The following is a 57,671-nucleotide window of genomic DNA, read 5'->3' on the forward strand; positions in this document are numbered from 1 at the left end:
GCCTGGGCAGCATAGGCCACTTCATCGATCAGGTCATTTTTGGCATTGGAAATAGTCCCCAAGATGGTCCGTTCATTCCATTTTTTAGGATCCAAGTTCAAGGACTTCAAAATCCGCTTCATCAAGGTCCGTTGCTCACCTGGATCGACAATGGTAAAATTGCGATTGTAGCCAATATGATCCGCATCTCGACGGAGGATACGCACACACATGGAGTGGAAGGTGGCAATCAAGCAATCTTGAGTCACTGGGTTTAACTGATAGGCCCTCTCCTTCATCTCCCGAGCGGCTTTATTGGTAAAGGTAATGGCCAAAATATTCCAAGGATTGACCATTTTTTCATCGATCAAGTAAGCGATCCGGTGGGTCAGGACACGTGTCTTACCAGAACCAGCTCCCGCCATGATCAAAAGGGGACCTTCTGTCGTTTGGACCGCCTCTGCCTGGCGATCATTCATACCATTCAATAAAGGATTCATCTCATACTCCTCATTCATTCAATCGTTCTATTATACCACATTTTCGCCCTTTCTCCTTTTGGAAACAGTTGGCATCATTTGAATTTTGCACTCAAAAAGGCTATAATAAAGGCTTAAGAAGAACGAATATTTCCTCATCAACAACGATCCAAGTTTTTCGCTTAGGAGGAAATCTACAGAAGTCTGGAGGAGTTATCAGTGAATCAATCACAAAGTAATTTAAAACTAGCCGAACGTGGAGCCATCATTAGTATTCTAGCCTATTTATTGCTCTCTTCAGTAAAATTGGCTACCGGCCATCTACTTCATTCATCCAGTTTGGTAGCCGATGGATTTAACAACTTATCTGATATCATCAGCAATGCTGCCCTGCTCATCGGGATTCGTCTTGCTCGCCAACCTGCTGACCGCGATCACAAATTTGGTCACTGGAAAATTGAGGATCTAGCAAGCCTAGTCACCTCCATCATTATGTTTTATGTTGGTTTTGATGTCTTACGCGATACCCTCCAAAAGATCTTCAGCAATGAAACAGTTAGCATTGATCCACTCGGTGCTGGTGTCGGAGTGGTTTCAGCCCTTGTCATGCTAGGCGTTTATTTCTACAATCTTCGCTTAGCCAAACGAGCCAAATCAAAAGCCTTAAAAGCAGCCGCAAAAGACAATCTTTCAGATGTCGTCACATCTCTTGGAACGTCGATCGCGATCGCTGCTAGTGCTTTTAACTATCCAATTGTCGATAAAATCGTAGCCATCATCATCACCTTCTTTATCCTCAAAACAGCCTACGATATTTTTATGGAATCTTCCTTTAGTCTTTCAGACGGCTTTGATGATAGTCTCCTCGAAGATTACGAAAAAGCAATTTTAAAACTCCCTAAGATTGCACGTGTGAAATACCAACGCGGACGGACCTACGGAAGCAATATCTATCTGGACGTTGTCTTGGAGATGAATCCCGACCTTTCCGTCTATGAAAGTCATGCGATCACAGAAGAAGTCGAGAATCTCCTGAAAGAAGAATTTGGAGTCTTTGACATTGACGTCCATGTGGAACCTAGCTCAATTCCTGAAGATGAGCTGATCGAAAACGTTGAAAAGAAACTCTTGACCTACGAAAAACGCCTCTATGCTAAGCAAGAGTTTGATACATTGCTAGCGGATAATTATACCTTGATTGACGATACCGGTCACGAACACAACAAGGCAGAATTAATAGAGGCTCTCGCAAGCGACCAAGTTCAATTCCAAAACTTTGAACTGGAGTCCATCAGCCAAAAAACCAAACTCATACGCTATGAACTAGACGGTCAAATCCATACCAGTCTCTGGCGTCGCCACGAAACTTGGCAAAAGATTTTCCATCAAATCACTAATAAAACCGACTAAAAAGCTAGGAATCATTTCCTAGCTTGAGAGAGTATCCAAATCTTATAAAAAAAGTTAATTGATTCTCTAAAAATTTTCTAATTTTTAAAATGAATCAAAAGTATACCAAAACTTTCCGCTGTGAGAAAAGTGCTAGAAACAGTAATGTTTCTAGCACTCGGGAGTTTTGAAACCTTAGGTTCAAAACTAAGTCATGGAACTTCGTAGAAGTTCGCTGACGTCCGTACTCACCTAAGGAAAGTTTTTAAGATAACTTTGTCTTTTATCTAAAGCTAGGAAGTATTTCCTAGCTTTTTTACTTGATATCGTCTGTTGCTACATCAGTTCCGAACCACTTCTTAGAGATCTTTTGGAACTGGCCTTATTGATAGAGTATTACGAAGGCTTCATCAATTTTTTTCTTCAAAGTTTTATCCGCCTTGCGCACCCCTACCGCAAAGGATTCTGTCTCAAAACCGACAGGAAAGACATTGTAGTCTTTTAAGATTCCTTCTGTTTGCAGATAATAGTTGGCATAGACACGGTCGATTAAGAGGCCATCGATCCGATCATTCTGAAGATCGATCAGCGCCTCGTTGAAACTCTGGTATTGGGTAGCCTTTTGATTTTTAACCTTATTTTTTAAGATTTTAGGATTGGCTTCAAAATCCATATAGCCAGACGATCCGGTCTGGGCACCTAATCGTTTCTCTTTGAAATTTATAAAAAAAATAGCCTTTCGGCTATTCTTCTACTTTTATAAATCCAAATTTATTGAGAGGATAGAGACGCAGATTCACGACTCCTTCAATCTGATTTTTATGGATATAACCAAACTCACGGCTATCTTCTGTATCCCCACGGTTATCATTTAAGACTAGATAAGTATCGGATGGTACACGACCAGCCTTGGTCCCTTTTAACTCTGATAAGAAGAAATCGTCCGTATAATATCCATTACTCGTTGGAGCCGCCAAGTGTTTATTCAGCATTTTATTTAGGTAAGGTTCTGGTGTTGCCTGTCCATTCAAATAGAGGACATCATCTACGTAACTGACTTCATCGTTTTCTTTGGCAATGACACGTCCAAGGTATTCTTTTCCACCGACCTTGTATAAGACCAAATCACTGCGATCTACCTGAGCATTTTTAGTTGCTACCACAAGATCTCCATTTTTCACAGAAGCATTGGCCATCTTATCATTAATACTAAATGGATGAAATACAAAGATACGAAGCAAAATCAGTGCTAAAACCAGAACACCGACAATGATGACATTTCTAATTAAATCTCTCCTTGGCATGTATGTCTCCCTTCCTTTTTGTTTATTATACCATTTTTTTGATCTTTAAAAAAGAGAAAGTAAGCATTAGTGAGAATTCTTGCCAACATACTAAATAAGCAAAAGAAAAACCTCGCGGTCAATCCTTTTGGACCAACCAGCAAGGTTATAAGAAAAATTTCTTTATTAACGTACTGTACGGATACGCATTGTGTTTGTACGAACTGCTTCACCAAGTGGTACACCTGCAACGATAACGATATCATCACCAGATTGTACAAGACCAGCTTCAACTGCTTTGCGTTCAGCAATTTCAAACATGTCATCAGTTGATGATGGAGCTTCTGTCAACATTGGGATAACACCCCAGTTCAACATCAATCCACGTTCTGTCAATTCGTCAAATGTCAATGCCAAGATATCAGCATTTGGACGGTATTTAGAAATCAAACGTGCTGTGTGACCAGTCTTAGTAAGAGTTACAACCAATTTGATGTCCATTGAGTTTGTAGCATCTTTAACAGCTGAAGCCATAACTTCTGTCTTAGAGTTACGTTCAAATGAATCTGAGTTTAAACGTCCGTATTCTTTAAGAAGAGTTTGAGCGTTCTTGTCAATTGTAGCCATTGTTGTAACTGACTCAAGTGGGTATTTACCGTTTGCAGATTCACCTGAAAGCATTGTAGCATCAGTACCATCGATAACAGCGTTGAAGACGTCAGATACTTCAGAACGAGTTGCACGTGGTTTTTCAGTCATTGTTTCAAGCATGTTTGTTGCAGTGATAACAACTTTACCAGCAGCATTCACTTTAGTGATAATCATTTTTTGGTAAACTGGAACCATTTCAAATGGTACTTCGATACCCATGTCACCACGAGCTATCATGATACCATCAGCAGCTTCAATGATTTCATCCAAGTTATCGATACCTTGTTGGTTTTCGATTTTCGCAAACAATTGAACGTGACCGTTACCAGTTTCTTCACAGATAGCACGAACTTCGTCAACGTCTTTTGCAGTACGTACAAATGAAATCGCGATGAAGTTAATACCTTGTTCCAAACCGAAACGGATATCATCGTTATCGCGCTCAGCAAGGGCTGGGAAAGGAATTTTCGTGTTAGGGATGTTCACACCTTTTTGTTTAGCAATGATACCGTCATTTTCAACGACTACTTCAAATTCACGAGTTGCATCGTCTTTTGCGAAAACACGAAGACCCAATTTACCATCGTCAACCAAAACTTGGTGACCAACTTCAACATCATCGTAGATATCAAGGGCACCAGCAACGTTCAAAGCAATCACATCACGAGTTGATTTGATGCCTTGTTTTGTAGCAACGCGAATACGTTCACCAGTTTTGTATGAGTACTCTTTAGCTTCGCCTTCGAACAATTCAGTACGAATTTCAGGACCTTTTGTATCAAGAAGGTAACCAACTTTTTTACCAGCGATTTCTTCTGCACGTTTAACAGTCGCCATACGTTCACCTTGTTCTTGGTGGTCACCGTGTGAGAAGTTGAAACGGAAAGTGTTAGCGCCAGCTTCGATCAATTTAGCAATGTTTTGTGCTGAAGCTTCAACGTCAAGTTTTTCAGCCCAGTATCCATCTTCACCGAATTTTTTACCGCCACGGATTTCTACCGCAGGACCTAAAGTTGCAACGATTTTTACACGTTTGTTCATGATATATATGACTCCTTTTTAAATATATCTGTCTTTTTAAGACAAGGTTAACGAATTAATGAAATAAAAATAGATTTAAGACAAGCTACGGTTCAACTCGGCAAGACCAAGATCAGCTTTATGTGGATTGTTTACCACAATCTTACCATCTTCTGTCAAGCTAAAGAGGGCTCCTTCTTCTGCTTTACCAAGGATTGGGTTTTCAACCATTTTTTCATTACGGATACCAACGGCTACACCACCGATTCCTTGTTTCAGCAATTTAACAGCGTGTGCTCCCATACGTGAAGCAAGAACACGGTCACGCGCAGTAGGTGAACCACCACGTTGGATGTGACCAAGTTCAGTCACACGAAGGTCACTTGTATCTCCAGCATCTTTCAAGGCTTTACCGAATTCATCTGCAGACATCACGCCTTCAGCTAAAACGATAATGTTGTGGGTACGGCCTTTTGCGTAACCTTCTTTGATGCTCTCAACAACATCTTCGATCTTGAATCCTTCTTCAGGGATGATGATTTCATCTGCACCAGATGCAATCCCTGCCCAAAGAGCGATATCTCCAGCGTTACGTCCCATCACTTCGATAACGAAAGTACGGTGGTGACTAGATGAAGTATCACGGATCTTATCGATCGCGTCCATTGCAGTTGTGACTGCCGTATCAAAACCAATTGTAAAGTCAGTTCCGACGATATCGTTGTCGATCGTACCAGGAAGACCAACAGCTGGGAATCCAAGCTCAGTCAAGCGCATCGCACCATGGTAAGAACCATCTCCACCAATAACGACAACACCTTCGATCCCGTGTTTCTTCAATTGCTCGATCCCTTTTAATTGACCTTCGCGTTGTGCGAATTCAGGGTAACGAGCTGAATGAAGGAAGGTACCACCACGGGAAATAATATCTCCAACAGATGAGGCGTCAAGCGGCTGAATTTTACCAGCAACCATTCCCGCATATCCATCATAGATACCGAAAACTTCCATTCCTTCTGAAATTGCTTGACGAACAACTGCACGGATAGCAGCGTTCATGCCAGGGGCATCTCCACCACTAGTTAAAACAGCAATACGTTTCATTTCGTTGTTTGCTCCTTTTTTTCTTTTACATTCTACGTAATTATAACACAAAGAAGACTAAAATTCTCGTATTTTTCGCAGTTTTTACCGATAAATCGTTTTCATAACGAGATTCTTTAATTCATCTTCCAATTCTTTGTTTTTCTGGACTGTATAGCCCTTCAATTGAAGAGTTTTTTTCTCGTCTTCATAGCGTAATATCACAGGATATGGGCCCGGATATTTTTTCAAGATAGAAAGAATTGTTTGATCCTGACGATGATCGAGCAACTGGATCCAGAACTTTTCATTGGTTGCAAGTTGCACCTCTGCTAGAATCATCTGCAAGCGCCCATCACGCTCTTGTATCTTCCCTGTCAAGTAATAAAAGCCACCTTCTTTTATCAAAGAGGAAAATCGATTGTAGGTTTCAGGGAAAAGGGTCACATCCAATTTTTTCTTGGTATCACTGACTTGTAAGAAAGCCATGAGATCACCCGACTTGGTTCGAATCGTTCGAATGTTTTGTATCTCAATGAGAATGCGTGCCTGCTCTCCTTGAACTAATTGAGAAATTGGTTGGATCTCGTAGGGACTCATTTGCCCAATCGCAACCAATGGGTGAGTACTGAGCCCGACGCCAATAATGGCCTCTTCCTTCTCATATTTTTCAGCCTGGCTAAAGTCCTCCGTTTCTGTCCAGGAATAGTTAGAATCCGCAAACAAACTGCCTAGCTCATCAGCAAAGACAAACAAATTCGGCAAATTGTGAAGCACCTTGCGCCTATTTTTTTCAAAAATGTCAAACAATCCAAGCTCCACTAAAGGTGTTAACAAAGGCAATTTATGATACTGATTGGGTAGTCGTAAAATAAAATCTTCGACACTTTCAAAGGGACGATTGTCAATGATCCAATATGCTAAATCTCTTGGGAGTCCCTTGATATTTTTCATTCCCAAGTAGATTTTCCGATCCTGGAACTTATCTCTGTAAGGGATGGTGTTGATGGATAATGGCGCGACTTTAAAATCAAACTGGAGAGCATCTGTCAGATAATCGCTACTCGAATAATTGAGCATGACATCAAAGAAAACATCTGGATAATGGACCTTGAAATAGGCCATCTGAAAGGCCAAGGCAGAATAGGCATAGGCATGAGAACGGTTAAACCCATAGCCTGCGAATTTTTCCATGATCGCAAAGACCTCTTTGGCTTTTTCTTCCGTATGCCCAAGTTTAAGAGCACCTGCGACAAAATCGTCTTCCATCTTGTGCATTTCAGCCACATTTTTTTTGCCCATAGCCCGACGTAAGATATCGGCTTTCCCTAGGCTAAAACCTGCAAAACGCTGGGCAACCTGCATGACCTGCTCTTGGTAGAGCATGATCCCATATGTGGGCCGTAAGATTGCTTCAATAGCTGGATCTAAAATCTCAACTTTTTCCTGGCCGTGCTTTCTTTTGACGAAATTGTCAATGTAATCACTAGCGCCTGGACGATTGAGAGAGGTGGTCGCTACCACTTCTTCGAAATGATTGGGTCTCACTCGTCTCAAGAGGCGAATGGCTCCAGCCTGTTCAAATTGGAAAATCCCCTTGGTATCCCCAGCAGCAAACAAGGCCAAGGTTTCTGGATCTTCTAAATCAATGGCTTCAATCACGATCTCTTCTTGGTACTTTTCATAGACGGCTTCCTTCATTTTCTGAACAAAGGTTAAATTTCGCAGACCCAAAAAGTCCATCTTTAACAGACCATTGGCTTCAACCGCATGGGCATCATACTGGGTGACAAACATGTCTTCTCCATACTTGAGAGGAATGTGATCCGTCAAATCCTGGTCACTCATCACAACCCCAGCCGCGTGGATCGAGGTTTGTCTAGGTTGGCCTTCTATTCTTTTGGCAATTTCAAAGCCACGTTCAAATTCTGCTCGGCTATGAATCACTTGTCGAAAAGCTAGATTCTGTTCATAAGCTGTCGTCAGTGTATCCCTAAACCCAATCCGCTTGGTAATGGAGGTCAATTCATACTCTGGTACCCCAAAACGTTTGAAGACATCTCGAATGGCTTGTTTGGCCCCAAAGGTTGAAAAGGTCACGATTTGAGCTGCATGGTAACTCCCGTAACGGTCTCGCACATAGCGGATAAATTCTGGACGATAGATATCAGGAATATCAATATCAATATCCGGCATGGTGTAGCGCTCCACATTTAAAAAGCGCTCAAATAGGAGGTTCTTCTCCACAGGATCAATCCCTGTAATTCCTAATGCATAGGCTACTAGTGAACCTACAGCAGACCCACGTCCCATTCCCATATAATAGCCTTGACTCCGTCCGAAACGAAGAAGGTCCCAGACAATCAAGAAATAATCATCAAAGCCCATCTGGTGAATAATGTCTAATTCATGCTCCAGACGTTCTTGATAGACCGGACTGGTCAAGTTCTTTCGAAGGAGACCCGCTTGAGCTAATTCTCTCAGTTCCTCAACAGCTGGTTTCTGAGGATTGAAGCGAGGCAATTTCAACTGGGTGTCAATATCATATTGAATCCCTTGGACTAGTTTTTCCAGATTTGTGATGGCTTGAGGAAATCGCTCTGCAAAATCATTCTTTAAATCCTGAGGAGTTTTTAGGACTGTTATCTGATCAATTGGCCCTGTTTCCGTCAAGCTTTGATTGTCCTTGATGGCTGCCAGCATCTGCATGGCTTCCACATCTCCCGCCTCAAAAAATCGAACGGTATGAAGAGGGAGCACAGGGTGGCTAAACTCTTGAACCGGCGTATCCGCAAAAACTCCGATGAAGTAATCTAGACCAAACGGCAAGTCTCCACTAGCAAAAGGCGCTGGGACAATAACTGCTACTCCTTCTGTTAGGTGCTTCACATCCTCCCAATTGCTCTTCCCCATCATTTTGACGGTCGACATCTTCATCAAATTTTGGTAGCCCTTCGTGGATAAGGCCATCATCCGAAACGGAATTGTTTCATTGTCTACCTCTAGTCCAATTTCTAAACCGACCAAGGGGCTGAGCTTGTGGGCCTGACAGGCTTCGATAAATTCATAGGCACCATACAAATTATCTATATCCATGATTCCCAATGCGCCATACCCCATGCTTTTAGCCACGTGAACATAGTCTTTTATGGTCACAAGGCTTTCCATAAAGGTATAGACTGATTTGGTATCTAGCTGTGCAATCACTTTTTCTCCTCCCTCACTGGTCTATTTTTGGGACTCTTTTTTGTACAAAAAAACACCACTGCTACACAATGATGTCTCAACAACGGAAGACATGGGATTCGAACCCACGCACGCTTTTACACGCCTACCGCGTTTCCAACACGGCCTCTTAAGCCTCTTGAGTAATCTTCCATGAATAAAAATATGGAGCCGGTGGGAGTCGAACCCACGTCCAAACACCTGCCAGCATATTTGTCTACAACCATAGGTTATGTTTTCTTTTAACAGCTACATGACACATAACTCAAGCCCTGTAGTTGCGAGTCTATCAATCTCTTATCTAACTCCTAGACCAAGCTAGATCGTATCTCGCTGAAATTAAGACCTGTCATCAAACACGAGCGATTCGAATCGGGTCACGCCTGCTGGTGTTTAGGCAGCTAAAGCGTAAGAATTATTATTTTTTGCAGTTATATTTAACTGGCGTTTTACATCCGCTAGATGAGTTGCAAAATATGCCTCATAATGCCTGTCGAATCCGTAACGACCCCAAAACGAATACATTTAGTATATCAAAATCTAGCTAAAAATGCAAAAGAAAAAAATTGAACAAGAAACCTTCCACTGGGGAGCTCCTTGTTCAATTAACTGTTTTTATTGAAGATTCAACTTATATTTGCTGATATAGTGAATGGTGAAGTACATAGAAACAATCTTAATGACTTCATAGATGAGACCTGGAATGAAGTTTGCTCCCAAATCATCAATATTTCCATAAACCAATGCATACCCGACAGCATATGAATCTTTAAAAGGATTGACTGCTGTACCGATGATACTTAAAACAATGCACAAGAGAAAGAAAAACAGAATAGCCTTAAATCCTCGACGATTTTGAAACAGTTGGCCAAGTGCGATCGATACATAAAATAGGAAGATCCCTGAGGCTGTGGTAAAAATCCACCAAACGATAATCCAATAAGCAATAGAATGACTAAAAGCCTCAGCGATAATACTAAATACAGGAGAGAGGTCTTGTCCAATGACAGCGCCCATCACAAGTATTGTGATAAAACCACTCAAAAATAGAAGGAATAGGCAGTAAAGACTCGCTACTAAAGCTCCCACAAATTTAGATAAAATGATCGCATGCGGGCTAGCTGGAAGGGTCCAGGTCAAGTAACCTTCGCGTCCGTATAAGTTGGAATAGAAACGACGGATAATAATATAGTAGTTACTAAGATAAAGACCAATGACTCCTCCAAAAATGAGAATCCCAAGAGTCCCCGTTATGATTTGCATACTATTGGTTTCCATATTCACAAAACCGTTTGTAGCACTTCCACCAATAACACCTGTAATCACTGACAAACCTAGTGCGATCAGGGTGATCAATAAATACCACTTAGCTGTCGATTTAAATTCATATTTTAATAATTTACCAAACATGGGTTCCTCCTAATAAACACGGAATTGATCACGGAAGATCTCATCGATTGATTTTCCGTGTTGATTGCGCATAACAGTCGTATTTTCATGCAAGAGGATTCTTCCTTGGTTGATGAAAATGGCCTCATCCAAAACTTGCTCAATATCCGCAATCAAGTGAGTAGAAATCAAGACAGAAGAGTTTGGACGTCTGTTTTGAATAATGGTCCGCAAAATATAATCACGCGCTGCTGGGTCAACCCCACCGATTGGTTCATCAAGAACATACAAGTCAGCTTCACGGCTCATCACCAAAATCAATTGCACTTTTTCCTTGTTCCCTTTTGAAAGGCTGTTCAATTTTTGATTTGGCTGCAAATGCAAATCGTTGAGCAATTGGTAAGCTCGTTGGACATTAAAATCTGCATAAAAATCTTGGAAATAGCTAATAGCATCAATAATTTTCATATTTTCATTCAGATAAGTTGTATCTGGCAAATAGGAAACCACTTTTTTAGAAGCTGGGGATGGTAATTGCCCATGAATATAGATATTTCCAAGGCTTGGTTGCAACAAACCATTAATCAATTTAATGATGGTTGTTTTCCCACTACCATTGGGACCCAAAAGGCCAATAATACGGCCAGGTTGGATGTTCAAACTAACATCCATGAGAGCAACTTCATGCCCATAATTCTTTGTCACATGGTCCAAGTAGACCAAAGGATACTGATTCATGTAAATCTCCTTTATTTTCTATTTATGCTATTATACCCTGTCCCCTTGATGATTGCAACTTTATCTGAAAATTTGCTAAGAATTTGTAAATACTTGTTCAAAAAAATAGGGATAAATAAATCAGAGGTTAGGGAAACCCCAACCTCTGATTTGTTTTGATGCATAGAATATTTAACTAATTCCAAGTGCGATCCGTGCGTAACGGCTCATCTTTTCAACCGTCCAAGCAGGATACCAGACCAACTTCACATCCACAGATGTCACTTCTTCTACTTCTGCTAAAACATCATGAATCTGATCTGTCAGAAGGTCCGCTAATGGACACCCCATGGTCGTTAAGGTCATATCAATGATGGTTGCTCCAGTTTCACCGTCAAAATGGATCTCGTAGACAAGACCTAAATTGACAATGTCAATCCCAAGCTCAGGATCGATTACCTCTTCCAAAGCATTTAAGATTTTATTTTTAATTTCTTCAATTTGCTCAGTTGTATATGCCATATGACTTCCTTTTTCTGCTATTTACTCTCGATAGAATTTCTTGGCTCGGGTTAAAAAGGTCCACTGGACCTTCCTCGCTTCCGAATTTTTCGGCTCGGGTTAAAAAGATCCGCAGGATCTGGGTCGCTTCTTCATTTCTAGGCGACCGTTAAAAAGATCCGCAGGATCTTTTTAATCCTCTATAAAGTCACGCAATGGTTTGCTTCTGCTTGGGTGGCGGAGTTTGCGGAGGGCTTTGGCTTCGATCTGACGGATCCGTTCACGGGTCACGTTGAAGACTTTCCCCACATCTTCCAAGGTCCGCATTTTTCCATCATCGAGACCAAAACGAAGACGCAAAACATTTTCTTCCCGGTCTGTCAGGGTATCGAGGACTTCATCCAATTGTTCGCGTAGAACCACACGAGTGGTGTAGTCTACTGGATTTTCAATCACTTCGTCTTCGATAAAATCGCCCAAATGGCTATCATCTTCTTCCCCGATTGGAGTTTCAAGAGAAACAGGCTCTTGAGCAATCTTCAAGATTTCACGCACCTTATCAGGTGTCATATCCATGCGCTCAGCGATTTGTTCAGGTGTTGGATCTTGTCCCAATTCTTGCAAGAGATTACGTTGTTCACGAACCAACTTGTTAATGGTTTCCACCATGTGAACAGGGATCCGAATGGTACGCGCTTGGTCTGCAATGGCACGAGTGATGGCCTGACGGATCCACCAAGTAGCATAAGTAGAGAACTTGAACCCTTTGGTATAGTCAAACTTATCAACCGCCTTCATCAAGCCCATGTTTCCTTCTTGGATCAAATCCAAAAATTGCATCCCACGACCAACGTAACGTTTCGCAATGGATACAACCAAACGAAGGTTGGCTTCTGCTAGACGTTGCTTAGCTTCCAAGTCACCTTGTTCCACCAAGATAGCCAATTCTTGTTCTTCTTCATTGGTCAAAAGAGGAACAACCCCAATTTCTTTCAAGTACATCCGTACCGGGTCATTGACCTTAGCAGAGTTGCTTCCAAGCAATTCCTCATCTGACAACTCTGGCTCTTCCTCATTGTTCAACACACGCGCACTTGGGTTGCCGTCTTTATCCGTGATCGAAATCCCTGCATCTTGAATGCGTTGCAAAAGATCTTCAATCCAATCTGCATCTAGCGTGAATGGAATAACCAATTGGTCATTAATTTCATCATCTGTTGCAGTTCCGCTTTTCTTGTGGCTGCGAATAAATTCTGCAATTTGAACGTCCAATGTTGTAATATCTTTTTGTTCTTTAGCCATTCCTACTCCATTCTTCTTTTTTGAGCGATTAAACGCTCGAGTTCCAATAAAGCTTTTTCCGCATCCCCTATTGAGGAAGCTTCCTTCACTTTATTTCCAATTTGTTGACTTTCTTTGCGAAGAAGCTCACGATTCCGCGTCGCTTCTACTTCTTCTAACTCACCATCTGCTATCTCTTCTGGTAAATCTTCTTCTAACATCCGGTACCAGGCGTGCTGGATCCCTTCAGGCTGCTCGGATAAATCCTGAGAGGTGACTTCTCCATTTTGACAGAGCAATTGATACAAGATCTGTAACTCCGGCGTGTCAAAGGCAAAATCAGGTCGCAAACGGTAATCATTGAGCACCATTGGAAAATCCTTCATCCTACTTAATAAATGATTTTCCGCCTTGATCAAGCGCGTCATCCCACGATTCGGCAGGAGATCGACTGAAAAATTCGACGTTTTTGATCGTCCACCTTTTTGCGCTTCTTGCCGTTGATGCAAGCGACTATTATTGACAATCTGCTCAATCTGCAAGTAATCAAAGTCCGGCAATAAATCAGCCAACTTATAAATATAGGTGTTTTGCGCTGTAATGGAGCGCGTCTGGGCGATCATCGGTGCCAGCTTTTCGACAAACTCAATTTGCGCCTGCAAGTTCTCAATATACTGGGGTTTCCAGTAGTGCATCCAGAATTCAACCTTACTGATTCGAGAATTCTTCAAGAGGGTAGCAAGATCTTCTGGGGACGTCTTTTTGAGGTACTCATCAGGGTCCATCTGATCTGGGATACGGACGATCTCTAACTCCAGATCCTGCAAGACATCCAAGGCCTTAGCTGTTGCTTCAAGCCCTGCCTTATCCCCATCATAGGTCAAGATGACCTTTTTGGTAAAATGAGACAGGTGCTGGACATGCTCTGGTGTCAAGGCTGTCCCCATAGAAGCGACCGCATTTTCAATCCCAGCTCGATATGCCGCAATGACATCCATAAAGCCTTCCATGATATACATTTCATGTTGCTTTTTGGCGCTTGCCTTAGCCTGATCTAAATGATAGAGTTCATAACTTTTATTAAATAGACGGGTACTACGACTATTCTTGTACTTGGCTTGATGACTGCCATCATCCGTTAGTTTCCACAGCCTACCAGAAAAGGCAATGACACGTCCACTATCATCTGTCAAGGGAAACATGATCCGATCCTGAAAAGCATCAAAAACCGTTCCAGCATCTGAGATTGTAAACAAACCCGAATCGGTAATCACTTTCTCAGAGAATTTCTCAGAGAGATTGCGATAGAGGTAATTTCCTTCTGCAGGGGCTAAGCCCAATTGAAAATGTCGGATGACTTCATCCGTCAGACCACGTTCATGCAGATAGTGTCGCGCTTCTTCCCCCATCTTAGTCGTCATCAAAATCGCCTGATAAAACTTACTAGCTTCCTGATGAATCTCATAAAGTTCTTGGTTGGGATTGATAGACGTTGGTTGAGCCGGCCTTACTTGGTACTGAAGCGCAATGCCAGCTTTTTCTGCTACGATCTGGACCGCATCCATAAAGGCGACTCCACGGTAGTCCTCAATAAACTTAAAGACATCTCCAGAGCGACCACATCCGAAACAATGGTAAAACTGCTTGTCTTCAACGACATTAAAGGAAGGAGTCTTTTCACCATGAAAAGGACAGAGGCCTAAAAAGTTACGGCCCGCCTTGGTCAAAGAAACAACTTCTCCAATGACTTCAACAATGTTTACACTGTTTTTAATCTCTGCAATCAGCTCTTTATCAACCATAAACAGTGCCTCCATTTTACCATAGATTATCACTTTATATTTTATACTAAAAGTTAGTAAAAGTAAATTTTTTCCTACCGATTTCACACAGAAAAGAAAAGATTTTCAACCTTTATCACTAATTTAAAAAAATTGGGCATATTTCTTGTCAGTCACATATTTTTCCGTTATACTATCATAGTAAAAAATTATTATGAAAGGACATATATAGGATATGTTAAAAGATTTGAAAGCTTTTCTCCTTCGTGGAAACGTTGTTGACCTTGCTGTTGCAGTCGTTATCGGAGCTGCATTCGGAGCTATCGTAACATCATTTGTTAACGATATCATCACTCCACTTATTTTGAAACCAGCTTTGAAAGCTGCTCATGTTGAAAATATTGCACAATTGTCATGGAACGGTGTTGCATACGGTAGCTTCTTGAGCGCTGTGATCAACTTCCTTGTTGTTGGTACTGTTCTTTTCTTCGTAGTGAAAGCTGCTGAAAAAGCTCAAAACCTTGGTAAAAAAGAAGAAGCTGTCGAAGAAGAAGCTGCTGCTCCTACTCAAGAAGAGTTGCTTGCTGAAATCCGCGACTTGCTTGCAAACAAATAATCAGATAAAAAGATCCGATCTTCTAGCTGGAAGGTCGGTTTTTTTGTCTTTGATGGATGAGAAAAAACAAAAAACAGACCGAAGTCTGTTTCTGTATTCAATTAGAATTTTTTACGTTTACGAGCTGCTTCTGATTTACGTTTACGTTTTACAGAAGGTTTTTCATAGAATTCACGTTTGCGTGTTTCTTGAAGAGTACCAGCTTTAGTAACCGCACGTTTGAAACGACGAAGAGCATCGTCAAGAGATTCATTCTTACGTACTACTGTTTTTGACATATTTTTCACTCCCTTCAAGCCTAAAATCTTAATCATTTTATCACACTTTAAGGACGCTGTCAAGATCTTTTAAAACTTTTCTAGCCTTCCTAGCCTTCATGCCATTTCTTTTTTCCGACTTTTTCATTCTTCCTATTTTATGATACAATGGAAACATAGAAAACCCTGAAGGAGATACCATGTCAGAAATTTATGATATTACGATTGTTGGGGGCGGACCAGTTGGTCTGTTTGCTGCTTTTTATGGCAATATGCGCCAAGTTAAAGTCAAACTGATTGATTCCTTACCTCAACTGGGAGGGCAACCAGCCATTCTCTATCCAGAAAAAAATATCCTCGATGTACCCGGTTTTACCAATTTAACAGGTGAAGAATTAAGCGACCGCTTGATCGAGCAAGTCAAACGATTCGATACACCGATCTTCCTCAATGAAACTGTAGAGGATATTCAAAAAGAGGGTGACCTCTTCACTATCACTACTTCTCGCCAAGTGCATCAGTCTAAAGCCGTCATCATTGCCATGGGTGGCGGTGCCTTTAAACCACGTGCTCTTGATATCGAGGGGGCTGAAGACTTCGATAATGTCCACTACCATGTTTCAAATATCCAGCAATATGAAGGACAGCAAGTGACCGTCCTTGGTGGTGGGGACTCTGCTGTGGACTGGGCTCTTGCTTTTGACAAGATTGCTCCAACTACAATCATTCACCGTCGGGACAACTTCCGTGCCTTGGAACATAGCGTTGAAGAACTCAAACAATCTTCTGTCAGCATCAAAACACCATTTGTTCCTAGCCGCTTGATTGGCGAAAATGGTCATGCTACTCATCTTGAAATCACAAAAGTTAAATCCGATGAAACCGAACTTATCCCGATTGATCACTTATTTGTCAACTATGGCTTTAAATCTTCTATCGGAAACTTGAAAGAATGGGGTGTAGAATTGCAACGCCATAAAATCAAGGTGAACCAAAAACAAGAAACCAGCCTTCCTGGAATTTATGCCTGTGGAGACTGCTGCTTCTACGAAGGAAAGATTGATCTCATCGCTACAGGTCTTGGGGAAGCTCCAACAGCCGTAAACAATGCCATCAACTACATCTATCCAGATAAGAAAGTCCAACCAACGCACTCAACTAGTTTATAATAAAAAAGGCCTTTGGCCTTTTTTAAATTGAAGTCAAACTATTTTAAGTTAATCGATTCTGCAAAGAAGTAAAAATGAGTTCCTATTTTTAGTATGAATCAAGAAAATACAAAAACTTTCCGCTGTGAGAAAAGTGCCTGAAACAATACGTTTCAGGCACTCGGGAGTTTTGAGAGTAAAACAGTTTGGGAAACTATTTTAGCCTGAGCCCAGAAATTAAAGAGCGAAGGGGCTCAATACGAATTGAACACGGGCTGCGGCTTGTGTCAAAAAGATAAGTTTTCCTAGAACCTAAGGATTCTGCGTCAAACTTCCTATTTTGACTTGATCCGCAGACGCCCTTAGTATCTTGATTTAGTCATGGAACTTCTATGAAGTTCGCTGACGTCCGTACTCACCTAAGGAAAGTTTTTAAAAAGACTTTAACCTCATTATGAAAGGCCTTTGGCCTTTTTTATTTGTCTAGATCGTCTGCGATCTTATTGATCTTACGCAAGCGGTGGTTAACGCCGCTTTTTGAAATAGGTTGTTGCAAGCTATCTGCGATTTGCTGGATGGAATAATCTGGATGGTTCATCCGGATATAGGCAACTTCTTGCAAGTCACTTGGTAAACTACCTAGGCCGACCGTATCCACAATTTTACTAATATTATTAATGGTTTTCATACTGGCTGTGACTGTGCGCTGGATATTGGCCATTTCGGCATTATTGGCCCGATTGAGGTCATTGCGCGTCTCTCTCATGACCTTGATAGACTCAAATTCCTGCATGGCTTGCATGGCCTCTACTACAATGAGAAAATCAATAATATCTTCCGCTCGTTGCAGATAGGTTACCACTCCTTTTTTCCGCTCGATGGTTTTCGCATCTAGTAAAAATCCTTGCATGAGAAGGGCAATTCCTTCCGCGTGGTCTGTATAAACAGAATGAATTTCCAGCTGGTACTTCCCTTTTTCAGGATCTTTTATCGAACCACTCGACAGAAAAGCTCCCCGAAGATAAGCACGGCTAGCTGCTTCATCTTCTAAAACACTAGCATCAATGCCTGTCTCAATCCCAAAAAAGGCATCTGCCAAATGCAAGTCAGCTAAAATCTCTTCTACCTTTTCATCCAAGAATACTGTGTAGACACGATTCTTTTTCAAATTGGTTTTTTGATGGTGGCGAATATCTGATTTGGCCTCATAAAAATGATGCAATAATTCATAGATATGGCGAGCGATCTTGGCATTTTCTGTCGTTACCGATAGCGTCAAGCCGCCCATTGATATGCCGAGGCTCCCAGACATCTTGATAATAGCAGCTAATTCACTCTTTTCAAATCGCTTGAGAGACAATAATTCTTCTTTGACACGAACCGTAAAACTCATTTTCTCACCTGCACGATCTGCATCAGTTCTTCGACTACTTTTTCGCCATCATGAAAGGCTCCTCCATTGACCAGCTTCAAGAAATCAGAAGAAATCACTTGGGGAACTTGCGAGTGCAGCCCTTTGAAATCGTGCTCTACCTGCACCAAGTATTCATCAAATTTATTGCTGTTCATATAAGCTGCGGGAACCTGATTGATATTGACAAGGACGGTGTCGATGAACTTTTCTCCCAAATGTTTATGGAGCACGGCAACGTGGTCACTATCTGTGAAATGCTCGGTTTCTCCTCTTTGGGTCATGATATTACAAACATAGGCTACTTGGGCCTTGGTTTCAAGGATGGCTTTCCCAATCTCATCGATCATCAAATTAGGAAGAATCGAGGTAAAGAGCGAACCAGGACCCAAGACGACCATGTCACTTTCAAGAATCGCTTCCACCACTTTCTTACTAGCCTTTGGACGCTCTTGATCAAAGGTATTGGTCACATAAACATGATCAATCATGCCAGTGTAGTTGGCAATGTGGCTTTCTCCTACTATTTCTTTTCCATCTTGAAAAACGGCATGAAGGGTCAAGGGACTATCACTGGACGGATAGATCTTGCCGGTTGTATGAAAGAACTTGGTCAACAACTGCATGGCATTATAGGTCGAGCCTTGCATCTCTGAAATCCCTGCAATAATCAAGTTTCCCAAAGGGTGCCCAGCCAAAGGCCCATCATCGTCCGCAAAGCGGTATTGAAAGACTTTCTCATAAAAACGAGGCATATCTGACATAGCAACCAAGACATTTCGAAGATCCCCAGGTGGTGTCAATTTTTGGATGTTCTTCCGCAATTCACCTGAGCTACCGCCATCATCTGCAACAGTTACAATGGCAGTGATCTCGACCGGTTTCTTTCTTAGACTATCGAGAATAACAGAAATCCCTGTCCCTCCTCCAATAACGGTTACTTTCGGTTTTCTCATGAGCGATTCACCGTTTCTTTCCGTCTGTCCTTGTCTCTATGACTGCAATTGACCTGCCAATTTTTTTCTAAATCATGCGCTAAGCGCTCTGCAAAGGCTACTGAACGGTGTTGACCTCCAGTACAGCCCATGGCGATGGTGAGAACGGATTTACCCTCCCGTTTATAGGACGGTAAAATAGGAACGATTAAGTCATGGAGATGACGGTAAAAGTCCTCTGATTCAGGGTGATCCATGACATAATCATAGACAGCTGGATCTTGACCGGTTAAATTCCGAAGTTCCAATTTGTAGTAGGGGTTTGGAAGGAAACGCACGTCAAAGACAAGGTCAGCATCGATCGGAAGGCCATATTTAAACCCAAATGACATGACCTCAACCCGAAAATCTGGCTGATTATCTTGACTGGCAAATTGTTCTGCGATCGTTTTTCTCAAATTACGAGGTGTCAACTCAGTCGTATCCACCACATTTTGACTGATATTTTTTAAAGGGGACAAGAGTTCGCGCTCTAGGGTAATCCCATCTAAGACACGGCCATCTGCCGCTAATGGATGGCTACGACGGGTTTCCTTGTATCGTGCTACCAACTCACTGTCAGTGGCATCCAAGAACAAGACCTTGAAATCCAGGTCTTCTTGATTGTCCAATTCATCCAAAATGGTGCGAATTTCATTGAAAAAAGAACGGCTCCGCATATCCACAACAACGGCTAATTTATTGTTATCGGGACTGTGGCGCATGAGCTCAATAAATTTCAGCAAGAGCGCCGGTGGCATATTATCGATGGTAAAGTAACCCAAATCCTCAAACGATTGGATGGCGACGGTCTTACCCGCACCGCTCATCCCTGTTACCATGACCAGTTGAATCTTACTTTCTGTCATTTTCTCCTCCCATAAATAAAACAGAGTGGCCTACAGTTTCCTGCTCTCCACTCTGTCTTTTTGTCTTTGAATGGTTATTAGGCCTTAATTTCCGCAATAACTTCAATTTCAACCTTCACATCACGTGGCAGGCGTGCTACTTCAACAGCAGATCGAGCTGGAAACTCTGTAGTAAAGACTGTTTTATAGACCTCATTAAAAGGTACAAAGTCATTCATATCACTTAAGAAACAAGTGGTTTTCACCACATGGTCGAAGTCTGTCCCAGCTTCTTCCAAAATAGCCCCAATGTTCTTTAAGACTTGTTCTGTTTGTTCTTGGATGGTTTCGCCAATGATTTCGCCAGTTTCAGGTGACAAGGGAACTTGTCCACTTGCAAAGAGAAGATTGCCTACGATTTTCCCTTGAACATAAGGTCCAATTGCTGCGGGTGCTTTATCTGTATGAATTGTTTTTGCCATAGTATTCTCCAAGTCTATTTACTTCTGCTGGTTTTCTTTTGCTAATTTTTCCCTTTGTAAGCGCAATTTCCGCTTAGGATTTAGCGTATTAAAAAGTTCTTCTAGTTTTTCAGCATTCCAAACATCGGCTGCTGAAACAAAATTTCCATTTTCATCTCGAAAAGATATTGGTTTATCTCCCACTGAAAAAGCCTCACTTCTTATTTGGAATCCTTGATCCTCTGGGGATCTATCCTAATCTACAAACTCAAATTCAAATTTACCGATCCGGACAATATCGCCATCTTTTGCCCCACGCGCACGGAGAGCTTCATCAACACCCATGCCACGCAATTGACGAGCAAATTTCATGACCGCTTCATCCCGATCGAAATTCGTCATATTAAAGAGTTTTTCAAGTTTTTCACCAGACAAGACCCAAGCGGCATCGTCATCCCGACTGATGTCAAAGGCTGGCTGGTCTTCATCAAAGCCATAGTAGACTTCTTCTTGAGCCATTTCGTCTTCTGAATACAAGAGGAATTCTGGCGTTTTATCTAACAATTCTGCCGTTGCTTCTAACAAGTTATCCAAACCTTGATGCGCCAAACTAGAGATCGGGAAGATCTGTGGCAGTTCATCAAACTCATCGTAATTGGCTGCCAATTTCTTCTTGAACTCTTTCAAGTTTTCTTGACTTTCTGGCATATCCATTTTATTTGCCACGATAATCTGAGGTCGCTCCATCAAACGAAGATTATAAGTTTCAAGCTCTTTATTGATTTGAACATAATCTTCGTAAGGATCGCGTCCTTCACTGGCTGACATATCAATAACATGCAAGATAACTCGTGTGCGCTCGATGTGGCGAAGGAACTGGGTTCCTAGTCCGACTCCTTGGCTAGCTCCTTCAATCAATCCAGGAAGGTCTGCGACTGCAAAGGATTCACCTGACGGCGTCCGAACCATTCCCAAATTTGGAACGATGGTAGTGAAATGATAAGCTCCAATCTTTGGTTTGGCTGAAGTGATGACACTAAGAAGGGTAGATTTCCCAACAGAAGGGAAGCCAACCAAACCAACGTCTGCCAAGACTTTGAGTTCTAATTCGAGTTCGCGCTCCTGGCCAGGTTCCCCGTTCTCAGAAATCTCTGGAGCTGGATTCTTTGGAGTAGCAAAACGAATATTTCCACGTCCGCCACGGCCACCGTGGGCGACAATGTACTCTTGTCCATTTTCAACTAGGTCTGTAATGACCTTGCCAGTCTCAGCATCTCGGACGGTCGTTCCTTGAGGGACTCGTACATAGAGATCTTCTGCTCCCCGTCCGTGCATCCCTTTGGTCATTCCTTTTTCCCCATTTTGGGCTTTGAAATGCCGATTATAACGGAAGTCCATCAAGGTGCGCAAGCCTTCGTCTACTACGAAGATGACATTGCCACCACGACCTCCATCACCACCCCAAGGTCCGCCATTAGGGACATATTTTTCGCGGCGAAAAGCCACCATGCCATCGCCGCCATTTCCAGCCTTGACCTTAATCTTGGCTGTATCTAAAAACATACTCATAAATAGATGATTTCCTTTATTTCTGTGTGCGTCTTAGTAAGAAAGAGCACCAATTGCGGTTGCAAAGATTGCACCAACCGTTACAATCAACATAATCACAATGACCACCATCGTGATCATTTCAAATGGTGTTTTTTTACGTTTTCCGTTATCTCCAAAAGCCACTTCTAATACCTCGATTACTATAAATTCATTAGCCCTATTTTACCACGAAATAGGGGATTTTTCAAATCGAGCCTACACAAAAAGACCAGACAGAAGTCTGATCTTTCATTGATCATATTAAGAATCTTTTCTTACACGTAAAACACCAACCGATAGAATTGCTAGGAAGACACCCATGATAAGAACCACCGGTGTCATCTTTTCACCTGTACTTGGAAGAACTTTTTTCTTACCAGGTTTTGGGGCTTCTTCTTTAACAGAAGATGAAGATGATTTCAATGAAGAACTTGATGTGGATGTTGAGTTCGATGTAGAACTGGAACTCGTTGAAGATGATGAACTTGATGAAGAACTAGAACTCGTTGAAGATGATGAGCTTGATGAAGAACTAGAACTTGATGAGGAGGTTGAGCTAGGTGTCGGTGGCGTTTGATCTTTCTCACCTAATCCTTCGCCAGATCCTGTTTCCAATCGCACTTCACGGGTTAAACTACGCGGTGCTGGGAAATTGGTTGCCGTCCATGTTAACGTATTATGGACAATATCGCCTACTTTCGTTCCAGGTGCCACTTTTGTAGAATATTCAATATACATTGGCCAATTGTAGTTATCACCAAATTCAATTGTAAAACCAGTGGTCTTTCCATCTGCATTCTTATCGAAAACAGCTTTTTTAGTAAAGTTATCCAGAACTGGGAGACTTAAGATCTGAGCTTCGTTCTTAATCCCACCTTGGACAGGAGCATAACGAACAGCGCGTAAGCTCCCTTCAACCAATGTTAAGCCATCTCCGAATTGGTCTTTAATGACCATTCCTCGAAGCATATCTTGGCGAGCATTTAAGAGAATCCGCCATTTGATAATGGTTGGATCAGACTTATCTTGGTAGCCGTATTTCATCTCATAGTCTCCAGCTTCTCCAGCTGTTTTTTCATAATTCAATGAAAAATCTGTATTTCCTAGTTTAAACTGGATTGGAGATGTTTTTGTAACTACTTCTGAGTCTACTTTTACATCAAAATGAAGAGCAACTCGTTTGTTGAGTGGATGAGATGCGAAATAATCATTAAAGGTAACGGTCACTGTTTTCTTAGCTGTATCAACGACAGCTTTCCCAACCGTCTGACCATTTGATTGACCTTCCTCAAGAACATTGAATTCCAATGCTGTGTAGAGGGCTAATTCTTTTGGCAAACTAAGAGTTAAGGTATCCCCAGCTTGAATAGTTTGCGAATCTGGAAAGGCAAAATAAATACTTGCTGACAATTTTTCATTTGTCAACACCTTGCTCCCATTTGTTAGCGTGTTACCGTCTTTCGTTAGACGTGCTGTCTGTGTATATGATGAGACTTCTGCAGCATGAATTGTTTTAGTCAAACCAGCTGTGAATAGAATCGTTAGCACTAAGGCAAGTGCCCATACAATTTGACGAACCTGTTTCATATATACCTCCTCTGCTCGCCTATTTGCGAGCCATGTTTTTTACAAGGTTAAAGTCCGATTTCTGCTTGAACAACTGCAGCAATGGTATCTACATAGTAGTCCACTTCTTCATGTGTAGGTGCTTCTGCCATCACACGAAGGAGGGGTTCAGTTCCACTTGGACGCACCAAAATACGTCCATTTCCTGCCATCTCCGCTTCCATTTTTTCAATGATTTCACGAATAGCAGGCACTTCCATCGCCTTGTCTTTCATGCTATTTTCAACCCGGATATTGACGAGTTTTTGTGGATAAATGGTTACTTCAGCAGCCAATTCAGATAATTTCTTGCCGGTTTCTTGCATGATTTTAGTCAATTGAACGCCTGTTAATTGACCATCACCAGTTGTATTGTAATCCATGATGACTACGTGACCAGATTGTTCACCACCAAGATTGTATCCTGATTTGCGCATCTCTTCGACCACATAACGATCTCCAACAGCTGTGATTTCTTTTTGAATCCCCTTCGCATCCAATGCCTTGTGGAAGCCGAGATTAGACATGACGGTTGTGACGATCGTATTTTTTTCGAGCAAGCCCTTGCTTGAAAGATAAGAACCGATGATGTACATGATCTTATCGCCGTCTACGATCTCTCCATTTTCATCAACAGCAATCAAGCGATCGCTGTCTCCGTCAAAGGCAAGACCAATCGCTGCACCTACTTCTTTGACTTTCTCTTGCAAATGCTCTGGGTGAGTAGAACCAACCCCATCATTGATGTTCAAACCATCTGGGTTTTCACCGATGACGGTCAAATGAGCTCCCAAATCTGCAAAGATTTGACGGGCACTAGTAGAGGCTGCACCATTTGCTGTATCTAAGACTACGTGCATGCCCTCGAGTTGAACGCCTGTCGATACAAGGAATTCTTGATACTTACGCAAGCCTTCTGGATATTCCATGACCGTTCCTAAACCTTGGGCACTTGGACGTGGAAGCGTATCTTCAGCCGCATCAAGTAAGGCTTCAATTTCAAGTTCGCGATCATCATCCAATTTGAAGCCATCACCACCAAAGAATTTGATGCCATTATCCAAGGCTGGATTGTGGCTAGCAGAAATCATAACTCCGGCGCTGGCTTTTTCCGTACGAACTAGATAAGCAACACCTGGCGTTGCAATCACACCCAACTTGTAGACGCGAATTCCAACAGATAAGAGCCCAGCAATTAAGGCATGCTCTAACATTTCACCAGAAATACGCGTATCACGTCCAACAAATACCAAGGGTGTTTCTTCTTCATGTTGGCTCAACACATAGCCACCGAAACGGCCTAGTTTAAAAGCCAATTCTGGCGTTAATTCTACATTTGCTTCTCCACGGACACCGTCCGTTCCAAAATATTTACCCATTCTTCATTACCTTTTTTACTTTCTAATTACTTGAACTGGAAGAGGTCGACGACGAACTGCTAGAGCTTGACGTAGACGAGCTAGTCTTTGTGGTTACTTTAATCCGTGTTTCACTCGGATTTACCAGACCTGGTAGAACATTTCCTTGGGCATCTACTGCATTTAAGGAAATGGTTCCGCTATAATTTCCACTAATGATTTCACTGGATGGGAAGACAGCTTCGACATGATCAATGCGACTCAAGGTTTCTTGATCGCTGGTCACTTCTACCTTGGTGGTTTCAAGAGTAATATCCGATACCGTTATTCCATCTACAATTTGATTGTCCGGGATCGTGGCCCTGACCGCAAACGATTTTTTGGCTTTCTTCCCGATTTTTACAGAAACTTTTTGAGGCTCTACGGTTGCGGTCAAACCAGCCGGAAGATCTTCCACAATCAACGGCACTTCAACGGTACCTTCCTTGGCCTTACGAAGATCTGCTACCACACGAAACTTCCGAGTGCCCGGTTGCATCTCACTAGCAAGAGCAACCCGGTTTGAACCTTTCAGAAAGACCGTTAGCTCTGATGTCAACCCACTGACAAAGTATGTCTTGTCATTATACTTGGCATCAATTGGAATATTGGTCAAGGTATTGGTGTAGGTCTCTGAGCTGACTTGTCTAGCGCTACTATTATTTTGAAAATTAAAGGAAGACGCATTGATAAACAAGATAAAGGACAATAAGACGGAGGCGAAAACATAAAGAAATTCTTTTTTCGATCTCATTTTGTCACCCTCCCAAATAGACGCTCTTTCCAACTAATCGTTTTATTCTCTTCAGGAACCAAGAAGGCTCTCAATTCTGATTCGAACTCTTCTAAAGTTAAATCGTGTCGGAAGGTTCCATTGTAGGTCACAGAGACCCCACCCGTTTCTTCTGATACCACAAAGGTAAAGGCATCCGAAACTTCAGATAAACCAATGGCTGCGCGGTGACGCGTTCCGAACTCTTTTGAAATTCCAGTATTTTCGGTCAAGGGCAGGTAGGCACAAGAAACAGCGATTTTATCATTGCGGACAATGACGGCTCCATCATGCAAGGGAGTATTAGGAATGAAGATATTAATCAGCAATTCTCCTGAAATTTCCGCATCTAGTGGAATCCCTGTGGAAATGTATTCCTGAAGGGTTCTGGCCCCTTGAATAGCTACCAAGGCACCAATCTTACGTGGGCTCATATAAGCTACTGCCTTGACATAGGCCTGCACCATCTTCTCTTCCTGACTGACTTCACTCGTCGTAAAGAATTCTGTCGCTCGACCCAGACGTTCTAAACCAATCCGAATCTCAGGGGAGAAAATCACAACCAGGGCAATAACCCCATAGGTAATGACTTGATTGATCAGCCATGAAATAGTCGTGAGACCTAAGAAATTGGCTAAAAACTGCATCAAGAAAAAGATAATAACTCCACGAACCAAAATCATGATCTTGGTCCCAACGATGGCCTTGATCAAAAAATACAACAACCAAGCCACCAGGGCAATATCGATGATATTGATAATAATACTCCACCAATTCGGGAACAAACTGGTCCAAAATTGTGGATTTGTAAACTGTTGAATATTCATATTCTCATACCTACCACTTCTCTAAAAGACATCATCCTATTATAACACGTTTCAACAGATTTTTCTGTAACCTTCTGACGCTTTTTATGATAAAATATGATTTATGAAGATAAATACAACCTTGGGCCTTCTGGCAGGAAAGCTTTCCGGCTCTATTCTAGAAAAAATGGGGCGGGGATCAACCCTACCAGGTAAAGTAGCCCTCAAATTTGATAAAGATATTCTCAGTCAACTGGCAAAAAACTATGAGATTGTTGTGATTACAGGGACAAATGGGAAAACCCTGACCACTGCGCTGACCGTAGGTATTCTCCAAGAAGCTTTCGGACCGATTTTAACCAATCCAAGCGGGGCCAATATGATCTCTGGGATTACAACGACCTTCTTACGGGCTAAGCGTTCGAAATCAAATCGACCGATCGCGGTACTTGAAATTGACGAGGCCAGCCTCTCTCGGATTTGTGATTATATCCAGCCCAGCCTTTTTGTGGTCACCAATATTTTCCGGGATCAGATGGACCGCTATGGAGAGATCTATACGACCTACCAAATGATTTTGGATGCCATTCACAAGGTCCCAACTGCGACGGTTCTGTTAAATGGAGATAGTCCGCTATTTAATAGTCAGACCTTATCCAATCCGATCCAATATTATGGATTTGATACAGAAAAATCAGAGCCACAACTAGCCCATTACAATACGGAAGGAATCCTGTGCCCGCATTGCCACAACATCCTCAAGTACAAGCTCAATACCTATGCTAACCTGGGAGATTATATCTGTGAACACTGTGGTTTCCACCGGCCACCACTGACCTATGCCGTATCGGATCTCCTCTCTTTAACCCATCGATCTTCCAACTTCCGGATTCAAGGCCAAGACTACCACATCAATATCGGTGGTCTCTACAACATCTACAATGCCTTAGCAGCTGTCTCTGTTGCCGGATTCTTTGGAGTGCAACCTGAAGTGATTAAGCAAGGATTTGATCGCAGTCGCGCTGTCTTTGGTCGTCAGGAAACCTTTAAGATTGGGGATAAGGAATGTACCTTGGTCCTGATCAAAAATCCGGTTGGTGCGACCCAAGCCATTGAAATGATCAAACTAGCCCCTTATTCCTTTAGCTTGTCGGTCCTCCTCAATGCCAATTATGCAGACGGAATCGATACGAGCTGGATTTGGGATGCAGATTTCGAGCAAATCACCCAAATGGACATTCCAGAGATCAACGCTGGCGGAGTGCGCCACTCTGAGATTGCTCGACGACTTCGGGTCACTGGCTATCCTGCAGAAAAGATCACAGAAATGGCTGATTTAAAAGAGGTCTTCCAACGCATCAAGCAACAGGAAACCCCTCACGCTTACATTTTAGCTACCTATACAGCCATGCTAGAATTCCGTGAACTCTTGGCCCAAGAACACCTGATTGAAAAGGAGATGCACTAATGACTTATACTTCTCTAGAATCTTCTGATCAGGCACAGTATCCTTACAGCCTGCGCATTGCCCATCTCTACGGCAACTTAATGAATACCTACGGGGACAATGGGAATATCCTCATGCTCAAGTACGTTGCGGAAAAACTTGGAGCCCATGTCACAGTCGATATCGTCTCTCTCAAAGACCGGTTCGACCCTGATGCCTACGATATCGCCTTTTTCGGCGGCGGGCAAGACTACGAGCAGACCATTGTATCTGAGGACCTACCAGATAAAAAAGAAGACCTCGAGCGCTTCATTCATGACGATGGCGTGGTCCTGGCTATCTGTGGTGGCTTTCAGCTTCTAGGCCAATACTACATTGAAGCTTCTGGCAAACGCATTGAAGGACTTGGCATTATGGGCCACTATACGCTCAACCAAGTCAACAACCGCTATATCGGTGATATCAAAATCCATAATGAAGAATTTAACGAAACCTATTATGGTTTTGAAAACCACCAAGGTCGAACCTTCTTAGCAGAGGATGAAAAACCACTGGGCAAGGTCGTCTATGGAAATGGGAACAACAAAGAAGATGGGTGCGAAGGGGTTCATTACAAGAACGTCTTTGGCAGCTACTTCCACGGTCCTATCTTGTCCCGAAATGCCAATTTGGCCTATCGCCTAGTGAGCACTGCTTTAAAAAATAAATATGGCAAGGACCTTTCCCTACCGGCTTATGAGGAGATTCTAAGCCTAGAGCAGCCGGAAGAGTACGCTGATGTGAAAAGCAAGGCCCCTGCTGAACAATAAGGAGATAATGATGAACAAAAATAATCTACACTACATTGCTTTATTACTTTTAATTTTATTGATTGCTGGTATTTCCCTTGCAAACATGCAAACGGTCACCGTAAATTTCCTCTTGGTCCAATTTAAATTACCCTTGATCATTCTGATCTTGCTCTGTGTCCTCTTAGGTGCATTCGTCATGAACTTGATTAATTTTTCAAAGGGCTTCTCCCTAAAAAAAGAACTCAAGAGCACTCAAAAGCAACTGGAAGAAGCAAAGAAAGAAGTTAAAGCAGAAGAAAAAGATAACAACTAAAAAAGCACCGATCGGTGCTTTTTTCATGCTGATTTACCCTCTTTTGCTTGCAATTTCTTGGCGACTACTTGTGCTAGGAGTGAAAAGAGGATGACGCCAGCTCCAATCAGGAGAAAGGATTCAACTCGGACACTTGGTAACCAGGTCATCAAGCCTTTGGCGATAGGCATAAAGAGAATGGCTAGGGTAAAAATGGTGCTTAAGACCCTGCCCAGGTAGTCTCCTTCTACCTTGGTTTGCACTTGGGTAAAAAAGTGGATATTAAAAATCGTCATAAAGAGTTCGCAGACTAAATTTCCAGAAAAGGAAAGAAGAGGAGGAAGAGGCAAGCCCATCATGAATACTCCTACTCCTGTTAAGATCAATAAAAAGAGAAGCATCTCCATACTTGATTTAAATTTATTAGCAATCAAGGCTCCAATGATGGAACCGATAGCGCCCAAGGTTAAGATAGTCGCATAAGCGCCCTTGACCCCGTAGAGTCGGTTCGAAAAGGGAAGTAAAAACTCAAAAGCTGCAAAAAAGAAATTGACGCTGGAAGCCACTAACAAGAGAAAGAAAATTTCTTTTTGATGCCAGATATAGTGCAGTCCATCCTTGATGTCCGCAAAAATATCTTTTCCTGTGAACCGTTTCTTTTCTTGAACTTTGGCTTCTTCTTTCGGAAGGAATGCCACTAGGACAAAGGCGATGAAAAAGGTCAGTGCATCCAGTAAGAGGGTCGCATGGAGACTGGCAAATTGTAAAACAAGGAAAGAGAACACAGGTGAGCTAACACCGACAACCTGTAAGACCAACTCCAAGCGCGCATTATAGGTCACAATCTCGTCTTTCTCTACGACCTCAGTGATGATGGCTTTGTTGGCCGTACGAGAAAATGCAAAGGCAATGGCCTGAACAATATTGGCAACAATCAGGGCTGCAATCATCCAACGATCGTTCCTGATAAAAGAAATCGCCAAACAAAGGAGTCCACACACCAGGTCGGTCGTCATCAAAATCTTGCGACGGGAAAAACGATCTGAGATCACGCCTCCAAATGGATTGACTAGAATGGAGGTGACAAGTTCAGAAATTTGATAAATCCCCAACACTGTCTTTCCTATAGTCCCCATTGAGGCCAGCCAGACACTATTCCCATAATCATAGAGCATATTTCCCATTCTATTGATTGCTCCACGAGCAATTAATTGGACTGCATGTCGATTCATAAAAAAACCTCCTTCATTTTCTGAAACTATTGTATCAGTTCATGAAAGAGGTTTTCATTTTGTCCCCTATTTGGGAAAATTAATATTTTACAAATTTATCAAAGGATCCCTACAGTTCTTTTGATTGAAGTTGCTTAGCTACTAGCTGAGCCAAGAGTGAAAAGAGAATAACCCCAGCTCCAATCAAGAGAAATGATTCCATACGGACGCTTGGCAACCAAGTCATCAACCCTTTGGCGATGGGCATAAAGAGAACAGCCAAGGTATAAATTGTGCTCAATACTCTACCTAGATAATCATCTTCCACCTTGGTTTGTACTTGGGAAAAAACGTGGATGTCGAAAATGGTCACAAAAAATTCACAGACCAGATTTCCTGAAAAGGAAAGATAAGGTGGAAGGGGCAAGCCCATTATGAACACTCCGACCCCTGCCATGATCAGTAAAAACAGGAGAATTTTCATACTTGATTTCATTTTATTGGCAACAAGCGCTCCTAGAATAGATCCAATAGCTCCCAGCGTTAAAATGGTCGCATAAGCTCCTTTAACCCCGTAAAGACGATTCGAGAAGGGAAGTAAAAACTCAAAAGCCGCAAAAAAGAAATTGATGCTAGAAGCCACTAATAAGAGAAAGAAAATCTCTTTCTGATGCCAGATATAGTCTAACCCACCCTTGATATCAGAAAAAATATCTTTCCCGGTAAACTGTTTCCTCTCTTGCACCTTAGCTTCTTCTTTCGGAAGGAAAGCCACTAGGACAAAGGCAATGAAAAAGGTCAGTGCATCTAATAAGAGGGTCATATGAAGACTGGCAAATTGTAGAACTAGGAAAGAAAAAACAGGTGAACAGACACTAACAACCTGTAAGACTAACTCCAAGTGAGCGTTATAGGTCACAATCTCTTCTTTCTCTACTACCTCGGTAATAATGGCTTTATTGGCAGGTCGAGAAAAACCAAAGGCAATGGCCTGAACAATATTTGCTACAATCAGAGCCGCAATCATCCAACGATCATTTCTGATAAAAGAAATCGCCAAACACAGGAGACCACACACCAAGTCGGTCGTCATCAAAATATTGCGACGGGAAAAACGGTCTGAAATCACTCCTCCAAAAGGATTCACGAGAATCCCTGTCACTAACTCAGAAATCTGATAGATTCCTAATACCGTCTTTCCTATAGTCCCCATCGAGGCCAGCCAGACACTATTCCCATAATCATAGAGCATATTTCCAATTTTGTTAATAGCTCCACGACTAATTAATTGGACCGCATGCCGGTTCATAAAATCTCCTTTATCACTGTCCTATTTAGGAATATTCATCTATTACAAATTTATCAAAGTGTTCTTGATAATAGGCCACCTGCTCTGGCAGTCCCAGTACATCAAAAATATGCATGGCTTCCTGCATTTGCTGCCGCCCTTCTTCTGTTTGCCCCTTTTGATACAGGGCAAATCCCTTGAGATAATGAAAGACATTGCGTTCGTAGAGCTTGATGCTCTTCCCGATAATCTTTTCTACATAGGCTTCAAAATAGCTGGCGTTTTCAAAAGAACGGTGTTCTAAACAATGCTGGTAGCAATTCAGAGCTAGAATCAAGACCAGTTTTCGATGGCGACCAATTTCTTTGTAAAAATCTTCTCGCTCCATCACTTCTCTCCCAAGCCGTGTGACATAGTCTACCTCATAAAAGCTGTATAGATTGCCAAAGAGGATCAATTCATACATGGTCCACTCTTCCGTTTGAAAGAGGTAATCTGCCACCTTGTCCAGATCACGTTGCTTCATCGTGAAGCTGGCATCTCTCTGGCAAATCAGGCCTTGTAGCAGAATCCAGTTCAATTCAAAATAGAGGGGATTGGTGGAATGTTTGGCTTTTTCAAGTTGTTCTCTTTGAAGCTTTTGAAAACCCTCAATATCATTTGAATAGTAAAGTGGAATAATCTGGGCCATCAAAGCAACATGCTCATGGTGTTGAAAATTTCTGGCCTTATCCATAAAATTCTCAATCGTCACATGGATATTGTCCAAAATTTCAAAGAAGCGCGACACAGCCAGATCCGACTCCCCCAATTCAAAACGGGATAATTGGGAGGTCGAGCAAGCTTCTCCTGCAGCTTCTTTCAATGAATAATTTTTACTAATTCGAAATTCACGAAAAACTTTTCCAAGATCTTCCATTTGATTACCACTTAAATTCCTTTAAGTGCCTTTCTAACTCTTGCAAGTACCCTTCGTAGAATCCTTGATCTTCTTTCACGGAAACATCTAATTGTCTTAGGTAGGAAATCAGCCAATCAACCAATAGATCATACTGATGAAGAGGTAGGCGTTTCATCTGCTCTTCAACAAAAGAAATGGCCTCTGTAAAGCGCTCCTCTTCTAAGACTTGCTGAAGATAGCGAGCCCCGTTGATGAGTCTTCCTTCCTCATCCTCATACTGCCCCAAATCTAAATTCTGAATCTGTAGGCGCAAAGTTGTACCAATCATGTCGGCTACACCTTTAACCTGCTTCATAAACCAATCATTTTCAGTCGCCATAATGTTCTCCTTATACAAATTAGAAAACTATACTTACTGCGCTAGTTCTTCCCATTCTAGCATGGCTTCTTCTTGGGCGACAGTCAGCTGGTCGATTTGCTACTGGCTCTCCATGAGTTCGCCGGGTTCATTGATGGCCTGCAGCTTCTTTTAACGAATAATTCTTACTGATTCGAAGTTCGCGAAAAACTTTTCCAAGATCTTCCATCTATTCCACCTGCTCTGACAGTTCTGCCCACTCTTCCATGACTGCTTCCTGCTGGACAGTCAGTTGATCCAGCTCGCTCTGGAGTTGGACCAAGTCAGCTGCATCGTTGGTGCTATGCATGGTTTCGGTGATGTCTTGGATTTTTTGATCCAGCTCTTCCATCTCTGCTTCCAATTGCTCAATGCGACGGGTGATTTTCCGGAGTTCCTTCTGGTTTTGCTTTTGCAGGTGATAGTCATTGCTGGTGACTTCTTCGGTCGAAGAGACAGACACGGCTTCTGCTTTCGCTGCAGCAAGAGCCTCTAACTCAGCTTTTTTCTCCAGATAATAATCATAGTCTCCCAGATAAAGGGTCGAGCCCTCTTCTGAGAGTTCTATGACTTGGGTCGCTACCCGATTGATAAAGTAGCGGTCGTGGCTGACAAAGAGCAGGGTCCCATCAAAATCAATCAAGGCATTTTCTAGTACTTCCTTGCTATCGATGTCCAAGTGGTTGGTCGGCTCATCGAGAATCAAGAAATTGTTGTTTTCCATGGACAGCTTGGCCAAGAGTAGACGCGCCCGCTCTCCACCTGACAGCATGCCGACGGTTTTCTTGACATCGTCCCCTGAGAAAAGGAAGGCTCCTAGGCGATTGCGAATTTCTACTTCTGGTGTCAGTTTAAAGTCATTCCAGAGCTCATCCAAGACACTGTTGTGAGGGGTTAGTTTACTTTGGGTCTGGTCATAGTAGCCCACCTCGACATTGGCCCCAAAACGGGCTTCCCCCTTGATGAAAGGAATCTGCCCGACAATAGACTTGATAAGAGTAGATTTCCCGATCCCATTTGGTCCCACAATAGCGACCGCATTCATCTTACGGATAACCAGATTGATCGGCTCCGACAGAACTTGATCATCATATCCAACGGCCGCCTCTTCTACTGTCAAAACAACATTGCCAGAGGCCTTATCAGAATGGAAGGTCATATGGGCAGACTTGGTCCCAGCTTCAGGCTTATCTAAGCGCTCCATTTTTTCCAACTGCTTGCGTCGAGACTGGGCTCGCTTGGTAGTCGACGCCCTCACCAAATTACGATTAACAAAGTCTTCGAGAGCAGCTATTTCTTTTTGTTGCTTCTCGTAGTTCTTGGCTTCAGTCAGCAATTTTTGTTCTTTTTGCTCGACAAAGCTGGAGTAATTGCCGACATAGCGGTCCAAGGAATGCTTGGTCAAGTCCAGTGTAATGGTGGCGACCTTGTCTAGGAAATACCGGTCGTGGCTGACAATGAGAAGAGCTCCGCTATAATTAACCAAGTAATTTTCCAACCAGGCGATGGTCTCAATATCCAAGTGGTTGGTTGGCTCATCCAACACCAAGAGATTTGGCTTTTCCAAGAGCATCTTGGCCAGAGCGAGACGGGTATTTTGCCCACCAGACAGCTCTTCAATCTTCATCTGCCACATGGACTCATCGAACTTGAAGCCGTTAAGAATCGCGCGGATATCTGCCTCATAGGTAAAGCCACCAGCTTGACGGAATTCTTCCGATAAACGGTCATAATCCTGCATGAGCTTTTCTAAGTCAGCCCCAGTTTTTTCCCCCATCTCAAGCTCCATCTGCCGCAAAGTTTTCTCCGTTTTACGGAGGTCGTCAAAGACATGAAGCATCTCATCGTAGATGGTATTGGACGACTCAAAGCGGCTATCCTGGGCCAGATAGGAGAGAGAAAGATCCCGCTTTTTATTGATTTCCCCAGAAGTCGGCTCTTCTTCTCCCACCAAGATTTTTAAGAGGGTAGACTTACCGGCTCCGTTCTTTCCAACCAAGGCAATCCGGTCCCGTTCATCCACCTGCAGGCTGATATTATCAAAAAGAACCTCCCCTGCAAAAGAGCGTTCAATTTTGTTGGCTTGTAAAATAATCATGTCCCTATTTTACTATCTTTTTTCAGATTAAACAAGGAAAGACGAGCCATCAAAAAAATCCTGAGCCCCTTGAGGCTCAGAACTTTTAGAAAGTATTTTAAAACTTATTCTTCCTTGTATAATTGTCGGACTGCTTCCACATCTGTATCCTGAATACTGTAGAAAGAGCCGGCCGGTTGCATGACCGATTCTCCATCCGTGTGGTCCAGCCCAATCGCATGGCCTAGCTCATGCTCAGCTGTATTGACAATCCGATCATAACTATAGTTATAGATATAATTTAACAGATAATGGCGATTGAGGCGAACTGTGATGTGGGTGAACCGATTGGTTAAGAGGTTAGTTTGAGAGGCAGTCTCTCCTGCTGCAGAAACGGATGCGTTGTCCATCTCGGTCAAGACCACATTGGCCTCTTTTTCATTTGTGACCAACTTGAAAGTAAAGGCACCTGTTTGGTTCCAAGCCTCAATGGCATCCCGATAGGCTTTTATAAAAGTTTGACTGATATTGGGATCTAGATAAACCGTGGCCTCTGCTTTTTCCCAGCGAGCACCACTATGCTCATGATTATCCGTCTGCGTCGTCTGTGAGCTAGGCGCCATCCCAAAGCGCGATGCAAAGCCCTGATCACCAAATAAATTTCCAACTTGATAGACAACCTTTTGGGCAGCTCGCCCAACCCCATCCATACCAGAACTAGGAGAATCTGTGAAATAGATGATCCCCACAAGGATGAGAAAACTGATCGCAATGGTCCAGAAAAATCCCCAAAAGAGACTCCAAGCCATGCGAAGGATTCCTCTGAAAAACCGAAAAATAGTTCTCATACATTCTCCTTTCTCTTAAAGAAGGTATGCAATTGTACCACTCCATACTTAAAAATAACTTAAATAAACCTGCTTTTTTGCTTATTGATGGATGGTTACTTTTCCTGTCTGGTAATCCAGGCTCATTCCACTTTGAACATTGGGAACAAAGACATTGAACTCAAGAGTCCCATCACTCGATTTGGCTTCGATCTGAGAACCTAAAGGAATCAGATCTTCCGGCTGATTGTAGATCAAAGTGACCCGATAGCGGACCCGCTTGTTCTTATCTAGGGCTTTTCGAACCAGGGTCTCGTAGTAGTTTTGACCAGTGGAATGAGGATCATTGGCTTGATTGGACCAAGCCGTTTGAACGGCGATATTTTTGGGATTGCTAGTCGAAGCATCAAAACCTTTAAGATTGCCGATCAAGGCGTAGCCCAATAGATGACCTCTATCCACAGCATGGTCGTACTCGCCTGACAGATTATGAACCTGATGCCAACCTGCAGGTTTCCAATCGGTTAGGCCACTTCCTGTTGCATCGCGATCTCTGTACTGACGAGTCGCCTTGCTCATGATGGCATTGGCAACAGTTGGTACGGTCTTTCCATTGACTTCTTTTGTCTTGTTATCCGCATAGGGTTGACTAGCCACACTGGCATCCAAATCTGTTCGATTGCCCTTAACGACAAAGGCTCCAGCTCCATTCCATTCTATGTCATTTCCTAATTGTGAACGAGCAGATTTCGTTAGTACCGAGCTAGCTAACTCTTTACTGGGTGTTTCCTCTTGGCTACTGGTCACCACGGAAACAACCTGAGCCGTCGCTTCTTTTATCGTCGGTTGATTAAAATAATAGCCCCCGATTGCTAGGGCTGTTGCCACCACAAAACCTGCTAAGGTTTGTTTGGTTCGTTTGCTTACTGTTTGTTTTGTCATGCCTCTCTCCAAAAAAGAGCAGCGCTAGATGGGTCACTGACTCGATTCGCTGCTCTCCTTTTTACTCAATGTTATTTAAATCTTATTTGCCGGTTAGCTTTCCAATGATTTCTGACCAAGTATCCGGAGAGAGAATGGACCATGGATTTTTTCCATCGCCAATCACTCCATAGCCAATGACCAAACCAACTGCAAAAATGATGATTCCAATCACAGCCAACAGGAGGACAATTCCTAGCTGTTTTCCAACATAGCGAAGATTAGTTTTCATCGTCTTCTTCCTCTACACGTTTCACGTCTGCACCTAGCGCCACCAATTTCTCATGGAATTGATAATAACCACGATCTAAGTGACTTAATTTGCTGACCTTTGTTTCTCCTTCTGCTACCAAGCCCATCAAGACCAAGGTTGCACTTGCTCGTAAATCGGTCGACATGACCTCTGCACCTTGGAAGCTTTCCCCTCCAACGATACGAGCTGTATCCCGCATAATATCCGAGTGAACGCCCATTCGACGCATTTCTTCCAAATGCTGGAAGCGATTCTCAAAGACCGTTTCAATCATGGTAGACTCACCTTTAGCCATGGCCATCAAGGCTGTGAATTGAGCCTGCATATCGGTTGGGAATCCTGGGTAGGGAAGGGTTTTAACGGTTACTGGACGGAGCTTACTGATATCCGACTGAATCCGAATGCCATTTTCTTCTTCGGTTACCGTTACACCCATCTCCTGCATCTTAGATAGAAGCGGACGGTTGTGTTCCCAAATGGCATCTTCGATTAATACGTCTCCACCAGTCATGGCTGCCCCAATCATAAAGGTTCCAGCCTCGATGCGGTCTTGCACAACATTGTGGTCTGCACCGTGCAAGCTCTCCACACCAACGATGGTCAAGGTCTCAGTTCCTGCTCCCTTAACATTAGCCCCCATTTTATTTAGCAAGAGTGCTAGGTCAACAATTTCAGGTTCCCGAGCTGCATTTTCAATTACAGTGACTCCATCAGCCAAGGTTGCGGCCATCATAATATTTTGTGTCGCCCCAACTGATGGGAAGTCCATATAGATGTGTGCACCCTTTAGACGATCTGCTTTTGCTTCAATATAGCCAGCTGTTTGGGTAATTTCAGCTCCCATAGCTTCCAGACCTTTCAGATGGAGGTCAATCGGACGACTACCGATCGTACAGCCTCCAGGCATGGAAACTTTAGCATGGCCATTGCGTGCCAAGACAGGACCCAAGACAACGATAGAAGCCCGCATCTTACTCACATATTTATAAGGTGCTTCCTCAGACAATTTCTCTCGTGCATCTACGACAACTGTATTTTCTTCTTCATTGAAGGTCACTTGTGCATTCAACCCACGAACAACATTGTTCATTGTAAAGACATCTGATAAAACAGGTACATTTTTCAAGGTTGTCACGCCCTCACTTGCTAGAACTGTTGCAGCAAGAAGAGGAAGGACAGCATTTTTTGCTCCTTCGATTTTGACGGTTCCAACCAGTCGATTATGACCACCATTAACGATTATTTTTTCCATACGGGATTGTTCTCCAATTTCTTAAAGTCACGCTTTCTATCATACCATATTTTTTATAAAATGTGGCTAGAATTGGCCAATAAAAATCTGTCGACTCATCTCATAGACACTGATAAAAAATGAGCTGGCTAGATAGCCGATTCCGACGCTGATCATCAAGATCAAAAAACGGATTTTAACCGCATTTTCAGCACTTACTTTTAAAAACTTTTCCCATTGAACCAGGTTCATCAATAGGTAATAGGCAAAAAAGATAAACAATAGATGGCTTGAAAGATTAAAAATCATTTGAATCATACAGCTATTATACCATATTTGGTCCGTACTTTCTTCTTTTGATTCTCTCCCAACAAAAATAAGGTGAGGACATACCTCCACCTTATTTTTTAATATGTTATAAACGATTTCCGACATTAATCCGGTTAATGGCGCGTTGAAGAGCAATTTTAGCACGACGTTCCATATCAACCGAATGCTGATCTTTGGCTTCTTCAATCGCTTTTTCAGCTCGCAGTTTGGCACGTTCTGCACGACTAATGTCAATATCTCGAGCACGTTCGGCAGAATCGGCAACAATGGTAATGACATTATCAGCTACTTCGATAATCCCACCATTGACTGCAATCCAATCAATATGTTTGTCATCGTCGACACGACGAACCTTTACTTGGTCTACAGCCAAAACCGCAATGGTATTGATATGATGAGGTAAAATCCCTAATTCACCATCAATTGTCTTGACAGATACAAATGCGGCATGATGATCATAAACCAGTCCATCCGGTGTAACGATTTGGACGTTCATTTGACTCATCTTTCACCTCTTCTTAGAATCCCATTTTTTCAGCTTTGGCAATCACATCTTCGATCGATCCAACACCACGGAAGGCATCTTCAGGAAGATGGTCATATTTTCCGTCCAAGATTTCTTTAAAACCACGAACAGTTTCTGCAACAGGTACGTATGAACCAGGTTGACCGGTAAATTGTTCGGCAACGTTGAAGTTTTGTGACAAGAAGAATTGGATCCGGCGAGCACGAGCAACCAAGGTCTTTTCTTCGTCAGACAATTCATCCATCCCCAAGATCGCAATGATATCTTGCAATTCATGGTAACGTTGAAGGACGCGTTTGACCTCAGATGCGACTGCATAGTGTTCTTCTCCTACGATTTCTGGAGAAAGGGCACGTGAACTTGATGCCAATGGATCCACCGCAGGGTAGATCCCCAATTGTACCAATTTACGTTCCAAGTTGGTGGTTGAATCCAAGTGGGCAAAGGCGGTTGCTGGCGCTGGGTCTGTATAGTCATCGGCTGGCACATAGATGGCTTGGATGGATGTAACAGAACCTTTCTTGGTTGACGTAATCCGTTCTTGCAATTGCCCCATTTCAGTTGCCAAAGTAGGTTGGTAACCAACGGCTGAAGGCATCCGTCCCAAAAGGGCTGATACTTCAGATCCGGCTTGGGTGAAACGGAAGATATTGTCGATAAACAAGAGAACGTCCTGACCTTCGACATCACGGAAGTATTCCGCAATGGTCAAACCAGTCAAAGCAACACGCATCCGTGCTCCAGGTGGCTCATTCATTTGTCCAAAAACCATGGCTGTTTTTTCAATAACGCCAGATTCTTTCATTTCCCAGTAAAGGTCATTCCCTTCACGTGTCCGTTCTCCAACACCGGTAAATACAGAAATACCACCGTGTTCTTGGGCAATATTATGGATTAATTCTTGAATCAAGACAGTCTTCCCAACTCCGGCACCACCGAAGAGTCCGACCTTCCCACCTTTCAAATAAGGGGCTAAGAGGTCAATGACCTTGATCCCTGTTTCAAGAATTTCTTCTGAAGTAGAGAGCTCGTCAAAGGATGGAGCTTTTTTGTGGATGGAGTCACGAGGAGCATCCTCAGCAAAAGGTTGATCCAAGTCAATGGTATCTCCAAGAACATTGAAGACACGTCCCAAGGTTTCTTTTCCGACAGGAACAGAGATTGGACGACCTGTGTCCAAGACTTCCATTCCACGTGTTAAACCATCGGTTGATTCCATGGCGATGGTCCGTACGACCCCATCGCCAAGTTCCAAAGCTACTTCAAGAACGACTTTTGATTTTTGTTGGTCATTTTTATAGACTACAAGCGCATTATTGATCTCAGGAAGTTTATCTCCAACGGAAAAGGCAACGTCTACGACGGGACCTACGACCTGAGAAATTTTGCCTAAACTCATGTCATTCTCCTATTCTAAGTAATTTCTACTGCTCAAAAGTTCTCTTTCGAGCATCTGTTTTTGTATAAAAAATTGTATCCGACAACTATTCAAGGGCGCTAGCACCTGCAACGATTTCGGTAATTTCTTGTGTAATCGCTGCTTGACGAGCACGGTTGTATTGAATCGTTAATTCATCAATGACTTTCTTGGCATTGTCTGTTGCAGTTTGCATGGCCATCATCCCCGCAGCATTTTCAGCTGTTTTAGCATCAATAATGGCACCATAGATCATGCTTTCAGCAAATTGAGGGAGCAATTGATCCAAAATGGCATCTCGACTAGATTCCAATTCTAGATTCAATACATAATCCTCATCTGCTTCATTGGGGTCCAAATCAATAATCGGAAGCATCTGTTCTACCCGCATTTGGCTAGTTAAACTGTTAACGTGATGGTTGTAACAGACATACAACTCATCAAACAAGCCTTCCTGATACATTTGGACTGTTTTTGAAATGATCTTACGAACTTCCTTAAAGCTAGGCTGATCAGGCAAACCACGCAATTCATAAACCGGCTGAATCCCACGGGCACGGAAGAAATCCGCACCGACACTTCCAATACAGATCACTTCAAAGTCATCTCCAGTTGGATGGTATTCTGCCTTCATTTCCATCATGGTTTTAAGGATGGAGGCATTGTAGCCTCCGACCAAACCACGATCAGATGTAATGACGATATAAGCTGTCTTTTTTACCGGCCGACTCACCAACATAGGATGGGATTTGGCATTTTCTGTTTCATGTCCATGGAGCAAGTCTGTTAGTAACTTACGTACCTTAGCGGCATAAACCTGAAAATCCTTGGCTGCTTGCTCAGATTTCCCGAGTTTAGCAGCAGACACCATCTGCATAGCATTGGTAATTTGACTGGTATTTTTAGTGGATGCAATTTTATTTTTTATATCATTTAATGAAACTGCCATCTTCCACTCCTATTTCTATTTGAAATTTGACTGGTTGACAAATTCTGTAAGGGCTGCATCCAGTTCTTCTTCTGCTGGAAGATCATGTGTCGAACGAATCGTCTCAAAGATTTGGTTATAATGTGCTTCAAAGTAATCAAACAACTCTTCTTGGAAACGAAGAATATCGTCTACTGGAACACTATCTAAGAAACCATGAGTCAAGGCATACAAGATCACGACTTGTTTTTCAACTGTCAATGGTTCATGAACAGGTTGTTTCAAGACTTCAACTGTTCGGCGACCACGGTTCAATTTCGCTTGAGTCGCAGCATCCAAGTCACTACCAAATTTCGTGAAGGCTTCCAATTCACGGTATGAAGCAAGGTCGATACGAAGGGTACCAGCAACCTTCTTCATAGCCTTGATTTGGGCAGCTCCCCCTACACGGGATACAGAAGAACCTGCATCAATGGCTGGACGAATACCAGCATTGAACAAACTATCTTGCAAGAAGATTTGTCCGTCTGTGATCGAAATCACGTTGGTTGCGATATAAGCAGAGATATCTCCTGCTTGGGTTTCAATAATTGGAAGGGCAGTAATAGAGCCCCCACCCAATTCATCTGAAACTTTAGCTGAACGTTCCAACAAACGGCTGTGGAGATAGAAGACATCCCCTGGGAAGGCTTCACGTCCTGGTGGACGACGAAGAAGAAGGGACAATTCACGGTAGGCTACGGCTTGTTTTGACAAATCATCATAGACGATCAAAACATGTTTACCGTTATACATGAACTCTTCTGCCATAGCAACCCCGGCATAAGGTGCCAAGTAAAGCAATGGAGACGGTTGAGAAGCCGAAGCGGTTACCACAATCGTATAATCCATGGCTCCGTATTTACGAAGAGTTTCTACTTGCGTACGAACTGTTGATTCTTTTTGACCAATCGCCACATAGATACAGATCATGTCTTGACCCTTTTGGTTCAAGATCGTATCGATGGCAATCGAAGTTTTCCCTGTTTGACGGTCCCCGATGATCAATTCCCGTTGACCACGTCCGATTGGAACAAGGGCATCAATGGCTTTCAAACCAGTTTGTAGGGGTTCTGAGACAGATTTCCGTTGCATAACACCAGGAGCTGGTGTTTCAACTGGACGGAATTTATCTGTTACAATCTCACCCAAGCCATCAACTGGTTGGCCAAGTGGGTTGACAACCCGACCAATCAAGGCATCCCCTGCAGGGACTTCCATGATTTTACCTGTACGACGGACTGAGTCTCCTTCACGAATATCTGTAAAATCACCCAAGATGATGATCCCGACATCCGTTGTTTCTAAGTTTTGGGCCATCCCGTATGAGCCATTTTCAAAGATCAACAACTCACCACTCATGGCATTTTCAAGACCATGAGCACGGGCAATCCCGTCACCAATGTAGGTTACAACACCTGTCTCAGTGACGTCAAAGTTTGGCTTGAAATTTTCAATTTGTTGCTTAATTAAAGCGCTGATTTCTTGTGCGTTAATCGCCAAAATTCACACCACTTTCTATTTCAATTTAGATTTTATAACTTGCAATTGGTGTTTGAGACTGGTATCCAACGTTTTATGATTGGCTGTCACGACAAAGCCACCAATTAAATCTGGATCGATCTTTTGTTGGATCGAGCGAACTTGAATCCCAAATTTTCTTTCGATAATGGGGATTAGCTTTTGCTCTTGAACAGGATCCAAACCAGCAACCGTCGTAACAGTGACGACAAATGCGTTGCTCAACAGTTGAATCTGATCCAAACAAATCGTTACAATGTCATAAAATAAGGCTTCACGATGATTGAGAATAACCACTTCAATCAAATGGTCGAGTAATTGTGAATCAGAGGGTTGAAAAAGTCTGAGACTTTTTGCTTTCTCTTCATCCTCTACACCGATATGAGCTAAGAAGTTAGCAAGTCCAGTCTCCTCAAAAATCCCCTTGATTTGGGTCAATTTTTCAAAGACTAGATCTTGTTCTCCTTTTTCAAAGACCAATTGAACAAAAGGCTGGGTATATTTCTCAATCACCATCAGTTGCTTTTTGTCCATTAGGCTTCTCCTAATTCATCAAGATAGCGATCGATCAGTTGGCGTTGACCTTCAGCATCCAGCTCTTGGCTCAACAATTTGCTGGCAAGATTGACAGTGAGATCTGCCACATCGCCTTTGATACTGTTCAATGCTTCTTCTTTGTTATGCGCAATTTCTTGTTGCGCTTTTTCTTTCAAACGTACTGCTTCTTGAGTGGCTTCAGAAAGGATCTGAGATTTGTTCTTTTCTGCAGTTTCCTTTGCATTTTCGACGATAGACGCAGCTTCTTTGCGGCTACCTGCCAACTCTTCTTCACGTTTACTTGCTAGTTCCTCAGCTTTTTGACGAGCTGATTCTGCTCCATCAATATCATCTGTAATTTTTTTGGCACGCGCCTCTAAAATATCATTGATATTGTTCCAAGCAAATTTCTTTACTAAAAAGATTAATAATAGGAAGGAACCAGCAATGAGAATAAAGTTACCAATAATTTCACTCATTGATACATGCATTCTTTTACTCCTCCTCTACTTACTCTTCGCCATTAATTTTCTTACCAATGTAGAGAGATGACAACATGGTAAATACATAGGCTTGGATACATGAAATGAAAATTGAAAATGCAGTCCATGCCATGCTTCCAATAAAGGCAACTGGATACCAATAGAAAGCTTGATGTGATAGACTCACGAGCAAGCTTGCTAATACTTCACCGGCAAATATATTCCCGAAGATCCGAAGGGCCAAGGAGGCAAAATTCGTGAATTCTTCCAAAATATTCATGGGTGTCATAAACCCTGGTGTTACAAAGGCCTTCAAATATTCCTTCACACCACGACGACGAATCCCTTCTACATGGGCGATCAAGGTGATCAAAAATGAGAAGGCAAAGTCATAACCGAGGTTAGCAGTCGGTGAAGTCCACAAATTGTAACCGTTGGTTGTTTCTAGTTTTGCCATCAATCCAATGTTATTGGCAACTAAAAGAAAGAGGAAAAGAACAAACAAGAACAAGGAGTAATCCTTCATGTAATGTTCACCAATATTTCCTTTTGTGAAGCCTACGACAAAATCATATGCATATTCCAGCACATTTTGTTTGCCTTTTGGTCGGATCGACATTTTTCGACTGGCCCAATAAATGAAGCCAAAAACGGCGAAAACAGAAATCAGGGTCATAGCAAGTAGGGTCAAATTAAAAGATACAGGTCCAAGAGTAATCGTTGGATTGATACTTTCTTCCAAGGTTTGACACCTCCTTTTCTAAAATAGAAGCGTCTATTTGATAATAAAGGCCATAACCAAGGTTACGAAGAAAGTACCTTCGACAAAGGCAACACCAAGGATCAAAAGACTACGTAATTGACCGATAATTTCTGGTTGGCGAGATGCAGATTTGAACAGGTTGCTCATCATCAAACCTTCCGCAAGTGACACACCAAAACAGGCTAAACAAAGACCTAAAAATGTTAAATTCATGATGAATTCTCCTTTTATAAATTTTACTACCTTAGTTTACTCCTAAAAGATATAATAGTCAAATATTTCCTATAAAAGTAAGCGTTTTAGTGAAATTACGTTATTTTTTTAATATGATAATTTTTCCTATCTACGATTGATTTCTTTTAATTTTTAGACGCTTTGTCCACCTCTATTCATTTTTTCTTCTAAAAAACTCTCACCTGCTCAGCAGATGAGAGAATTCGATTATTTAAAGATAGACGTTTTGAAACTGTCTGTTTGTTGCAGCAATTTCTTAAAGATTTTTTCTTTCAGTGCAACCGTATTGTCAAATTTGACAGAACCATTCTTCAAACTGGCCTGATCTTTTTCAACCGCAGTTGCAAAGGCTTGTTTTAAGTCATCATAAGTGCTATAAGTAGTCCCATCAACTTCAATAGCCTGAAGTCCATTTTTAGCACTGGTCACCACTTCGTTGAAGTAGGCTTTCTTCCAGTCTTCAAGGGTACTGAATGTTCCATCAGAAATCTTTTGAATGATGTAATCATCCCCTAAAGTCGCATGACCTGCTTGTTTGGATTCTTGTTTATACTTGTTTGAAGCATAGCCTAAGAAGCCTTTTTCATAACCATAGTAGCCCCAGAGTCTAAAGGTATTGTGTTTGAAGGACATGGCTCCAGGAGCCCCTTCACTGGTGTTTCCACCATAGATCCCTGTCATCATCGGCACCGTCACATAGGCTGAGCCAAAGTCTAATGGATTATAGACACCATTTCCAGGACCACGATTGGTCATGAAGTTGTTGGTGATGAGATCATCTACTGAATGTAAGGTGATGGCTTTTTCCTCATCACTCAAAGGACGCACCTTATCAAATTGATTCTTGGTATTAGCCCCTCGGTATTGTTTATCAACCTTCTTGAACCATGCATTGTTCAAGTCTTGACTGCCTTTATTGAGGACGGCTTCTCCTTCTAGGTAATCCAGAAGCATGAGAGTGTCATTATAGCCTTTCATATACCGATCAATTTCGTCACGTGACTTCAAATCATTTGGATTGGTATTGTACCATTGGTTTCCATCGTTAGGACGCTCATAGGCCATGTTGAGACCTAAGGCCTTGTATTCCCCATTTGGATTGGATACGGATGGTGTTTGCAACATTCCTTGGGCAAAGGCTTCAATATCAGTTCCTTCGCGGTGTCTCCAACCACCTAAGTAAACCATACGGTCATTGACGTGCGTCGTTTCGTGCGTGAAGGCAGAGACCCCAAAGTCACTGATCATATCGGTCACCATGAAGAAGACAGAGTCATCTTTATATGGATTTCCGTAAATTCGCGCCACTGCTCCCATCCGCCAATCTGTCGCATGGTAACGATCGGTTGGACCATACAATTCACGGATTGGAGCCACATCCTTGCCACTGTTGGTATGTCCATAACGGTCTGTACTAATGCCCTTGTAGTTTTGGTTATCAAGGACAGGGGTCGGCACCATATTGTTGCTCTTCAAGAGCTGATTGCGAACCTTATCCGTTGCTAGACGTGACCAGAAATCTAGGTAATTCTGTTGGCCTTTCGCTACCTTGTCAATTTCCTCTTTGAAGGCCGTTCGTTCCGCTTCCGTGTTCTTGCCATATTTCTCGAAGGAACTATAGGCCATAGTGTTGTAAGTTGAAATCAAGAACATATGAGCATCTTTTAAGTTCAAGAGTGGCAAGATCATTTTACCGTGAACATCATTGTTTAAGCCCTCATAGGCTCTGTGTTTAGCAGACGCGAATGCTGGATTGGTCGTCTCAGGCTCCACAATATAGACATTGTCTTTGGTTGCTTTGATGAACCAATCGTTCAAGTCTGTCTCTTTTGTAAAGAGCTCCATATTGTACTTCAAGAAGTCATTGAGGTTGCCAGAAAGAGTCGATTTAGCCACGACTTCACGGAAAGCATCGTGGGTACGAGTCCCTTTGATGTAGTCTTCTTTTGAGCCGATTTCAATCAAGCGGTCTAAGACATCAACATTCTTCCCATAGAAGTCTGGCTTGAACAACATGAGTTGCTTGAGATTGACATTATCGAATTTCACCCCGTAATAACGGTTGAGGTAAGAAAGACCCAAAAGAACAGCAGCCTTATTATCATCAATCTTCTTAATGAGCGCACGTTTGGCAGCTTCATCTGTATTTAATTGATGATCTTGGTTTTCAACCAGTTGTTTGACAAAGTGAGTCAGATTGTCCTTGACTTCTTGGAAGCTTTCTTCGAGGTAAAGGTTCTTGATGGCATTGACTTTGTTAGGTCCTGTTCGACCTAAGTGAGTGTAGATTGGATCTGATTGCAATTCTACTGGACTTAGTTTTCCTACGATGGCACCAATGAGATCGCTCCGGTCTTTGTCCACCATATTCGGTGTGTAGACCACTTCACCGAGCTCTGCTACACTGTACTCTTTGACTTGTTTGACCTTAGAATCTTTCGGCATCATGCTAAAGATATCTTTGGTCTTATCCGCGTAATGGATCAGGATGTGATCCGCATCCGCTAGTTTAGTGACAAAATCATTGCCCTTCATAGCGGTCACAGACAAGACTTCCTTGGTCAAGAGAGGACTCGTTGCAGCCAATTTATTCCCTTGGTCGACAATCCATTCTTTGTTGTAGAATGGTTGCAATTTAGCAATATTGCGGTAAGCTAACTCACGAGTCGCATCGTAAGCAGTGATGGCCTTGTATTGATCGTCTTTGCTAACAAGGTGATTGAGCGTATCTTCAATCGGTTTGCTGCTGGTGAATTTATCAGCAGTGATTCCCATTGCTTCGATTTTCTGCTCAGCTTCTGCCAGCGAGATGCTTGGGATTTTACGGGAGTTGTTAAAGGTTTTCTTCCCTTCACTCACGCCTTCCACACTGTAATTGCGCTTGGTTCTTGAATAGGTGAAGTAATCATCAGCGTCGATATCCGAATGTCCGAAGACCATCTCACCAGTTTTGACTTTCATCATGGTGATGTTGTCTTCAATAGTCCCCAAGGCCCAGTTGGTCCCTAGTAATCCACCAGATTGAACCGCTTCTTTGAGTTCAATTGAACCTTTAGCAACGGAGTTTCTGAGAACCCCTTCTTTACCGACTGTGTGGTTATTTCCACCATTTTGAGAGGAATAAACGAGACCTGCAGCTTTGGCTTTGTTCCCAGTGATTTCAGCATCAACGTAAGCTTTTTCAACAACACCTTTCCAGTTCTCGCCAACAACACCCGCTAGATAGCCACCTTTGTTCCCAGCAGCGTGCAGTTTCCCGATAAAGGCAACGTTGCTGACCTTCCCACTACCATCAATTTTATTGACAATTCCTGCTACGTCATTGTTCCCGACAACACTTCCTGTTACTTTAACATTCTCGACAGTTGCATTGTTTTTGATAACACCTGCGATCGGTGCTACTCGATCAAATCCAGGCATGTCAATGTTAACATTTTCAAGCAAGAGATTCTTAACAGTACCACCTTCGATGTTTCCAAATAATGGTCTTGTAATGTTATGGATGGCAAATGTATTCCCATCCGTACTTTCCAAAATTCCCTTGAAGGCATTGGTTACATAGGATTTCCCTGCTGGCTGGACATTAGCCGCATTCATATTGCTACCCAGTTTAAAGGTGCCAGTCGGATTGGCTTGCATAGCTTTTACAAGTTCGTTAAAATTGTAGTAGACATCACCTTCATGTGCTTTGGGTTTCGCAATATAGTAGACATAGTCCTCACTGAACTGGTTGTCCGCAGTCCGTTGGATGAGATCAGGAGCTTTAGCTGTTACTTTGTATAGGGTCGCGCCATCTACCGTCACTTCTTCAATTTTATCAACGGCTAGTTTTGTAACCTTATTATCATGGGTAGTGACCTTTAAGTAGTAAGGCTTCACATCTGATGGTGTTTCAGACAAGAGGCTGCTATCGGTCTCAAGACCTTGGTCATCCACGCTAATCAGACTGGTTTCCTTGATGTTTTTGATTTCAACTTTTTTAAGATCAATTCTCAGTGGTTCTTCCTTGAGAACTTCTTCTTCATCCCCATTTCCACGGTCATAGACCATGGTCGTTGCAAGCGTATAATCCTTGTAGTAGTCCAAGTCCGCTAAAGCAGCTGCTAAGTCCGTCTCTGAAAGGGTCAGGGTTTTCACCACTTGATCACCCTTCTTCAATACAGCCTGGATGGACTTGATGGTCACACCGTCTGGTTTATCCAAATGATAAGTAGCTTTGGCACTGCGCTTCAACTCTTCCTGATCAATGTTGGTCAAGGTTAAGGTTGGCTTTTCAAGTTCTTTAGTCCCTTTTTGAATGATCTGATCTTGCGCTTGTTCTACCACTTCTTCGGAAATTGTAGGAGCATCCGTTGTCTTAACTCCCTTAATGGTCTTGTAAACCTTGGTGATTTTCTTCTTCCCATTTTTACCGACTTGAGAAACCCTTTCGGATCCTTTTAGCAAGGTGGCATCTTGTTCGGTTACCGTCTTAAATGGAATTTCCTCATACGAAACATCCTCTGTTTGGCCTTCAATCGCCTTAGTCCCACGACTAATTTTTTCTGTCACAGGAGCTTTTACTGTTTCAGTTGTCGTGCTCACGGGTTCGCCAATCTTCTCACCATTGACCGTCTTATAAACACGACGAATCTCCTGGCTACCAGCCTCGCCTTTCTGAAGAAGGCTTTCTTCATCTGTGTAACGATTGGCATCCGTTACATACTCTGTTTCATATGGAAGGATTACCGTTTCTGTCTCTGTTACCGTCCCTTCCGTTACTTGATAGGTTGGGTTCTCCGGTTGAACAGGAGCTTCACCAACATGGCCTTCTTCCTGTGTCCCTTTGGCTTCCACCACACCTGTATAGGCTGGATTCTCCGGTTGAATTGGAGCTTCGCCGACATGGCCTTCTTCCTGTGTCCCCTTAGCTTCTACTACACTGGTATATTCTGGGTTCTCCGGTTGAACAGGGGCTTCGCCGACATGGCTTTCTTCCTGTGTTCCCTTAGCTTCCACCACACCTGTATAGGCTGGGTTCTCCGGTTGAACAGGAGCTTCGCCAACATGGCCTTCTTCTTGTGTCCCCTTAGCCGTTACAACTGGAGAAGGGCTGGCTTGAGGGGTTGGTTGGGCATCTTCTTTTGTCCCAACAGCAAGAATTTGTGAAACTGGTTCTTTAGTGACCTTGCTTTCAACGACTCTGCGAACTTCTTGTCCATCTACCACACTCACTTCTGTCAATAGGGTCCGCTCCCCATTTTGACCAGCAGTCAGCACCTTGGTTTGCCCTTTAGGTAATGTAGGATCAACTTGGTTGACAGTTTCAAATGGCACAGGCTCAGTATAGACTTCCAGGCTTGGTTTTTCAACTTGAGGAAAGGCTGGAGCGACTTCTGGGGTCACACGCGCTTGTGGTTCCACTTGTGGAATCCCTGTACTTGTTTTGATCGTTCCTTTTACAGAAGGTTTCGTTTCCTGCATAGCCTTTGGCTCTCGTAAGCTCGCCTTTTGGACTGACGGGTAGCGCAGATAACCAATATAGTCATAGCCGTCAATTTGAATCACGCCATTTGCAAGATCTTTGCTCGATGCGATCGCAAGATCCTGATTATAGGCGCGCAAGACTTGATTTTGTAGGGCTGCGACTTCAACTGGAAGTAGAAGACTTTGTCCCATGGCTCCAATCAAAAGGACGCCCATGATCTTCTTCCGGTGCTTTTTAGAGAGTAAGAGGACCGCAAAGGAAGCAGTGGCTAGACTTAGCCCAAAAAGGGCGATTTCCTGACTTCCTGTTTGAGGAAGAACCGACTGAGTTGCTTCCTTCTTCTTATAGACGAGATAGAAAGTATCTTCATTTTGATATGCTTCAGGGATTGCATGAATCACCTGTGCTTTTTCTTCAGCAGTCAGCTCTTCTTCTGTCACATATCCTAAGTGCACATGAGCAGGTAGGGTCACCTGATCTGCTTGGACAGGACGAGCCCCTAACAGGCTTCCTCCTAATAAAAAGGCTCCAATGGCCACCGGACCAACATCGACAGATAATTTCCGAATCGAATATTTGGTCATTTTTTCAAACGTTTGTTTCGCTTTTTTCATCCTAAAATTCCTATATAGTAATATTTAACCCTCGAGCAGGGACCTGATTATTTTTAGAGAGGATGGGATCCTTTCCAGAAATAAGAACCTTCCCGGGATTTTTTACCTTTACCTATCTTATCTTTTTTCTTCTATTTTAGCAAGCTCTAAAACTCAAAAATATAAACCGTTTTCTTTATAGGAAGAAAGCAACACAAAAAAACGCCTCGAAAGGCGTTTGTATCATAGATCTATTTATAAGGATTGGTACAAATCATTGTATCGTTGACTAGCCGTATCCCATGAGAAGTCACGCGTCATAGCTTGCTCTTGGAGACCATACCAAGCCTGTTTGTCATTGTAGTAGACAGCCAAGGCTTCATCAACTGCCCAGTTAAACCAATAGCCAGACAAATTATTGAAACTAAAGCCTGTTCCACTTCCATCAACAGCATTATACGGTTGGACCGTATCTCGAAGTCCGCCGACTTCATGCACCAGAGGAAGGGTTCCATAACGCATGGCCATCATTTGAGAAAGGCCACATGGTTCAAAGCGGCTTGGCATCAAGAAGACATCCGACGCTGCATAGATTTCTTGGGCCAATTGGACATCAAATGTGATATTCGCTGAAAGTTTATCTGGGTAGGCTTGACCAAACCAAGCAAAGGCATTTTCAAATCCAGGGTCTCCTGTCCCCAGCAAAACAATCTGAATATCCTTTTGCAAGAGTTGATGCAACTCTTCTACCACCACATCAAAACCTTTTTGACGTGTCAAACGAGAGACGATCCCAAACAAAGGAACATCATCGCGAACAGGTAGACCAACACGTTCTTGAAGAGCTCGTTTGCTAGCTGCTTTACCTGAAAGATCTGAGAGACTGAAGTGATACGTCAAGAGTGGATCCGTTTCAGGATTATACAGATCTGCATCAATCCCGTTAACAATTCCGGTCACCTTGCCAGACTCCATCCGAAGGATCTGATCCAAGCCACAACCATATTCAGCAGTCATAATCTCATGCGCATAGCTAGGAGAAACCGTTGTTACACGGTCAGCATATAGAATGCCGGCTTTCATCCAGTTCAGGCAATCATTCCACCGAAGCGTTCCATCTGCATAGCGTTCAAATCCAACTCCGAATAGGTCCCACAACATTCCTGGGTCGAACTGACCTTGGAATTCCAAATTATGGATAGTCAATACTGTTTTAATTTCATGATAAGCTTGAATCCAACGGTATTTTTCCTTCAGCAAGAAAGGAATCATCGCCGTATGGTAATCATGGGCATGAAGAACATCTGGAATGAAGTCAACCCGTTCCATCGTTTCTAAAGCCGCGAGCTGGAAGAAGGCGAAGCGTTCTCCATCATCAAAGTCACCATAGACATGACCTCTAAAGAAATAATGTTGGTTATCAATAAAGTAAAAGGTGACTCCATCACGCACAATACGTTTCACACCAACATATTGACTTCTCCAGCCAACCTTGGTCTCAAAATGCAAAACATCTTCGATTTGATCTCCAAACTTAGTCTCTACCATATCATAGTAAGGGAGGATCACGCGCACATCATGACCACTTTTCGCTAAGGATTTAGGAAGAGCGCCAATAACGTCTCCCAATCCGCCTGTTTTAGAAAATGGTGCACCTTCAGCTGCAACAAATAATAGTTTCATTAGACAATATCCTCTGTAACAATCGTTCCTTTTTTAACCACGACAGGTGCTTCTTCTGTCCCACGAATCGTCACACCAGCAGCCACTTCGACACCCTTATCCAGGATGGCATATTCGACGATTGCATTTTCATGAATCACAACACCAGGGAAGAGAAGACTACTGCGGACTTCTGAACCTTCATGAAGGTGTACCCGCCGTGAAACAACGGAGCGTTCAACGGTTCCTTCTACAATACTACCCGAAGCAAATTGAGACGTTTTAATATGTGAAGTCTTGGAATAATACGTTGGTTCTTCATTCTTCACTTTCGTATACACCTTTTGGTTTGGTGAAAAGAGCTTCATGAATTTTTGGTTTTCCAACATATCCAAGTTTGCATGGTAGTAGGATTCAACTGAATGAATATTGGCTAGGTAACCTGTATATTCAAAAGCAAAAGCATTGTATTCCACCGCCAAATCACGCAAGATATAGCGCAATTTTTGTGGGTATTCTTTCTTGGCTTCTTCTTCAATTTTTTCAATCAACCAAGGAGTATCCACAATAAAGACATCTGTCGACATGTTGTAGACTTCGTCAGGATCCTTGCCATCGAAAAGTCTTTGCTCTGTAACATGGTCTGTTTCATCAATTTTCAAGACAGCATTGACTTCAGAGATATTTTGAAGATGCAACTTTTTGTAAACAACTGTAATCGGACGGTCAACGCTATTATGCAAGTGGAAAACTTGATTGAGGTCAATATTCATCAAAACATCACAGTTTAAAGCAACTGTTTGGTTGGAACCAGACCGTTTCAAATAGGTCAATAATTGTTGGTAGTATTCTGGCCCTACCGTTGTATTTTCAACTGGAGTATTATAGATTCCGAGGTAATAGTGGCTCAATAAAGTAGACAAGCCCCACTCACGACCTGAACGAATATGGTCAAAGACCGAACTAATATTTTCTTGTTGGAAAATCCCAAAAACACTACGAATACCAGCATTCGCAAGACTAGACAACGGGAAGTCAATCAAGCGGTATTTCCCATCAAACGGTAGGGAGGCTACCGGACGATGGCTGGTCAAAGTGGACATATCATGATACCCAACTGTATTTCCTAAAATGGCTGAATATTTATCAATCTTCATCTGTTGCTACCCCCACTTTTTCATTGTAACCGACAACTTGTACTTCCTCTGTTCCATCAATCACGACACCTTCTGCAATGATTGCACCTTCTCCGATAATCGCGCGTTTCACGACAGCTCCTTTACCGATAATGGCATTGCTCATCACGACAGCATCTTCAACAACTGCTCCTTCACGAACTTGAGCTTCTGTTGATAAGATGGAGTGTTTGACTGTACCGTCTACCGAACAACCGTCGACGACAAGAGAATCTTCGATGTGACCATGTTCTCCAAAGAAGTTTGGTGGTGAAATAAGGTTGCGTGAATAGATTTTCCAGTGACGATCGCGACTATCCAAGGCATTATTTGGATCGATATATTCCATATTGGCTTCCCAAAGAGACTCAATCGTACCAACGTCTTTCCAATAACCATTGAATTCATAAGCATAAACACTTTCGCCTGATTCTAGATACGTTGGAATGACATTTTTACCGAAGTCTGACATATCGATATCACTCTTTTCAGCAGCAACCAACATATTGCGCAGACGAGCCCAGTCAAAGATGTAAATCCCCATGGAAGCCTTAGTTGATTTTGGTTCAGCTGGTTTTTCTTCAAATTCGACAATCCGATTATTGGCATCTGTATTCATGATTCCAAAACGGCTTGCTTCCTTCAAAGGTACATCTAGGACTGCAACGGTCAAACTTGCGTTATTATCCTTGTGCGCTTGAAGCATGTCATCGTAATCCATCTTGTAAATGTGGTCCCCAGATAGAATCAAGACATATTCCGGATTGATGCTATCGATATAGTCGATGTTTTGAAGAATAGCATGGCTAGTTCCTTCAAACCAACGATTTCCTTCACTAGCTGAATAAGGTTGGAGAATAGACACACCCGTATTGATTCCATCTAAACCCCAGCTGGAACCATTCCCAATATGGCTGTTAAGGGCAAGTGGTTGATACTGTGTAATCACACCAACATTGTGAATTCCTGAGTTGGCACAGTTTGAGAGAGCAAAATCGATAATCCGATAGCGCCCACCAAATTGAACCGCAGGTTTCGCGATGTTTTTGGTTAATTTTCCAAGACGTGTTCCTTGCCCACCGGCAAGAATTAAAGCGAGCATTTCATTCTTCATTGACTACTTCCTCTTTTTAAAGCTTGGACTCCCTTAGAGTCAACCGATCATCATTTTTTATCTGATGTTTTAGATTTCGTTTTGCGAACCTTCCGTTTCACCTTCCAAATGCTAGCTCCTAAAGCCGGCAAAGTAAAGGTCAAAGTTTGTTCATAATCCTTCCACAGTCCATCTTGAGACTGAACTGTCGGATTGTGCTCTTTCCAGACACCTCCCCATTCTTCTAATTCTGTATTCCAAATTTCTTCATAGACCGCTGATATAGGCACACCAATCGTAAAGTCCTTGCGTTCTACTGGTGCCATATTAAAGACGCACACCAAAAGATCACCCTTACGATTTTTCCGGATCATAGACAAGACGCTCTGATCCCGGTTATCTGCATCAATAATCTCTAAGCCATCAAAGCTATCATCAATCTCCCACAATTCCTTGTGTTCTTTGTAAAAATGATTGAGCTGAGAAGTGAAACGACGCATCTTAGCATTCATTTCATCCTCTAGATTGCCCCATTCCAATTGCTCTTCTGACTTCCATTCCAAAAATTGACCAAATTCTGAACCCATAAAGAGTAATTTCTTACCTGGATGGCAAATCTGATAGGTCAAGAGGTTACGGAGTCCAGCAAATTGATTGTAACGATCTCCCCACATCTTATGCATCAAACTCTTCTTACCATGCACCACTTCATCATGTGAAAATGGTAGTAAGAAGTTTTCAGAAAATGCATACATGAAACTAAAGGTTACCAGGTTAAAGTCAAATTTCCGGTAGATGGGATCTTCTTCGTAGAATCGAAGGATATCATTCATCCACCCCATATTCCATTTATAGTCAAAGCCAAGTCCACCTTCTTCTTCAGGACCCGTGATCTTTTGACCAGCAGAACTTTCTTCTGCAATCATCATGACATCTGGGTGTTCGTTCTTGATAATCGCATTCAACCGTCTAAGGAAATGAACGCCTTCGTAGTTGAGGTTTCCACCATCAATATTTGGTGTCCATGGACCGCTATCGTAGTCAAGATAGAGCATATTGCTCACAGCATCGACCCGAATCCCATCTAAATGATAGGTATCAATCCAAAACTTCAAACTAGAAATCAAGAATGACTGGACTTGATTCTTCCCTAAATCGAAGTTCAAGGCTCCCCATCCGTAGTTATGAGCACGATGTTCATCCTGGTATTCAAAGGTTGGTGTTCCATCATAATAAGCCAAGGCATCATCATTGATAATGAAATGTCCTGGTACCCAATCCACGATCACTCCGATATTGTTGAGGTGGCATTCTTCCACGAAGTCTTGAAACTCTTCTGGGCTACCATAAGTCTGCTCGAGTGCAAAATATCCCATGAGCTGATAGCCCCAACTCAAGCCCAATGGATGGGCCATCACTGGCATAAATTCCACGTGGGTGTAGTTCATCTCCACCAAATATGGAATCAATTCTTCTTTTAGTTGTTTGAAGGTATAGGAACTGTGATCCTCATTACGTTTCCACGATCCTGCGTGAACCTCATAAATATTAACAGGTCGTTCCTTAAAACCAAGTTTTTTGCGGCGTGCTCTCCAGAGACCATCTTTCCAGTTTTTCTCTGGAATGGTCTTAATAATAGATCCTGTATTGGGTCTCTTTTCCATCCATAATGCTAGAGGATCGATTTTTTGCACCTGATGACCATTTTGTCGAGTCACCAAATACTTGTATATATCTCCCTCTTTTGCATCGGAACAGAAGACTTCCCAGACGCCTCCTTCATTACGAACCATTGGAATTTTACGAGCTTCCCAATCAGTGAAATCACCAATCAGATCCACCGCCTGAGCATTGGGAGCCCAAACACGGAAGGTAAAGCCTTCTTGTTCTCCCCTTGTTTCCTTGTGAGCTCCTAAGTACTCTTGAAGATGGAAATTATCCCCTCTTCCAAATGTCCATAAGTCTGTGCTTCTATCCATATACTCACCTCTTTGCTTTTTGAAAGCGTTTTCTATTTGGTATTATTCTACTATAAAATCACTTAATTTTCAAGTTGATTCCTGTAAAATCATGTAAAATTATCAGGAAAAGTTTTTCCATTTTCTTTCCCGAACCTTTTCGATCCTTCCTTGGTCATCCTCCTTATCTTACTTACGATTATACTATATATACGAGGAAAATCAAACAAAAACCGAACATTTAAATCACTATTTTTATTACTAACTAGTTTATTACGAATAAAATGAACATTTTTATGAACAATGTAAAAAAAGACTAAGACAGATTTGTCTTAGTCTTGTTGAATTCTTAGTCTACGTTCACGTATTCTTTTGAAAGTTCAAGAACTTCTTCCATTGTTGAACATTCAGTAAGAGCACGGTTAGCGTATTCTTGCATTTTAGCTGTGTCGAGTTTCTTCATCAAGCTACGTGTACGAAGGACAGATGTAGCTGACATAGAGAACTCATCCAAGCCCATTCCGACAAGAAGTGGAACAGCAGTTTGGTCACCGGCCATTTCACCACACATACCAGCCCATTTGCCT

The 57,671-nt window shown here is 42.5% G+C and carries 52 protein-coding genes, 1 tRNA gene, 1 other RNA gene and 2 pseudogenes (2 of these 56 cut by a window edge); 6 read left to right on the forward strand and 50 right to left on the reverse strand.

Annotated features, from left to right (window positions below; genetic code table 11):
- Positions 1 to 479: the 5' portion of a DNA helicase PcrA gene (pcrA, locus tag LIZ08_RS01150; RefSeq protein WP_227038102.1), read on the reverse strand. 1,807 nt of this gene lie to the left of the window's left edge; the window shows 479 of its 2,286 coding nt (coding positions 1–479); its start codon is at positions 477 to 479; its stop codon lies off the left edge, out of view.
- A gap of 198 nt (positions 480 to 677) precedes the next feature.
- Between pcrA and LIZ08_RS01155 the strand changes: the two genes are divergently transcribed.
- On the forward strand, positions 678 to 1,868 hold the full coding sequence (locus tag LIZ08_RS01155; protein WP_227038103.1) for a cation diffusion facilitator family transporter: 1,191 nt from the start codon (positions 678 to 680) through the stop codon (positions 1,866 to 1,868).
- A gap of 295 nt (positions 1,869 to 2,163) precedes the next feature.
- Here the strand turns inward: LIZ08_RS01155 and LIZ08_RS01160 are convergent.
- The 12 genes and pseudogenes from LIZ08_RS01160 to dnaG form a co-directional block, all read right to left on the reverse strand.
- A pseudogene (locus LIZ08_RS01160) lies at positions 2,164 to 2,556 on the reverse strand (transporter substrate-binding domain-containing protein); the annotation flags it as partial.
- 34 nt (positions 2,557 to 2,590) lie between these two features.
- Positions 2,591 to 3,151, reverse strand: a complete 561-nt coding sequence (gene lepB, locus LIZ08_RS01165) for a signal peptidase I (protein WP_227038104.1) — start codon at positions 3,149 to 3,151, stop codon at positions 2,591 to 2,593.
- 165 nt (positions 3,152 to 3,316) lie between these two features.
- On the reverse strand, positions 3,317 to 4,822 hold the full coding sequence (gene pyk / locus LIZ08_RS01170) for a pyruvate kinase (protein ID WP_227038105.1): 1,506 nt from the start codon (positions 4,820 to 4,822) through the stop codon (positions 3,317 to 3,319).
- A gap of 75 nt (positions 4,823 to 4,897) precedes the next feature.
- The gene (pfkA, locus tag LIZ08_RS01175) at positions 4,898 to 5,905 is read right to left on the reverse strand and encodes a 6-phosphofructokinase (protein ID WP_227038106.1); all 1,008 of its coding nucleotides are present in this window, start codon (positions 5,903 to 5,905) and stop codon (positions 4,898 to 4,900) included.
- An 84-nt stretch (positions 5,906 to 5,989) separates the two neighbouring features.
- The gene (locus LIZ08_RS01180) at positions 5,990 to 9,091 is read right to left on the reverse strand and encodes a DNA polymerase III subunit alpha (RefSeq protein ID WP_227038107.1); all 3,102 of its coding nucleotides are present in this window, start codon (positions 9,089 to 9,091) and stop codon (positions 5,990 to 5,992) included.
- Positions 9,092 to 9,174: 83 nt separating this feature from the next.
- Positions 9,175 to 9,262: transfer RNA gene (locus tag LIZ08_RS01185), tRNA-Ser, on the reverse strand.
- 10 nt (positions 9,263 to 9,272) lie between these two features.
- Positions 9,273 to 9,621, reverse strand: a transfer-messenger RNA (tmRNA) gene (ssrA, locus tag LIZ08_RS01190).
- Positions 9,622 to 9,724: 103 nt separating this feature from the next.
- Positions 9,725 to 10,519: a hypothetical protein gene (locus LIZ08_RS01195; protein WP_049514914.1), complete on the reverse strand. Its 795-nt coding sequence runs from the start codon at positions 10,517 to 10,519 to the stop codon at positions 9,725 to 9,727.
- Between the two features lie 9 nt (positions 10,520 to 10,528).
- On the reverse strand, positions 10,529 to 11,236 hold the full coding sequence (locus tag LIZ08_RS01200; protein ID WP_195326922.1) for an ABC transporter ATP-binding protein: 708 nt from the start codon (positions 11,234 to 11,236) through the stop codon (positions 10,529 to 10,531).
- A gap of 171 nt (positions 11,237 to 11,407) precedes the next feature.
- Positions 11,408 to 11,737, reverse strand: coding sequence for a metal-sulfur cluster assembly factor (locus LIZ08_RS01205; protein ID WP_004220168.1), 330 nt, complete (start codon positions 11,735 to 11,737; stop codon positions 11,408 to 11,410).
- A 171-nt stretch (positions 11,738 to 11,908) separates the two neighbouring features.
- Complete coding sequence (gene rpoD, locus LIZ08_RS01210; RefSeq protein WP_155168965.1) at positions 11,909 to 13,018, reverse strand: RNA polymerase sigma factor RpoD; 1,110 nt, start codon at positions 13,016 to 13,018, stop codon at positions 11,909 to 11,911.
- Between the two features lie 2 nt (positions 13,019 to 13,020).
- Positions 13,021 to 14,799, reverse strand: a complete 1,779-nt coding sequence (gene dnaG, locus LIZ08_RS01215) for a DNA primase (protein WP_227038108.1) — start codon at positions 14,797 to 14,799, stop codon at positions 13,021 to 13,023.
- Positions 14,800 to 15,013: 214 nt separating this feature from the next.
- On the opposite strand from dnaG, the gene mscL reads away from it, so the two are divergent.
- Positions 15,014 to 15,394, forward strand: coding sequence for a large conductance mechanosensitive channel protein MscL (mscL, locus tag LIZ08_RS01220; RefSeq protein WP_031573326.1), 381 nt, complete (start codon positions 15,014 to 15,016; stop codon positions 15,392 to 15,394).
- A gap of 101 nt (positions 15,395 to 15,495) precedes the next feature.
- Here the strand turns inward: mscL and rpsU are convergent, their stop codons facing one another.
- Positions 15,496 to 15,672: a 30S ribosomal protein S21 gene (gene rpsU, locus LIZ08_RS01225; RefSeq protein ID WP_000048054.1), complete on the reverse strand. Its 177-nt coding sequence runs from the start codon at positions 15,670 to 15,672 to the stop codon at positions 15,496 to 15,498.
- A gap of 179 nt (positions 15,673 to 15,851) precedes the next feature.
- Here rpsU and LIZ08_RS01230 point away from each other — a divergent pair, with 179 nt between their 5' ends.
- Complete coding sequence (locus LIZ08_RS01230; RefSeq protein WP_049472173.1) at positions 15,852 to 16,820, forward strand: NAD(P)/FAD-dependent oxidoreductase; 969 nt, start codon at positions 15,852 to 15,854, stop codon at positions 16,818 to 16,820.
- A gap of 454 nt (positions 16,821 to 17,274) precedes the next feature.
- On the opposite strand, the gene whiA is transcribed toward LIZ08_RS01230, so the two are convergent.
- The 11 genes from whiA to cdaA all read right to left on the reverse strand — a co-directional run bounded on the left by whiA (position 17,275) and on the right by cdaA (position 26,684).
- The gene (whiA, locus tag LIZ08_RS01235; RefSeq protein WP_049474808.1) at positions 17,275 to 18,192 is read right to left on the reverse strand and encodes a DNA-binding protein WhiA; all 918 of its coding nucleotides are present in this window, start codon (positions 18,190 to 18,192) and stop codon (positions 17,275 to 17,277) included.
- Complete coding sequence (locus LIZ08_RS01240) at positions 18,189 to 19,166, reverse strand: YvcK family protein (RefSeq protein ID WP_070673851.1); 978 nt, start codon at positions 19,164 to 19,166, stop codon at positions 18,189 to 18,191. Before LIZ08_RS01240 ends, whiA begins: the two co-directional genes overlap by 4 nt.
- Positions 19,163 to 20,053: an RNase adapter RapZ gene (gene rapZ, locus LIZ08_RS01245; RefSeq protein ID WP_009732574.1), complete on the reverse strand. Its 891-nt coding sequence runs from the start codon at positions 20,051 to 20,053 to the stop codon at positions 19,163 to 19,165. The genes LIZ08_RS01240 and rapZ overlap by 4 nt, the downstream gene beginning before the upstream one ends.
- Before the next feature lie 77 nt (positions 20,054 to 20,130).
- Positions 20,131 to 20,514: a RidA family protein gene (locus tag LIZ08_RS01250; RefSeq protein WP_003006514.1), complete on the reverse strand. Its 384-nt coding sequence runs from the start codon at positions 20,512 to 20,514 to the stop codon at positions 20,131 to 20,133.
- 18 nt (positions 20,515 to 20,532) lie between these two features.
- Positions 20,533 to 20,697 carry a hypothetical protein gene (locus tag LIZ08_RS01255; protein WP_003006512.1) on the reverse strand — a complete coding sequence of 55 codons (165 nt, stop codon included), beginning with the start codon at positions 20,695 to 20,697 and terminating at the stop codon, positions 20,533 to 20,535.
- Between the two features lie 51 nt (positions 20,698 to 20,748).
- Positions 20,749 to 22,062, reverse strand: a complete 1,314-nt coding sequence (gene obgE / locus LIZ08_RS01260) for a GTPase ObgE (RefSeq protein WP_023917726.1) — start codon at positions 22,060 to 22,062, stop codon at positions 20,749 to 20,751.
- A 33-nt stretch (positions 22,063 to 22,095) separates the two neighbouring features.
- Positions 22,096 to 22,227: a DUF4044 domain-containing protein gene (locus LIZ08_RS01265; RefSeq protein WP_003011566.1), complete on the reverse strand. Its 132-nt coding sequence runs from the start codon at positions 22,225 to 22,227 to the stop codon at positions 22,096 to 22,098.
- Between the two features lie 117 nt (positions 22,228 to 22,344).
- Positions 22,345 to 23,670, reverse strand: a complete 1,326-nt coding sequence (locus tag LIZ08_RS01270; protein WP_227038109.1) for an LPXTG cell wall anchor domain-containing protein — start codon at positions 23,668 to 23,670, stop codon at positions 22,345 to 22,347.
- 47 nt (positions 23,671 to 23,717) lie between these two features.
- On the reverse strand, positions 23,718 to 25,067 hold the full coding sequence (gene glmM, locus LIZ08_RS01275; protein WP_070660223.1) for a phosphoglucosamine mutase: 1,350 nt from the start codon (positions 25,065 to 25,067) through the stop codon (positions 23,718 to 23,720).
- A gap of 22 nt (positions 25,068 to 25,089) precedes the next feature.
- On the reverse strand, positions 25,090 to 25,839 hold the full coding sequence (locus LIZ08_RS01280; RefSeq protein ID WP_009732570.1) for a YbbR-like domain-containing protein: 750 nt from the start codon (positions 25,837 to 25,839) through the stop codon (positions 25,090 to 25,092).
- On the reverse strand, positions 25,836 to 26,684 hold the full coding sequence (gene cdaA / locus LIZ08_RS01285; RefSeq protein WP_070673848.1) for a diadenylate cyclase CdaA: 849 nt from the start codon (positions 26,682 to 26,684) through the stop codon (positions 25,836 to 25,838). Before cdaA ends, LIZ08_RS01280 begins: the two co-directional genes overlap by 4 nt.
- 103 nt (positions 26,685 to 26,787) lie before the next feature.
- On the opposite strand from cdaA, the gene murT reads away from it, so the two are divergent.
- The 3 genes from murT to LIZ08_RS01300 are packed head-to-tail and all read left to right on the forward strand — an operon-like array spanning position 26,788 to position 29,214.
- Positions 26,788 to 28,131 (forward strand): lipid II isoglutaminyl synthase subunit MurT, encoded by a 1,344-nt coding sequence (murT, locus tag LIZ08_RS01290; RefSeq protein ID WP_031573372.1) that lies wholly within the window; start codon positions 26,788 to 26,790, stop codon positions 28,129 to 28,131.
- On the forward strand, positions 28,131 to 28,919 hold the full coding sequence (gatD, locus tag LIZ08_RS01295; RefSeq protein ID WP_009732567.1) for a lipid II isoglutaminyl synthase subunit GatD: 789 nt from the start codon (positions 28,131 to 28,133) through the stop codon (positions 28,917 to 28,919). The genes murT and gatD overlap by 1 nt, the downstream gene beginning before the upstream one ends.
- Before the next feature lie 10 nt (positions 28,920 to 28,929).
- A complete protein-coding gene (locus tag LIZ08_RS01300) occupies positions 28,930 to 29,214 on the forward strand; it encodes a LapA family protein (protein ID WP_009732566.1) in 285 nt (94 codons plus the stop codon).
- A gap of 23 nt (positions 29,215 to 29,237) precedes the next feature.
- On the opposite strand, the gene LIZ08_RS01305 is transcribed toward LIZ08_RS01300, so the two are convergent.
- The 25 genes and pseudogenes from LIZ08_RS01305 to ptsP all read right to left on the reverse strand — a co-directional run.
- Positions 29,238 to 30,425, reverse strand: a complete 1,188-nt coding sequence (locus LIZ08_RS01305) for an MFS transporter (protein WP_227038110.1) — start codon at positions 30,423 to 30,425, stop codon at positions 29,238 to 29,240.
- 109 nt (positions 30,426 to 30,534) lie between these two features.
- Complete coding sequence (locus LIZ08_RS01310) at positions 30,535 to 31,713, reverse strand: MFS transporter (RefSeq protein ID WP_227038111.1); 1,179 nt, start codon at positions 31,711 to 31,713, stop codon at positions 30,535 to 30,537.
- 25 nt (positions 31,714 to 31,738) lie between these two features.
- Positions 31,739 to 32,611 (reverse strand): XRE/MutR family transcriptional regulator, encoded by an 873-nt coding sequence (locus LIZ08_RS01315; protein ID WP_227038112.1) that lies wholly within the window; start codon positions 32,609 to 32,611, stop codon positions 31,739 to 31,741.
- 4 nt (positions 32,612 to 32,615) lie between these two features.
- Positions 32,616 to 32,972: a hypothetical protein gene (locus LIZ08_RS01320; RefSeq protein WP_049489100.1), complete on the reverse strand. Its 357-nt coding sequence runs from the start codon at positions 32,970 to 32,972 to the stop codon at positions 32,616 to 32,618.
- A gap of 33 nt (positions 32,973 to 33,005) precedes the next feature.
- Positions 33,006 to 33,104 (reverse strand): annotated as a pseudogene (locus LIZ08_RS10455) (ABC transporter ATP-binding protein); the annotation flags it as partial.
- Positions 33,105 to 33,180: 76 nt separating this feature from the next.
- Positions 33,181 to 35,088: an ABC-F family ATP-binding cassette domain-containing protein gene (locus LIZ08_RS01325; RefSeq protein WP_227038113.1), complete on the reverse strand. Its 1,908-nt coding sequence runs from the start codon at positions 35,086 to 35,088 to the stop codon at positions 33,181 to 33,183.
- Between the two features lie 104 nt (positions 35,089 to 35,192).
- Complete coding sequence (locus LIZ08_RS01330) at positions 35,193 to 35,915, reverse strand: M57 family metalloprotease (RefSeq protein WP_227038114.1); 723 nt, start codon at positions 35,913 to 35,915, stop codon at positions 35,193 to 35,195.
- A gap of 81 nt (positions 35,916 to 35,996) precedes the next feature.
- Positions 35,997 to 36,836 carry a DNA/RNA non-specific endonuclease gene (locus LIZ08_RS01335; protein WP_227038115.1) on the reverse strand — a complete coding sequence of 280 codons (840 nt, stop codon included), beginning with the start codon at positions 36,834 to 36,836 and terminating at the stop codon, positions 35,997 to 35,999.
- 82 nt (positions 36,837 to 36,918) lie between these two features.
- Complete coding sequence (locus tag LIZ08_RS01340) at positions 36,919 to 37,107, reverse strand: DNA-directed RNA polymerase subunit beta (protein WP_003006464.1); 189 nt, start codon at positions 37,105 to 37,107, stop codon at positions 36,919 to 36,921.
- Positions 37,097 to 38,380, reverse strand: coding sequence for a UDP-N-acetylglucosamine 1-carboxyvinyltransferase (murA, locus tag LIZ08_RS01345; RefSeq protein ID WP_031573401.1), 1,284 nt, complete (start codon positions 38,378 to 38,380; stop codon positions 37,097 to 37,099). The genes LIZ08_RS01340 and murA overlap by 11 nt, the downstream gene beginning before the upstream one ends.
- 66 nt (positions 38,381 to 38,446) lie before the next feature.
- A complete protein-coding gene (locus tag LIZ08_RS01350; RefSeq protein WP_003006458.1) occupies positions 38,447 to 38,677 on the reverse strand; it encodes a DUF1146 family protein in 231 nt (76 codons plus the stop codon).
- A gap of 97 nt (positions 38,678 to 38,774) precedes the next feature.
- Complete coding sequence (locus LIZ08_RS01355) at positions 38,775 to 39,194, reverse strand: F0F1 ATP synthase subunit epsilon (protein WP_003002471.1); 420 nt, start codon at positions 39,192 to 39,194, stop codon at positions 38,775 to 38,777.
- 13 nt (positions 39,195 to 39,207) lie between these two features.
- Complete coding sequence (gene atpD / locus LIZ08_RS01360) at positions 39,208 to 40,614, reverse strand: F0F1 ATP synthase subunit beta (protein WP_013903321.1); 1,407 nt, start codon at positions 40,612 to 40,614, stop codon at positions 39,208 to 39,210.
- A gap of 85 nt (positions 40,615 to 40,699) precedes the next feature.
- On the reverse strand, positions 40,700 to 41,581 hold the full coding sequence (locus tag LIZ08_RS01365) for a F0F1 ATP synthase subunit gamma (RefSeq protein WP_003011829.1): 882 nt from the start codon (positions 41,579 to 41,581) through the stop codon (positions 40,700 to 40,702).
- A gap of 15 nt (positions 41,582 to 41,596) precedes the next feature.
- On the reverse strand, positions 41,597 to 43,102 hold the full coding sequence (atpA, locus tag LIZ08_RS01370) for a F0F1 ATP synthase subunit alpha (protein ID WP_003006447.1): 1,506 nt from the start codon (positions 43,100 to 43,102) through the stop codon (positions 41,597 to 41,599).
- A gap of 15 nt (positions 43,103 to 43,117) precedes the next feature.
- Positions 43,118 to 43,654, reverse strand: a complete 537-nt coding sequence (locus LIZ08_RS01375) for a F0F1 ATP synthase subunit delta (RefSeq protein WP_024055549.1) — start codon at positions 43,652 to 43,654, stop codon at positions 43,118 to 43,120.
- Positions 43,654 to 44,148, reverse strand: coding sequence for a F0F1 ATP synthase subunit B (gene atpF, locus LIZ08_RS01380; protein WP_195326910.1), 495 nt, complete (start codon positions 44,146 to 44,148; stop codon positions 43,654 to 43,656). The genes LIZ08_RS01375 and atpF overlap by 1 nt, the downstream gene beginning before the upstream one ends.
- 19 nt (positions 44,149 to 44,167) lie before the next feature.
- Entirely contained in the window at positions 44,168 to 44,881 is a 714-nt protein-coding gene (gene atpB / locus LIZ08_RS01385; RefSeq protein ID WP_003011581.1) for a F0F1 ATP synthase subunit A, read from the reverse strand.
- A gap of 33 nt (positions 44,882 to 44,914) precedes the next feature.
- Entirely contained in the window at positions 44,915 to 45,115 is a 201-nt protein-coding gene (locus LIZ08_RS01390; RefSeq protein WP_003011669.1) for a F0F1 ATP synthase subunit C, read from the reverse strand.
- Between the two features lie 228 nt (positions 45,116 to 45,343).
- Positions 45,344 to 51,217, reverse strand: a complete 5,874-nt coding sequence (locus tag LIZ08_RS01395) for a ZmpA/ZmpB/ZmpC family metallo-endopeptidase (RefSeq protein ID WP_227038116.1) — start codon at positions 51,215 to 51,217, stop codon at positions 45,344 to 45,346.
- A gap of 234 nt (positions 51,218 to 51,451) precedes the next feature.
- Positions 51,452 to 52,879: a glycogen synthase GlgA gene (gene glgA / locus LIZ08_RS01400; RefSeq protein WP_070589437.1), complete on the reverse strand. Its 1,428-nt coding sequence runs from the start codon at positions 52,877 to 52,879 to the stop codon at positions 51,452 to 51,454.
- Positions 52,879 to 54,015, reverse strand: coding sequence for a glucose-1-phosphate adenylyltransferase subunit GlgD (gene glgD / locus LIZ08_RS01405; protein WP_227038117.1), 1,137 nt, complete (start codon positions 54,013 to 54,015; stop codon positions 52,879 to 52,881). The genes glgA and glgD overlap by 1 nt, the downstream gene beginning before the upstream one ends.
- Positions 54,005 to 55,147, reverse strand: coding sequence for a glucose-1-phosphate adenylyltransferase (locus LIZ08_RS01410; protein ID WP_003002477.1), 1,143 nt, complete (start codon positions 55,145 to 55,147; stop codon positions 54,005 to 54,007). Before LIZ08_RS01410 ends, glgD begins: the two co-directional genes overlap by 11 nt.
- 50 nt (positions 55,148 to 55,197) lie before the next feature.
- Complete coding sequence (glgB, locus tag LIZ08_RS01415) at positions 55,198 to 57,105, reverse strand: 1,4-alpha-glucan branching protein GlgB (protein ID WP_049506438.1); 1,908 nt, start codon at positions 57,103 to 57,105, stop codon at positions 55,198 to 55,200.
- Positions 57,106 to 57,433: 328 nt separating this feature from the next.
- Positions 57,434 to 57,671, reverse strand: the final stretch of a protein-coding gene (ptsP, locus tag LIZ08_RS01420; RefSeq protein ID WP_049474827.1) for a phosphoenolpyruvate--protein phosphotransferase. It continues 1,496 nt past the right edge of the window; the window shows 238 of its 1,734 coding nt (coding positions 1,497–1,734); its start codon lies beyond the right edge, outside the window; its stop codon occupies positions 57,434 to 57,436.

The sequence above is a fragment of the Streptococcus sp. 210928-DFI.4.42 genome (assembly GCF_020554365.1).
Taxonomy (GTDB): Bacteria; Bacillota; Bacilli; order Lactobacillales; family Streptococcaceae; genus Streptococcus; species Streptococcus parasanguinis_S.

Excerpts from the sequence above, each read along its gene's own strand:
- glgD (WP_227038117.1), bottom strand. The coding sequence starts at position 54,015 with ATGAAGATTGATAAATATTCAGCCATTTTAGGAAATACAGTTGGGTAT.
- LIZ08_RS01335 (WP_227038115.1), bottom strand. The coding sequence starts at position 36,836 with ATGACAAAACAAACAGTAAGCAAACGAACCAAACAAACCTTAGCAGGT.
- LIZ08_RS01250 (WP_003006514.1), bottom strand. The coding sequence starts at position 20,514 with ATGGCAAAAACAATTCATACAGATAAAGCACCCGCAGCAATTGGACCT.
- LIZ08_RS01315 (WP_227038112.1), bottom strand. The coding sequence starts at position 32,611 with ATGGAAGATCTTGGAAAAGTTTTTCGTGAATTTCGAATTAGTAAAAAT.
- lepB (WP_227038104.1), bottom strand. The coding sequence starts at position 3,151 with ATGCCAAGGAGAGATTTAATTAGAAATGTCATCATTGTCGGTGTTCTG.
- LIZ08_RS01390 (WP_003011669.1), bottom strand. The coding sequence starts at position 45,115 with ATGAATTTAACATTTTTAGGTCTTTGTTTAGCCTGTTTTGGTGTGTCA.
- LIZ08_RS01270 (WP_227038109.1), bottom strand. The coding sequence starts at position 23,670 with ATGAAACAGGTTCGTCAAATTGTATGGGCACTTGCCTTAGTGCTAACG.
- LIZ08_RS01240 (WP_070673851.1), bottom strand. The coding sequence starts at position 19,166 with ATGAGAAAACCGAAAGTAACCGTTATTGGAGGAGGGACAGGGATTTCT.
- LIZ08_RS01200 (WP_195326922.1), bottom strand. The coding sequence starts at position 11,236 with ATGAATCAGTATCCTTTGGTCTACTTGGACCATGTGACAAAGAATTAT.
- LIZ08_RS01230 (WP_049472173.1), top strand. The coding sequence starts at position 15,852 with ATGTCAGAAATTTATGATATTACGATTGTTGGGGGCGGACCAGTTGGT.
- rapZ (WP_009732574.1), bottom strand. The coding sequence starts at position 20,053 with ATGACAGAAAGTAAGATTCAACTGGTCATGGTAACAGGGATGAGCGGT.
- LIZ08_RS01205 (WP_004220168.1), bottom strand. The coding sequence starts at position 11,737 with ATGGCATATACAACTGAGCAAATTGAAGAAATTAAAAATAAAATCTTA.
- glgB (WP_049506438.1), bottom strand. The coding sequence starts at position 57,105 with ATGGATAGAAGCACAGACTTATGGACATTTGGAAGAGGGGATAATTTC.
- glgA (WP_070589437.1), bottom strand. The coding sequence starts at position 52,879 with ATGAAACTATTATTTGTTGCAGCTGAAGGTGCACCATTTTCTAAAACA.
- LIZ08_RS01365 (WP_003011829.1), bottom strand. The coding sequence starts at position 41,581 with ATGGCAGTTTCATTAAATGATATAAAAAATAAAATTGCATCCACTAAA.
- LIZ08_RS01340 (WP_003006464.1), bottom strand. The coding sequence starts at position 37,107 with ATGAAAACTAATCTTCGCTATGTTGGAAAACAGCTAGGAATTGTCCTC.
- LIZ08_RS01310 (WP_227038111.1), bottom strand. The coding sequence starts at position 31,713 with ATGAACCGGCATGCGGTCCAATTAATTAGTCGTGGAGCTATTAACAAA.
- dnaG (WP_227038108.1), bottom strand. The coding sequence starts at position 14,799 with ATGGTTGATAAAGAGCTGATTGCAGAGATTAAAAACAGTGTAAACATT.
- murA (WP_031573401.1), bottom strand. The coding sequence starts at position 38,380 with ATGGAAAAAATAATCGTTAATGGTGGTCATAATCGACTGGTTGGAACC.
- LIZ08_RS01395 (WP_227038116.1), bottom strand. The coding sequence starts at position 51,217 with ATGAAAAAAGCGAAACAAACGTTTGAAAAAATGACCAAATATTCGATT.
- whiA (WP_049474808.1), bottom strand. The coding sequence starts at position 18,192 with ATGAGTTTTACGGTTCGTGTCAAAGAAGAATTATTGTCTCTCAAGCGA.
- LIZ08_RS01320 (WP_049489100.1), bottom strand. The coding sequence starts at position 32,972 with ATGGCGACTGAAAATGATTGGTTTATGAAGCAGGTTAAAGGTGTAGCC.
- LIZ08_RS01195 (WP_049514914.1), bottom strand. The coding sequence starts at position 10,519 with ATGTTTGGTAAATTATTAAAATATGAATTTAAATCGACAGCTAAGTGG.
- mscL (WP_031573326.1), top strand. The coding sequence starts at position 15,014 with ATGTTAAAAGATTTGAAAGCTTTTCTCCTTCGTGGAAACGTTGTTGAC.
- rpoD (WP_155168965.1), bottom strand. The coding sequence starts at position 13,018 with ATGGCTAAAGAACAAAAAGATATTACAACATTGGACGTTCAAATTGCA.
- LIZ08_RS01375 (WP_024055549.1), bottom strand. The coding sequence starts at position 43,654 with ATGGACAAAAAGCAACTGATGGTGATTGAGAAATATACCCAGCCTTTT.
- LIZ08_RS01300 (WP_009732566.1), top strand. The coding sequence starts at position 28,930 with ATGAACAAAAATAATCTACACTACATTGCTTTATTACTTTTAATTTTA.
- pyk (WP_227038105.1), bottom strand. The coding sequence starts at position 4,822 with ATGAACAAACGTGTAAAAATCGTTGCAACTTTAGGTCCTGCGGTAGAA.
- LIZ08_RS01325 (WP_227038113.1), bottom strand. The coding sequence starts at position 35,088 with ATGATTATTTTACAAGCCAACAAAATTGAACGCTCTTTTGCAGGGGAG.
- obgE (WP_023917726.1), bottom strand. The coding sequence starts at position 22,062 with ATGAGTATGTTTTTAGATACAGCCAAGATTAAGGTCAAGGCTGGAAAT.
- atpD (WP_013903321.1), bottom strand. The coding sequence starts at position 40,614 with ATGAGTTTAGGCAAAATTTCTCAGGTCGTAGGTCCCGTCGTAGACGTT.
- glmM (WP_070660223.1), bottom strand. The coding sequence starts at position 25,067 with ATGGGTAAATATTTTGGAACGGACGGTGTCCGTGGAGAAGCAAATGTA.
- gatD (WP_009732567.1), top strand. The coding sequence starts at position 28,131 with ATGACTTATACTTCTCTAGAATCTTCTGATCAGGCACAGTATCCTTAC.
- LIZ08_RS01410 (WP_003002477.1), bottom strand. The coding sequence starts at position 55,147 with ATGAAGAATGAAATGCTCGCTTTAATTCTTGCCGGTGGGCAAGGAACA.
- murT (WP_031573372.1), top strand. The coding sequence starts at position 26,788 with ATGAAGATAAATACAACCTTGGGCCTTCTGGCAGGAAAGCTTTCCGGC.
- LIZ08_RS01305 (WP_227038110.1), bottom strand. The coding sequence starts at position 30,425 with ATGAATCGACATGCAGTCCAATTAATTGCTCGTGGAGCAATCAATAGA.
- LIZ08_RS01330 (WP_227038114.1), bottom strand. The coding sequence starts at position 35,915 with ATGAGAACTATTTTTCGGTTTTTCAGAGGAATCCTTCGCATGGCTTGG.
- LIZ08_RS01350 (WP_003006458.1), bottom strand. The coding sequence starts at position 38,677 with ATGATTCAAATGATTTTTAATCTTTCAAGCCATCTATTGTTTATCTTT.
- LIZ08_RS01280 (WP_009732570.1), bottom strand. The coding sequence starts at position 25,839 with ATGAGATCGAAAAAAGAATTTCTTTATGTTTTCGCCTCCGTCTTATTG.
- atpF (WP_195326910.1), bottom strand. The coding sequence starts at position 44,148 with ATGCATGTATCAATGAGTGAAATTATTGGTAACTTTATTCTCATTGCT.
- rpsU (WP_000048054.1), bottom strand. The coding sequence starts at position 15,672 with ATGTCAAAAACAGTAGTACGTAAGAATGAATCTCTTGACGATGCTCTT.
- cdaA (WP_070673848.1), bottom strand. The coding sequence starts at position 26,684 with ATGAATATTCAACAGTTTACAAATCCACAATTTTGGACCAGTTTGTTC.
- pfkA (WP_227038106.1), bottom strand. The coding sequence starts at position 5,905 with ATGAAACGTATTGCTGTTTTAACTAGTGGTGGAGATGCCCCTGGCATG.
- LIZ08_RS01355 (WP_003002471.1), bottom strand. The coding sequence starts at position 39,194 with ATGAGTCAAATGAACGTCCAAATCGTTACACCGGATGGACTGGTTTAT.